This is a genomic window from Mycobacterium novum (genome assembly GCF_010726505.1).
Classification (GTDB): domain Bacteria; phylum Actinomycetota; class Actinomycetes; order Mycobacteriales; family Mycobacteriaceae; genus Mycobacterium; species Mycobacterium algericum.
The window spans coordinates 2477868-2535538 of record NZ_AP022562.1; the positions used below are offsets into that span (position 1 = coordinate 2477868).

Genomic DNA, 57671 nt, shown 5'->3' on the forward strand with positions numbered 1-57671 from the left:
TGATCGCGGCCATGCTCGAGACCGTCGCGGCCGGCATCGCCGCCGGGGACATACCGCCCACGAGGCAACTTGCGACGCAGCCGTTGTCGGCCGACTCCGACCGGATCCGCGCGGAATTCGGCTTCATCGGCGACGACGGCGTCATCGCGAAATGCCTCCTGCTGTGGGCCGCCTTGGTCGGCGCGATCAGCCTGGACGTGTTCGGCGGCTACGGCGCCGACACCCTGACCCGACCGCGGGCGGTGTTCGACGCCCAGCTCAGCCTGCTGCTGGGGATGCTGACCCAGCCGCCGGATTAACGCGGCGGTCCCAGCTTCGGCTCTCCTTCGTCGAGCCTCGCTAAACCGCGGGGCTTGATTCGGCGGTCCAGCTTCGGCTCTCCTTCGTCGAGCCTCGCTAACCGCCGGGCTTGATTCGGCGGTCCAGCTTCGGCTCTCCTTCGTCGAGCCTCGCTAACCGCCGGATCAGTGACCGGAGGTCTTGAACCGCTCGATCGACCGGGTGATCTCGGCCTCGGCCTCAGCGCGGCCCACCCAGTCGGCGGCCTTGACGAACTTGCCCGGCTCCAGGTCCTTGTAGTGCACGAAGAAGTGCTTGATCGCGTCCAGCTCGTACTCCGGCACATCGCCGATGTCGGCGATGTGGTCCCAGCGGTGGTCGCCGGCCGGCACGCACAGCACCTTGTCGTCGCCGCCGGCCTCGTCGGTCATCCGGAACATCCCCACCGGACGAGCCTCGACGATCACGCCGGGGAACACCGACTGCGGCAGCAGCACCATCGCGTCCAGCGGGTCGCCGTCCTCGCCGAGGGTGTCCTCGATGAAGCCGTAGTCGGCGGGGTAGCCCATCGGCGTGTAGAGGTAGCGGTCGAGCTTGACCCGCCCGGTGGCGTGGTCGATCTCGTACTTGTTGCGCTGGCCCTTGGGGATTTCGATGGTCACGTCGAATTGCACGCCGCACAGTCTAAGGCGGCCGGAGTCATGCCCCCACCCCGCCCTTCCGGCACAATTGGCCCCGACAGGCAGGGAGGGACATGGACTCCACTCGGTGGCGGCACAGCAGCACCCATCTGGGCATTGCGGGCGCGGTCCTGGCATTGGCCGCCGCCGTGGTGGTGGTGGCAGCGGTTGTGCTCCCGGACGAGTCCGGCGCAGGCGCCCACGTCGTCGCGCCGGCGCCGACGGCGACCGCCGAACCCGGGGTCGTCCCGGTCGTCGACGACGCCCCGGTGCCGACCGGCAGCGCCCTGACAGCAGCCATGTCGGCCGCGCTGGCCGACCCCAACCTGGGCCGCCTCACCGGCCGGATCACCGACGCGCTGACCGGCAAGGCGCTGTGGACACAGCAGGAAGACCTGCCGATGCAGCCGGCGTCCACCAACAAGGTGCTCACCGCGGCGGCGGCGCTGCTGGCGCTGGATCTGAGCGCCCGCGTCACCACCCGGGTGACCGCGGGCGACCAGCCCGGCGTGGTGGTGCTGGTCGGCGCCGGCGACCCGACGCTGTCGACGGCCGAGGTCGGCCAGGACACCTGGTACCGCGACGCCGCCCGGATCAGCGACCTGGCCGATCAGGTCCGCCGCAGCGGCGTGACGCCCACCGAGGTCCGGGTCGACGTGTCGGCTTTCAGCGGCCCGAGCATGGCGCCGGGCTGGGACCCGGACGACATCGAAGGCGGCGACATCGCCCCGATCGAGGCGGTGATGGTCGACGGCGGCCGGATCCAGCCGACCACGGTCGAATCCCGGCGGTCGCGGACCCCCGCGCTGGACGCCGGCGAGGCGCTGGCCGCCGAACTCGGACTCGACGCCGACAAGGTCAGCATCGCGACCGCGTCGGTGACCGGGCGTGAACTGGGCGCGGTGTCCTCGGCGCCACTGGTGGTGCGACTGGGCGAGATGATGAACGCCTCGGACAACGTGATGGCCGAATGCATCGGCCGGGAGGTGGCCGCGGCGATGGGCCGGCCGCGATCCTTCGCCGGCGCGGTCGACGCGGTGACCAACCGGCTGGCCACCGCCCATATCGCGGTCAGCGGCGCCAGTCTTTATGACTCCAGCGGGCTGTCGGTCGACAACCGGTTGTCCGCCCGCAACCTCGACGCGGTGGTGCAGGCGGCGGCCGGCCCCGACCAGCCGGAGTTGCGGCCGCTGCTGGACATGCTGCCGGTTGCCGGTGGCAGCGGCACGCTGTCCGATCGTTTCCTCGACCCCAGGACCGGCCGCGGTGCGGCCGGCTGGCTGCGTGCCAAGACGGGCTCGTTGACCCGGACCAACGCGCTGGCCGGCATCGTCACCGACCGCGACCGCCGGGTGCTGACGTTCGCGTTCATCTCCAACGACGCCGGGCCGACCGGTCGGACCTCGATCGATGCCTTGGCCGCGGTGTTGCGGACGTGCGGATGCGGATGACCGAGCCCGATATCGGCCGCGCGGTGGACTGGGGGTTCGCCGCCACGGTGGGCCGCTGGCTGGTGCGTCCGGCGCCGCCGATGACCGACTACACCCGACGCCAGGTGATCGACGACCTGCACCGCAGCGCCCGGGCCGCCGAACCGCTGGTGCGGGAGGTCACCGGGCTGGGCGCCGACGGCCCGGTGCCCGAAGCGCGCGTCATCGACCGGCCGCAGTGGATCGCCGCCGCCGCCGACTCGATGCGGGTGATGACGGGCGGCACCGAGACGTCGGTCGGGTTCTTCAGCGGCCGGCTGGCCGGCGCGCAGACCGGCGCGCTGCTGGCCTTCGTGTCCTCGGGCATCCTGGGCCAGTACGACCCGTTCTGCGCCGAAGACGGGCACGGGACGGGACTGCTGCTGCTGGTCTATCCCAACGTGGTCGCCGTCGAGCGGCAACTGCGGGTCTCACCGGCCGACTTCCGGCTGTGGGTGTGCCTGCACGAGGTGACTCACCGGGTGCAGTTTTCCGTGAACCCGTGGCTGGCCGACTACATGTCGACCGCGCTGGGGGTGCTCACCGGCGACGGCAGCCCGGATCTGACCCAGGTGGTGAGCAGGTTGGCCGACTATGTGCGGGGCCGCCGCGATGAGGCCGGACCGTCGGGAATCCTGGGTCTGGTGCGGGCGGTGCAGTCTGAGGACCAGCGCACCGCGCTGGACCAGCTGCTGACGCTGGGGACGCTGCTCGAGGGACATGCCGACCACGTGATGGACGCGGTCGGTCCGGCGGCGGTGCCCTCGGTGGCGACGATCCGGAACCGCTTCGAGGAACGTCGTCAGCGCAGCCAGCCGCCGCTGCAACGGTTGTTGCGCGCGCTGCTGGGTCTCGACGCCAAGCTCAGCCAGTACACCCGCGGCAAGGCCTTCGTCGACGCCGTGGTCGGCCGGGTCGGCATGGACCGGTTCAACGCGGTGTGGTCGAGCCCGCAGCATCTGCCGTTGCCCGCCGAGATCGAAGAGCCGCAGCGGTGGATCGATCGGGTGCTGTAGCCGGGCTGCGCGCCGCGCTGCTGGCGTTCGCCGAACGCCACCTGCCTGAGGTGGCGCCCTGGTGCGTGGCGCTGTCGGGCGGTCCGGACTCGCTGGCCCTGACCGCCGTCGCGGCGCAGCTGCGGCCCACCACGGCGCTGATCGTCGATCACGGCCTGCAAGCCGGCTCCGCGCAGGTGGCCGGTCGTGCGCGCAGCCAGGCTATCGAGCTGGGGTGCGTTGACGCGCAGGTCATCCCGGTGACTGTCGGCGGCAAAGGTTTTCGAGGCGGGCCGGAAGCCGCGGCACGCACCGCTCGTTACGGCGCGTTGGAGCGCGCCCGTGACCGGCGCCCGGTGTTGCTGGGTCATACCCTTGACGACCAGGCGGAGACGGTGCTGCTCGGGCTGGGGCGCGGGTCGGGGCCCCGGTCGCTGGCCGGGATGCGGCCCCATGACCCGCCGTGGTGCCGGCCGCTGCTGGGTGTGCGGCGTGCGGCGACCCGGGAGGCCTGCACCGAGCTGGCATTGACGCCGTGGCTCGATCCGCACAACAGTGATAAGCGCTTCACCCGGGTGCGACTGCGCTTGCAGGTGCTGCCACTGCTGGAGGATGTGCTGGGCGGCGGGGTGGCCGAGGCGCTGGCCCGCAGCGCGACCGCGTTGCGGGAGAACACCGAGCTGATCGACGCCCTGGCCGAGCAGGCCGCGCCGGAGGTCACGGCCGGCGCCGGGCTGGACACCGCTGGTCTTGCCGGGCTGGCCGGTCCGGTGCGCCGGGCGGTGATCCGTCGCTGGTTGCTGGCCGGTGGCGGCCGCGGGCTGACCGACCTGCAGATCCGCGCGGTGGATCGGCTGGTCACGCAGTGGCGCGGCCAGGGTGGGGTGGCGGTCGGATCGGACCTGCGCGGCGAGCGGCTCTTCGCCGTCCGCGACAACGGCGTGCTGCGGCTGCGCCGGGAACCGATCTGAGTTGGTCGTCGCACGCCGGGCATGGCACGCTGTGCTGGTGGCTGCGTTCTCGCCGGGGGAGACACCCGAGTCGTACGCGGGCGACATCAAATCGGTGCTGCTGACCGAGCAGCAGATTCGTGCCCGCACCGCCGAACTGGGCGCGCAGATCGCCGCCGACTACGCCGACGGCTCGAGGCCGGCCACCCAGGGTGAAAGCGGAGATCTACTGCTGATCACCGTGCTCAAGGGCGCCGTGCTGTTCGTCACCGACCTGGCTCGCGCCATCCCGTTGCCCACCCAGTTCGAGTTCATGGCGGTCAGCTCCTACGGTTCCTCCACGTCCTCGTCGGGGGTGGTGCGCATCCTCAAGGACCTGGACCGCGACATCAGCGACCGCGACGTGCTGATCGTCGAGGACGTCGTCGACTCCGGCCTGACCCTGTCGTGGCTGCTGCGCAACCTGGCCGCCCGCCGGCCCCGGTCGCTGCGGGTCTGCACGCTGTTGCGCAAACCCGAGGCGGTGCGCGCCGGAGTCGACATCGCCTATGTGGGTTTCGACATCCCGAATGACTTCGTGGTCGGCTACGGGCTGGACTACATCGAGCGCTACCGCGACCTGCCCTACATCGGCACCCTGGATCCGCGGATCTATCAGAGCTGATCGCACGCTACAAGGTGCGGCGGCCCGCTCACGCCCGCACGGCGCGAGGCAGCGGCGTCAGGACAGTTCCCACACCGCGGTCACCGAGAAGCCCACCGTCTGCTGGCCGGGCTCCACCGGGGGCGGTGCGGCCATCGCGCGCGGCATCGGCGCCTCGACCGATGTCGGCGACGGCGTGCCGCCGGCCACCTCGGAGATTGAGAGCACCCGGCCCAGCTGCAGGCCCGACAGCTGGGCGTACTGCTCGGCGCGGTCCCTGGCGTCGTTGAAGGCGCGCTCGCGGGCGTCGCGCACCAGCTGCGAATCATCCTCGATGGAGTAGCTGATCCCGTGGATCCGGGTGGCGTCCCCGCCGGCGCGCACGATCACGGCCAGCACCTGGGAGGCGGATTCGCGCTCGACCTTGACCCGGATGGTGTTGCCGGCCCGGTACCCGGTGATGTTCGCCGACCCGCCGGGCTCGGCGTTGCCGTACTGCGGCTGCAGGCTGACCTGGGTGGTGCTGATGTCCTTGCGGTCCACCCCGGCGTCGATCAACGCGTCGATCACCGCCTGCTGGCGCTCACTGGTCTGATTCATCGCGGTGGTGACATCGGCGGCGACGAACTCGATGCCTGCCTCGGTGGTCAAGGTATCCGGGATGCCTTGCACCTCACCGGATCCGACGACAGTCACCTGCCGGGACGGTTCCGGGCCGTCGGCGCCGGGCACGGCGTCGCAGCCGGCCAACGCGGCGGTGGTCAGGCCCGCCAGGGCCAGCGTCGTCGACCAGCGGAGGCTCATCCGGGCGCGGCGTGTCGGCATGACTGGCACCTTATCGGAGTCGGGGACCGGGTCTTGCCAAAAGCCCGATGCGGCACACTGGGACGATGACCGTTGCCCCCTCGAGAGCGCTGTCCAACGCCATCGAAGCCTTCGCCGGGCAGGTGTATTTCGCGCCGGAGTGTCACCGCGGCTACGCGGAGCTCGGTTTCGGGTCCAGTCCGGGGACGTCCGGTGGCGTCGAACTGCCCGACGGTCCGGCCTACTTCTGCAGTCGTGGCTCGGCGCTCGGACAGGCCTCCGGGCAGGTGATCGCCGCGACCTTCGGGGTGTTCAACCCGGCGGTGGTGGTTCCGGCGGTCGACTACGGCTGGACGCTCACCGACGCGCCGGCCATCCGCGCGGCCCGCACCGACGGCTCGGCGGCCCAGCTGCGCCGCGTCCTCGGCGATGCGCCCGAGGGTCTCGATCGGGCGACGGCGCTGCTGGGCCGAGCCGCTGACGGGCTGCCGTTGGCGGGCAAGCCGCTGTTCGCCGGGCTGGTCGCCGCCGGACTGGTGGGCGACCCGCTCACCGACGCCTGGCTGTTGGCCGACCAGTTGCGGGAGTTCCGTGGCGACGCGCACGTGAACGCCTGGGTCGCAGCGGGTTTCGATGCCGTCGAGATCGGTCTGATCACCGAGCTGTACCGCGGGTTGCCGCCGCGCAGCTATGTGCGCAGCAGGGCCTTCAGCGAGGATGAGCTGAGTGCCGGCGAGGCGCGGCTCGCCGAGCGGGGCTTGGCCCGCGACGGCGTGCTCAGCGACGCGGGGCGCGCGGCCCGCGAGTCGGTGGAGACGGCGACCGATGCGGCGTGCGAACCGATCGTGGCCCGGCTCGGCGACGAGCTGCCCGAGTTGGTCGAGCTGGTGGGCGGCTGGTCGAAGCGGCTGCGTGAGGCCGGCGCCTTCCCCGCCTGAGCCTGCTTCAGGGTGTGACCAGGATCTTGCAGTGCCGGTCCGGGTCGGCCAGATCGTCGAATGCCGTCCCCACGGCGTCGAGTCCGACCTCGCCGGTGATCAGCGGTGCGACGTCGATCCGGCCCTCGGCGATCGCCTGTAGCGACGCGGCGAACTCCGCGGGCTCGTAGGCCAACACGAACTGCACGTTGATCTCCTTGGCGACACCGAAGAACGGGTGCACGGTGTCGGGCTGCATGCACACTCCCGCGACCACCAGCCGGGCCCCGACCGGTGCGCGCCGCAGCACGTCGTCGATGATGCCGGGCACGCCGATCGCTTCGAAGACCACCTTCGGCGTGACCGTGTCGAACGGAGAACCATCGGCCGGGTCGAGTGACTGATGCGCGCCCATCGCCGTCGCGAGGTCGCGCCGGGCGTGTGAATAGTCCGCTGCCACAATGTGTTCCACGCCGTAGGTTCGCAGTGCGGCGACGATCGCGATCCCGATCGGGCCGCAGCCCAGCACCAGCGCCGTATCGCCGGGCGTGATGCCGGACTTGTTGACCGCATGCAGTCCCACCGCCATCGGCTCGGTCAGCGCGGCGTGCCGGGGGTCCAGCCCGTTCGGGATGGGCACCAGCAGCGGGGTCGACAACAACATCTTCTCGGCATAGCCGCCCACCGTGGTGTTGGAGTAGACGATCGGTTCAATGCCTTTGGCGGCCAGCAGAACCGGAATCGACGTGACGGGCGTGCCGGCGGGAAAGGTGTCGGTGTCGGGACCGGCCGCCAGGACCCGAGCACTGAATTCGTGGCCCATGAAGATATCGGCGTCCAGGTCGACGGCGGTCTCGGCTGCCGGGGTACCGGCCATGGCCTGAGTCGCGGCCAGGACCTGCTCGCCGTGCGCGGCGAAGTGCAGGTCGGATCCGCAGATGCCGCAGGCCAACACCTCGACCAGCACCTGACCCTGGCCCGGCGTCGGCTCCGGCACGTCGTCGCGGTAGACCATCCGCCCGTCGCGCAGCACCGCGGCGCGCATCACCGCGGTCCCGACTCGGCGGCGTGCTCGACGACTGCGTTCTTGATCGCTTCGCCGGCCCGGCCGAACAACGTGTCACGCATGCCCTTGGCCCACTCGTGTGACGCCCGAGGCGCGGCGAGTTGGCCCTTGAAGTGGGGAATCACCTTGCGGGCCAACAGCTCATAGCTGTGGTAGGTCGCCTCCGGCGAGGCCCAGTCGTGCCCCAGGAACAGCAGGGTGCCGAAGCCGCCGGAGCGCTCCAGCAGGTCGGTGATGTGCTCGATGGCATCGTCGGGGGTGCCGATGCAGCAGCTGCCCGCCGCCGCATAGGCCTCGACGAACTCGGTCGGGGTCTGCGGTGAGCCCTCGACCTCGCTGGCCAGCGGGACGAACCCGGCCGCGCCGAAATAGTTCGCGAAATCTTGCAGGCCGTAAGTGCAGTCGGCCACTGCCTGTTCGCGGGTGTCGGCGATATGCATGATGCTCAACACCCGCCAGCCGGTACGGTCCGGCTCGTCGCGGCCGGCCTTGGCGGCCTGGTCGCAAACCACCTGCCAGGCGCTCTCCAGCGCGGCGAAGCCGCCCGGCACCGACATCGACAGCGACAGCAGTGAGGTGCCCAGTGTGCCGGCCAGTCGCGGTCCGGACGGCGAGATCATCGCCGCGGTCGAGATCTCCGGATACGGCCAGGTGTAGGGCCGGATGTGCAACGCGGCGTCACGCAGCGTGAACCAGTCCGAATGGCGGGTGACCAATTCGCCGGGCTCGGCGCGGAACAGCGCAAGGATCGCCTCCAGTGACTCCTGCATCATCCGGCGCTGCTCGACGGGATCGATGCCCATCATGTGTGCGTCGGTGGGCAGCGCGCCCGGTCCGGTGCCGAACATCACCCGGCCCCGGGTCAGGTGGTCCAGCAGCACCCAGCGGTCGGCGACCATCAACGGGTGGTGATAGGGCAGCGAGACCACGCCGGTGCCCAGCCGGATGTGCTTGGTGCGTTCGGCGGCCGCGGCGATGAACACCTCCGGGCAGGCGATCAGCTCGTAGCCACCCGAGTGGTGCTCGCCGAACCAGGCCTCGTCGAACCCCAGCCGGTCCAGCGCGACCACCCGTTCAAGGTCGTATTCCAGTGCGACCGTCGGCGACTGGCCCAGCGCGTGAAACGGGGTGATGAAAACCCCGAAGCGCAGCGGCGCGGCCATCACGACACGGCTCCGGCCGGCAGGCCCGCCAGAAACTCGAGCAGCGCGGCGTTGACCTCGTCGGGCCGCTCCTGCTGCAGCCAGTGACCGGCGCCGTCGATCATCACCTCGCGGTAGGGCCCGGTGACCAGTTCACTGGCCCGATCCCGGCGGGTGAAGCTCAGCACCGGATCAGCGGACCCGGCGATGAACAGTGCTGGAACGTCGATGGTGGCAGCAGGTGGATTGGCCATGATCTCCCAGTTGCGGTCGAGATTGCGATACCAGTTCAGCCCGCCGGTGAAACCGGTACGGGTGAACTCGGCGATGTAGTGGTCCAGTTCGTCGGCGCTGATCCAGTCCGGCCGTGCGGCCGGTTCGGCCAGCCGTTCGATGAAACCCGCCGGGCCGGGAGCGGTCATCCGGATCGCCGAGTCATGATCGCCCGGGCTCAGGCTGCCCATCATCCGGCGCATGGTGCGAGCCGGGTCGGAGCCCAGTTCGGCGTCGGCGACACCGGGCTGCTGGAAATAGAGCATGTAGAAGAAGTTCTCGCCGAAGATCTTGCGGAACGCCTCGGTGGGCGGGGCCTGCGGGCGGGGTACCGGCGGCACGCTGAGCCCCGCCACAGCGACCACCCGCTCGGGGTGCAGTTGCGCGGCACTCCAGACCACCGGCGCACCCCAGTCGTGGCCGATCCAGACCGCACGGGTGGCCCCGACGTCGTCGAGCAGACCGACCAGGTCGCCGGTGAGCGCCGCGATGTCGTAGGCCGCGATCTCCTCCGGCCGCGACGAACCGCCGTAGCCGCGCTGATCGGGGGCCAGCACATGAAAGCCCGCGTCGGCCAGCGCGGGAATCTGATGTCGCCACGAGTAGGCCAGTTCCGGGAAGCCGTGTGCCAGCAACACCACCGGGGCGCCGGATTCGCCCGCTTCGGTGACCCGCAGGGTCACGCCGTTGGTGTCGACGAGACGTTCGGTTTGGTTGGCCACCGTCCCACCAAAGCACAACCGGTCCCGGGCGGAGAAGGGATTGCCGGGTCCGGCCAGCTCCAACCCATGCCGGACGACCGGGGCGGTAGCCTGAACATGCCCAGCTGCATGTACTGGAAGGATTTGGGCCGAGTTCGGCCGATGTCTGATGAATCGCAAAAACGTGATCCGCACCGTCACCGCGATCGCCGTGGTGCTGTTGCTCGGTTGGTCGTTCTTCTATTTCAGTGACGACACCCGCGGATACAAACCGGTCGACACCTCGGTCGCGGTGGCCCAGATCCACAGCGGAAACGTCAAGAGCGCCCAGCTCGACGACCGCGAGCAACAGTTGCGGCTGGTGCTGAAGAACCCGCTCACCAGCGTCGAGCTCTCCGACAAGGACGACAAGGCCGCCAGATCGGGCAAGTCCGAGCAGGTCGACAAGCTGATAGCGAAGTACCCGACCGGGTACGCGGTTCCGCTCTACACCGCGCTGACCAAGCAGAAGGCGGAGATCAACACCGTCGTCAACCAGGGCAGCATGCTGGGCACGCTGCTGATCTACATGCTGCCGATGTTGTTGCTGATCGGCCTGTTCGTGATGTTCTCCCGCATGCAGGGCGGTGCCCGGATGGGCTTCGGCTTCGGCAAGTCGCGGGCCAAACAGCTGGGTAAGGACATGCCCAAGACCACCTTCGCCGACGTCGCCGGCGTCGACGAGGCGGTCGAGGAGCTCTACGAGATCAAGGACTTCCTGCAGAACCCGGGCCGGTATCAGGCGCTGGGCGCCAAGATCCCCAAGGGTGTGCTGCTCTACGGCCCGCCCGGCACCGGCAAGACGCTGCTGGCCCGGGCGGTGGCCGGCGAGGCCGGTGTGCCCTTCTTCACCATCTCCGGCTCGGATTTCGTGGAGATGTTCGTCGGTGTGGGTGCCTCCCGGGTGCGCGACCTGTTCGAGCAGGCCAAACAGAACAGCCCCTGCATCGTGTTCGTCGACGAGATCGACGCGGTCGGGCGGCAGCGGGGCGCCGGCATGGGCGGCGGGCACGACGAGCGCGAACAGACCCTGAACCAGTTGCTGGTGGAGATGGACGGGTTCGGTGAGCGGGCCGGCGTCATCTTGATCGCCGCGACCAACCGGCCCGACATCCTCGACCCTGCGTTGCTGCGGCCCGGCCGGTTCGACCGCCAGATCCCGGTGACCAACCCCGACATCGCCGGCCGGCGCGCGGTGCTGCGGGTGCATTCGGCGGGCAAGCCGATCGGGCCGGACGCCGATCTGGACGGGCTGGCCAAGCGCACCGTCGGCATGTCCGGCGCCGATCTGGCCAACGTGATCAACGAGGCGGCGTTGCTGACCGCACGGGAGAACGGCACCGTCATCACCGGCGCGGCGCTGGAGGAGGCCGTCGACCGGGTGATCGGCGGCCCGCGGCGCAAGAGCCGGATCATCAGCGAACACGAGAAGAAGATCACCGCCTACCACGAGGGCGGACACACCTTGGCGGCGTGGGCGATGCCGGACATCGACCCCGTCTACAAGGTCACCATCCTGGCCCGCGGCCGCACCGGCGGGCATGCGGTGGCGGTGCCCGAGGAGGACAAGGGACTGCGCACCCGCTCGGAGATGATCGCCCAGTTGGTGTTCGCGATGGGTGGGCGTGCCGCCGAGGAACTGGTGTTCCGCGAGCCGACCACCGGCGCGGTCTCCGACATCGAAAAGGCCACCCAGGTCGCCCGGGCGATGGTCACCGAGTACGGCATGAGCGCCAAGCTCGGCGCGGTGCGCTACGGCAGCGAACACGGTGACCCGTTCGTGGGGCGCACCATGGGGACTCAACCGGACTATTCCCACGAGGTGGCCCGCGACATCGACGACGAAGTGCGCAAGCTCATCGAGGCGGCCCACACCGAGGCCTGGGAGATCCTCACCGAATACCGCGACGTGCTCGACACGCTGGCAGGCGAACTGCTGGAGAAGGAGACGCTGCACCGCGCCGATCTGGAGAAGATCTTCGGTGACGTGGCCAAGCGACCACGGCTGACCATGTTCGACGACTTCGGCGGCCGGGTCCCGTCCGATAAGCCGCCGATCAAGACTCCCGGTGAGCTGGCCATCGAGCGTGGTGAACCGTGGCCGCAGCCCCGGCCCGAGCCGGCGTTCAAGGCCGCCATCGCCCAGGCGACGCGCGAGGCGGCGGCCCGGGCGGGCGAATCCGGTACCAACGGCAGCAACGGCGTGCCCGCCGGTGACGCCGGAGCGGGAACCCAGCCGGACTACGGCGCCCCCGCGGGCTGGCATGCGCCGGGCTGGCCGCCGCCTCCCCAGCAGCAGCAGCCGCAGCCGCAGCCGCACTCCGGCTACTGGTACCCGCCGCAGCAGTGGCCGCAGCAGGGTTACCCGCCGGCGCAGCCCTACCCGCCGTATCAGCCCTACCCCGCACCCCCGCCGGCGCCGGCGGCGCCGCCCGGCGAGGGCGACGGCCACCAGCGCGGCACTGAGAAGAACAGGTCCGAACCGCCGTCCGGCGACTGAGAGAGTGGGATCGGCGATGACCTCAACAGGTTTCGATCAAGCGCGCGCCGAAGCCGCGGTGCGCGAACTGCTGTACGCGGTCGGCGAAGATCCGGACCGGGCGGGTCTGGTCGACACCCCGGCGCGGGTGGCCAGGGCGTACCAGGAGATGTTCGCCGGGCTCTACACCGACCCGGACACGGTGCTGGAGACCACCTTCGACGAACAGCACGATGAAATGGTGCTGGTCAAGGAGATCCCGCTGTACTCGACCTGCGAGCACCACCTGGTCTCCTTTCACGGCGTCGCTCATGTCGGCTACATCCCCGGCGACGACGGCCGGATCACCGGTTTGTCCAAGCTGGCGCGGGTGGTGGACCTCTACGCCAAGCGGCCGCAGGTGCAGGAGCGGTTGACCGGGCAGGTCGCCGACGCCCTGATGCGCAAACTGAACCCGCGCGGGGTCATCGTGGTGGTCGAGGCCGAGCACTTGTGCATGGCGATGCGGGGGGTGCGCAAGCCCGGTGCGATCACCACGACGTCGGCGGTGCGCGGCCAGTTCAAGTCCGACAGCGCGTCGCGCGCCGAAGCCCTGGAACTCATCCGGCGCAAGTGAACCCGACATGCGCCCAGGTCGTCGGGGTGGTCAACGTCACCGCCGACTCGTTCTCCGATGGCGGGCGCTACCTGAACGCCGACCGTGCCGTGGCGCACGGTCTGGAACTGGTGGCTGAGGGGGCTGCGATCATCGACGTCGGGGGTGAATCGACCCGGCCCGGCGCGGTGCGTGCCGATCCGCGGGCAGAAGCGCAACGGGTCGTTCCCGTTGTGAGAGAACTTGCAGCCCAGGGTATTACCGTCAGTATCGACACGATTAACGCAGCCGTCGCCCGGGCCGCGCTGGACTGCGGAGCCGAGATCGTCAACGACGTCTCCGGAGGGCGGGCCGATCCGGCGATGGCGCCGCTGCTGGCCGCCTCGGGTGCCGGCTGGGTGCTGATGCACTGGCGCCCGGTCGATCCCGGGTATCCGCATCGCGTTCCGGGCTACCGTGACGTCGTCGCCGAGGTGCGTGCCGACCTGCTCGCCTCGGTCGACGCCGCGGTCGCCGGCGGTGTGGACCCGGCGAAGTTGATCATCGACCCCGGGCTGGGATTCGCCAAAACGGCGCAACACAATTGGACCCTGTTGAAGGCGCTGCCAGAGCTGGTCGGCATCGGCATACCGGTGCTCGTCGGAGCGTCGCGCAAACGGTTTCTCGGTACGCTGCTGGCTGGAGCCGACGGTGCGCCGCGGCCGCCCGACGAGCGGGAGACCGCCACCGCGGTCATCTCCGCGCTCGCCGGCCTGCACGGCGCCTGGGGCGTGCGGGTGCACGACGTGCGGGCCTCGGTCGACGCGCTCAGGGTCGTCGACGCCTGGACCGCAGCCGGGTCGCAAGGAGGCACGAGCGATGACTGACCGGATCGAATTGCGCGGGCTGAAGGTTCGCGGCAACCACGGCGTATTCGCCCACGAGCGGGCCGACGGCCAGGACTTCATCGTTGACATCACGGTGTGGATGGACCTGTCGGTCGCGGCCGCCAGCGACGCGCTGGCCGACACCTACGACTACGGGGTACTGGCGCAGCGCGCCGCCGAGATCATCGCCGGGCCGGCCCACGACCTCATCGAGACCGTGGCCGCCGAGATAGCCGACGAGGTCATGGCCGATGCGCGGGTGCAGGCGGTGGAGGTAACGCTGCACAAGCCGCACGCCCCGATCCCGCTGACCTTTGCCGACGTCGCGGTGGTGGCGCGGCGATCACGACGCGACCGGCGCGGGACGGTGGTCCCGGCATGAGTGTGAGGAGGAGCGGCGCCGATGACTGAAGCGGTGCTTTCCATCGGATCCAACCTGGGTGATCGGTTGGCCAGGTTGCAGTCGGCCGTCGACGGCTTCGGCACGGCGGTCCGCGAGGTGTCCGGGGTCTACGAGAGCGAAGCGTGGGGCGGGGTCGATCAGGGTCGCTTCCTCAACGCGGTGCTGATCGTGGAGGATCCGGCCGTCGACAAACACGGTTGGCTGCACCGCGCACAGGACCTGGAGCAGGCGGCGGACCGGGTCCGTGGCGAACGCTGGGGCCCGCGAACCCTCGACGTCGACGTGATCAGCTGCCGCGAACAACCCGGGGGCGCGGAGCTGTTCTCCCGCGACGACGGGCTGACACTGCCGCACCCGCTGGCGCATCTGCGCGCGTTCGTCATGGTTCCGTGGCTGGCGGTCGAGCCGGAGGCGCAGCTGACGGTGGCCGGCCGGCAGTGCGCGGTGGCGGGCCTGCTGGACGAACTGGAACCCGCCGACCGCACCTCGCTGCGGCTGACCGACCTGGTGCTGCAGCGCTGATGGGCCCGACCCGTAAACGAGACGTCACCGCAGGGGTGGTCGCCGCTGCGGTGCTCAGCTACCTGGCGGTTCCGCTGTTGTACCGATGGTTCCCGCCGATCACCACCTGGACCGGGGTATCGCTGCTGGTGGCCGCGATCGCCGAGGCGGCCTGGGGCCGGTATGTCCGGGAGAAGATCGATGACGGCCAGATCGGCGTGGGGCCCGGGTGGCTGCACCCGCTGGCGGTGGCGCGCACCGTGGTGGTCGCCAAGGCCTCGGCCTGGATGGGTGCGCTGGTGCTCGGCTTCTGGCTCGGTGTGCTGGGCTACCTGTTGCCGCGCCGCGCCGCGCTGCACGTCGCCGCCGAGGACACCGGAGGCGCGGTGGTCGCCGCGGTCAGTGCACTGGCACTGCTCATCGCTGCGCTGTGGTTGCAGAACTGCTGCAAGTCGCCGCAGGACCCCGGACAGTCCGGGCAGCTGACCGGAAATCAGCCGGGGTGAGAATCGCCGGAGCAGGGCGACACGCGGAGTGACCTCGTACAGGTACAGTCGGGCAATGCGTGTCGGCAACGATGCGGACGCGCTGGGGCGCCCCCGTCCGCGCAGCGGCGAGGGGGACGAGGCGACGAGGTGGAGCGGCGCAGATGAATTCGGTCCTGTCCCGCGCCCCGGGTCGGCGTGGCGGTCGCAGGCCGGGCTGGACGCTGATGACGGCCTTGCTGATCCTCGCTATCGCGTCGAGTTCGGCATTGGTGTTCACCAGTCGGGTGGAACTGCTGAAGCTCGCGGTCATCGTGGCGCTGTGGGCGGCGGTCGCGGCGGCGTTCGTGTCGGTGATCTACCGGCGGCAAAGCGACGTCGACCAGGCCCGGGCCCGGGACCTGAAGCTGGTCTACGACCTGCAGCTGGATCGCGAGATCTCGGCGCGGCGTGAATACGAGCTGACGGTGGAGTCGCAGCTGCGCCGTGAGCTGGCCTCGGAGCTGCGGGCGCAGGCCGCCGACGAGGTCGCCGCGCTGCGAGCCGAGTTGGCCGCGCTGCGGACCAACCTGGAGATCCTCTTCGACTCCGACCTGAGTCACCGGCCGGCGCTGGAGACTGATTCCTCTGCGCGCACGACTATTCGTGCCTACAGCGACTGGGCCCGCTCGGGTGGGGAGTCCGACGGCGCGCGCGCCACTCCGGCCGCTGCGGCCTACTACCCCGAGGATCCGGTCACCCAAACCACCGAGAGCCCGATCATCGACGTTCCGGAGGTGGGGATCCCGACCGGTGGAATCCCCACGCCGGCGGCGCATCAGACATATCAGCCGTCGCAGACCTCGCAGCCGCCGCCTGCCGAGCCGACCTACCGCGGTTCGCATCGCCGGGCCGCCGACGAGACGCCGCGCCGAGCCGCGGAGGATGGCGGCGCCCGTCGAGCCGCGGAGGAGGCGGTCCCGCGTCACCCCGCGGAGGAGGTCCAGCAGCCCGCTGGCCGTTGGGCGCAGCCCCCGCAGCCGTTCGTCCCGCCCGAGCCCCGCAGGGAAGCCGAGTCCCGTCGCGAGCCCGCCCCGCCGCCGACGCCACCTCCGGCCGCGCCACCGCCGCCGCCCTGGGTGGCGGGACCGCCGGCTTCGCCACCGGCTTCAGAACCGGCGTGGAAACCGGTTGGCGCCGAGGGCGAGTGGCTGCCCCCGGGCTCGCCGGGCAGCAACTGGTCCGCCGAGACTCCTCCCACTGCCGCGGACTCCGGCCGGCACGGCGCCGCCGACCCCCGGCATGCCGGCGAAGACGCGGTGGCGGCCGCACCCGAACGCAGCGCCGAAGCGCCGTCGCGGCACGGCCGTCACGCGGGGCCGGGCACACTGGCAGACGGCCCGGTCAACGGCGCCGAGCGGGCCCGCCACGACGGGGAGGGGCGTCGGCGGGCGCGCTCCCGGCACTCGGCGGAGCCGGTCGGCAGCCATGCCCAGCCGGAGTCGGCGCCCGGGAGCGCCCCGGGTCGCTCGGCACGGCATTCCACCGGCGCTGAGCCGGGAACCGAGGCCGCCCCGAACACCGGCGGGCAGTCGGTCGCCGAGCTGCTGGCCCGGCTGCAGGCAACGCCGACCGAGGGGCGCCGGCGTCGCCGCCGCGAGGAATAGCGGCCGCGGCTGCGACCAACGTCACTCTCCGGGCCAGGGCCGATCGGGATAGACTCTGCCCGACCGTCCGGTACCCGCAACGCGGGACTGGAACGAACCAAGAGAACCTGTGAGGTCGTCTGCATGGTGCAGTTCGACGGACTGCGGCCCGCCCGACTCAAGGTGGGAGTCATCTCGGCAGGCCGGGTCGGCACCGCGTTGGGTATCGCGTTGGAGCGCGCCGACCACGTCGTGGTGGCGTGCAGCGCCATCTCCGAGGCGTCGCGGCAGCGCGCTGCCCGGCGGCTGCCCGACACCTTGGTGCGTCCGGCCCACGATGTCGCCGGTGATGCCGAATTGCTGCTGCTGGCGGTGCCCGACACCGAACTGGCCGGCATCGTGTCCGGCCTCGCCGCCACCGGTGCGGTACGCGCCGGCACGATCGTCGTGCACACCTCCGGTGCCACCGGGATCGGCGTGCTGGCGCCGCTGACCGAGCAGGGCTGTTTGCCGTTGGCGATCCACCCCGCGATGACGTTCACCGGCGCCGACGAGGACATCGACCGGCTGACCGACAGCTGTTTCGGCATCACCGCCGCCGACGAGATCGGCTATGCCATCGGCGAGTCGCTGACGCTGGAGATCGGCGCCGAGCCGTTCCGGGTCGACGAAACCGTCCGCACGCTCTATCACGCCGCGCTCTGTCACGGCGGCAACCACGTCGTCACCGTGATCGACGACGCGCTGGCGGCGCTGCGGGCGGCGCTGCCCGGCCGGTTGGGCGCCACCGAGGTACCCGACCCCGACGGCGTTGCCGAACGGGTGCTGGGGCCGTTGGTGCGGGCTGCGCTGGCCAACACCCTGCGAGACGGCCGGGCCGCGCTGACCGGGCCGGTGGCCCGTGGCGACGCGGCCACCTTGGCCCGCCACCTCGAGGCGCTGACCGGCGTGGACCCGGAGCTGGCCGAGGCCTACCGCAGCAACGCGCTGCGCACCGCGCGCCGCGCCGGCGCCGCCGAGGACGTGCTGGCGGTGCTGGCCCGGTGATCCCCAACGCTGCCCGGGGCGCGCAGCCCACCTTCGCCGCCGGTGAGCTCAACGTCTACGCCCGGCCGGACGAGATCGCCCGCGTCACCCGGGCGCTGCGCTCGACCGGCCGTCGGGTGATGCTGGTGCCGACCATGGGCGCGCTGCACGACGGCCACCTGGCGTTGGTGCGTGCCGCCCGCAAGGTGCCGGGCGCCGTTGTGGTGGTGTCGATCTTCGTCAACCCACTGCAGTTCGGCGCCGGCGAGGATCTCGAGGCCTATCCGCGGACCCTGGACGACGACCTGGCCCTGTTGCGCGCTGCGGGTGTCGAGCTGGTCTTCGCCCCGACCGCCGCCGCGATGTATCCCGACGGGCCGCGCACCGCCGTGCACCCGGGCCCGCTGGGATCCGAGCTCGAGGGCGCCGCGCGCCCGACGCATTTCGCCGGAATGCTCACCGTGGTCGCCAAATTACTGTCGATCGTGCGGCCCGACCGGGCGTTCTTCGGCGAAAAGGATTATCAGCAGCTGGTGCTGGTGCGCCAGATGGTCGCGGACCTCGATCTCGACGTGACCGTGGTGGGGGTGCCGACGGTGCGTGAGCCAGACGGCCTGGCGCTGTCGTCGCGCAACCGCTACCTCGACCCGGCGCAGCGCGAGGCCGCGGCGGCGTTGTCGGCGGCGCTGGCCGCCGGTGAGCGCGCCGCATCGGCCGGGGCGACCGCGGCTCTCGACGCCGCCGGCGCGGTGCTCTCCGCGGTTCCGGCGGTCGATGTCGACTACCTGCAGGTGCGCGGCGTCGACCTCGGGCCCGCGCCGGCCGAAGGGCAGGCACGGCTGCTGATCGCCGCCCGGCTCGGAGCGACCCGATTGATCGACAACGCCGCCATAACACTCGGATTTCCCGCCGACGACACGTCGGTCGGTTCGGATGGATATCCCGCCGCACAAAACCGGAGGAATTGATGTTTCGGACGATGCTCAAGTCGAAGATTCACCGCGCCACGGTGACCCACGCCGACCTGCACTACGTCGGATCGGTGACCATCGATGCCGACCTGATGGACGCCGCCGACCTGCTCGAGGGCGAGCAGGTGACGATCGTCGACATCGACAACGGCGCTCGACTGGTCACCTACGCCATCACCGGCGAGCGGGGGACAGGCGTCATCGGAATCAATGGTGCCGCAGCGCATCTGGTGCATCCGGGTGATCTGGTGATCCTGATCGCCTACGGCACCATGGAGGACGCCGAGGCCCGCCGGTATCGGCCGCGGATCGTGTTCGTCGACTCCGACAACAAGCAGGTGGATCTGGGTGACGACCCCGCCTTCGTGCCCGACGACGTGGCCGACCTGCTCTCACCGAGAAGCGTGGGGTAGCTGTGCTGCTGGCGATCGACGTCCGAAACACCCACACCGTGATCGGCCTGCTGGCCGGTTCGGGTGAGCATGCAAACGTCGTGCAGCAGTGGCGAATCCGCACCGAGGCGGAGATCACCGCCGACGAGCTGGCGCTGACCCTGGACGGACTGATCGGTGACGACGGCGAACAGCTCACCGGGGCTGCGGCGCTGTCCACCGTGCCGTCGGTGCTGCACGAAGTGCGAGTGATGCTCGATCAATACTGGCCCTCGGTGCCGTCGGTGCTGATCGAACCGGGAGTGCGTACCGGGATCCCGCTGCTGGTCGACAATCCCAAGGAAGTCGGCGCCGACCGAATCGTCAACTGCCTCGCTGCTTTTCACAAGTTCAACAAGGCGGCGATCGTCGTCGACTTCGGTTCGTCGATCTGCGTCGACGTGGTGTCGGCCAAGGGCGAATTCCTGGGCGGCGCGATAGCCCCTGGTGTTCAGATCTCCTCGGATGCCGCTGCGGCCCGCTCTGCGGGGTTGCGTCGGGTCGAGCTCACCCGGCCGCGCTCGGTGATCGGCAAGAACACCGTCGAATGCATGCAGGCCGGCGCCGTGTTCGGCTTCGCCGGACTGGTCGACGGGCTGGTTCGCCGGGTCCGCGACGATACGCCGGGCTTGGCCGACGCCACCGTGGTGGCCACCGGGCACACCGCGCGTGAGTTGCTCGCCGATCTGGAGACGGTCGACCACTACGACGCCAATCTCACCCTGGACGGTTTGCGCTTGGTGTTCGAGCGCAACCGGGACAGTCAGCGGGGCAGGCTGCGGCCGGCGCGCTGAGCGCCCGCCGGTTGATTAAGCTGGCACGTCGTGAGCTCCGCCGATACCCCCGACACCCCAGAGCTGTCGCACCCCGAGGACCCTGACCTTCCCGAGCAGTTCCGCATTCGCCGCGACAAGCGGGCGCGGTTGCTGGCCCAGGGCCGCGATCCCTATCCGGTGGCGGTGGACCGCACCCACACGCTCGCCCAGATCCGGGCCGCCTACCCCGACCTCGCCGCCGACACCGAAACCGGCGACGTTGTCGGCGTGGCCGGTCGGGTGGTGTTCGCCCGCAACTCCGGAAAGCTGTGTTTCGCAACCCTGCAGGAGGGCGACGGTACCCAGTTGCAGGTGATGATCAGCCTGGCCAGCGTCGGCGAACAGCCGTTGGAGTCGTGGAAGGCCGATGTCGACCTGGGCGACATCGTCCACGTGCACGGCGAGGTGATCAGCTCCCGCCGCGGCGAGCTGTCGGTGTTGGCCGACTCGTGGCAGATGGCGTCGAAATCGCTGCGGCCGTTGCCGGTCGCGCACAAGGAGATGAGCGAGGAGTCGCGGGTCCGGCAGCGCTACGTCGACCTGATCGTCCGGCCGGAGGCGCGGATCGTGGCTCGCCAGCGGATCCTGGTGATTCGAGCCATTCGCTCCGCCTTGGAACGTCGCGGATTCCTCGAAGTCGAAACGCCGATGTTGCAGACATTGGCCGGTGGGGCGGCGGCCCGACCGTTCGTCACACATTCGAACGCACTCGATGTCGACCTCTACCTGCGAATCGCTCCTGAGCTTTTCCTGAAACGCTGTGTTGTCGGTGGCTTCGAGCGGGTCTTCGAACTCAATCGGGTGTTCCGAAACGAAGGCGCCGATTCTACGCATTCGCCCGAATTCTCGATGCTGGAGACCTACCAGGCCTATGGCACCTACGATGACTCGGCCGTGGCCACGCGGGAGATTATTCAAGAGGTCGCCGACGAGGTGATCGGGACCCGCCGACTACCACTGCCCGACGGCAGCACCTACGACATTGACGGCGAATGGGCGACGGTGGAGATGTACCCGTCACTGTCGCACGCGATCGGCGAGGAAATCACCCCGGCGACCTCTGCGGATCGGCTGTGGGCGGTGGCCGACCGGCTCGGTGTGGAGATTCCCACCGACCGCGGCTACGGACACGGCAAGCTGGTCGAGGAACTGTGGGAACATGCTGTGGGTAATGCCCTGAGTGCGCCCACGTTCGTGCGGGACTTCCCGGTTGAGACGACTCCGCTGACGCGGCAACACCGCAGTATCGACGGGGTCACCGAGAAGTGGGATCTCTACATGCGCGGGGTCGAACTGGCCACCGGCTACTCCGAACTCATCGACCCGGTGGTGCAGCGCGCGCGTTTTGAGGATCAGGCGCGCGCCGCGGCGGCCGGCGACGACGAGGCGATGGCACTGGACGAAGACTTCCTGGTAGCGATGGAACACGCGATGCCACCCTGCACCGGCACCGGAATGGGCATCGATCGCCTGCTGATGGTCTTGACGGGCCTGTCAATTAGGGACACCGTTTTGTTCCCGATTGTTCGGCGCCACGGCAACTGAACTCCTGACGACGGCTGTTGTGTTGAAGCAGGCGTATTTTTATGGCACATTGGTCCGCGAGGTCGAATACGGCTTTGCGCACAGTTTGCGCGCAGGAAAGCTAACTTAGGGGTACCGATGGCGAAAAAAGTGACCGTCACCTTGATCGATGATTTCGATGGTGAGGGTGCCGCCGACGAAACAGTCGAATTCGGGCTGGACGGGGTGACCTATGAGATCGATCTTTCAACCAAGAATGCCACGAAACTGCGCTCCGACTTGAAGAAGTGGGCGGACGCGGGCCGTCGGGTCGGCGGCCGGCGGCGGGGACGGGCCGGTGGCGCCCGCCGCGGGGCGATCGACCGGGAACAAAGCGCCGCGATCCGCGAATGGGCTCGCCGCAACGGCCACAACGTGTCGACCCGCGGCCGTATCCCGGCCGACATCATCGACGCATTTCACGCCGCCACTTAGAGTTGCCACCGGCCCCGGCGGTTTAGCGAAGCTGGAACCGCCGCATAGTTTCGGTTTTCGCTGCTGGCGAACCCGGTGACCCGGCGGAACGCATTCGGGGGTCGCGCCGTTGCTCCCTTGCATCAGGTGCCAGGCCTTTCGGGGTCTGCCACCCGCAGGTAGTCGATATCGGTACGCATTGCACGGTAGGTCCCAGCGCGCTCGGCCGCCCACTACAGTGGACGACAGGTGCGCGCGGCCGAGCCGAGGCCGACCAAGTACCGATGGTGAGGGAGAGCAGGTAAACACCGATGTTCGAAAGATTTACCGACCGGGCCCGCAGGGTTGTCGTCCTCGCGCAGGAAGAGGCGCGGATGCTCAACCACAACTACATCGGGACCGAGCACATCCTGCTCGGGTTGATCCACGAGGGCGAGGGCGTGGCCGCCAAGTCGCTGGAGTCGCTGGGCATCTCCCTGGAGGGGGTGCGCAGCCAGGTCGAGGAGATCATCGGCCAGGGCCAGCAGGCGCCGTCCGGGCACATCCCGTTCACCCCGCGTGCCAAGAAGGTGCTCGAGCTGAGTCTGCGTGAGGCGTTGCAGCTCGGCCACAACTACATCGGCACCGAGCACATCCTGCTCGGCCTGATCCGTGAGGGCGAGGGCGTCGCGGCACAGGTGCTGGTCAAGTTGGGCGCCGACCTGACCCGGGTGCGCCAGCAGGTCATCCAGCTGCTGAGCGGCTACCAGGGCAAGGAGACCGCCGAGGCCGGCACCGGCGGCCGGGGCGGAGAGTCCGGCTCGCCGTCCACCTCGCTGGTGCTCGACCAGTTCGGCCGCAACCTGACCGCCGCGGCCATGGAGGGCAAGCTCGACCCGGTGATCGGCCGGGAGAAGGAAATCGAGCGGGTCATGCAGGTGCTTTCCCGGCGCACCAAAAACAACCCGGTGCTGATCGGTGAGCCCGGCGTCGGCAAGACGGCCGTGGTGGAGGGGCTGGCGCAGGCGATCGTGGCCGGCGAGGTCCCCGAGACGCTGAAGGACAAGCAGCTCTACACCCTGGACCTGGGTTCGCTGGTCGCCGGCAGCCGCTACCGCGGTGACTTCGAGGAGCGGCTGAAGAAGGTCCTCAAGGAGATCAACACCCGCGGCGACATCATCTTGTTCATCGACGAGCTGCACACCCTGGTGGGCGCCGGCGCGGCCGAGGGCGCGATCGACGCGGCCTCGATCCTTAAGCCCAAGCTGGCGCGCGGCGAGCTGCAGACGATCGGCGCCACCACCCTCGACGAATACCGCAAGTACATCGAGAAGGACGCCGCGCTGGAGCGCCGGTTCCAGCCGGTGCAGGTCGGTGAGCCCACCGTGGAGCACACCATCGAGATCCTCAAGGGCCTGCGGGACCGCTACGAGGCCCACCACCGGGTCTCGATCAGCGACTCGGCGATCGTGGCCGCGGCCACCCTGGCCGACCGCTACATCAACGACCGGTTCCTGCCGGACAAGGCGATCGACCTGATCGACGAGGCCGGTGCACGGATGCGGATCCGCCGGATGACCGCGCCGCCGGACCTGCGCGAGTTCGACGAGAAGATCGCCGACGCGCGCCGCGAGAAGGAGTCCGCGATCGACGCGCAGGACTTCGAGAAGGCCGCCAGCCTCCGCGACCGCGAGAAGCAACTGGTCGCCCAGCGTGCAGAGCGTGAGAAGCAGTGGCGCGCCGGGGATCTCGACGTCGTGGCCGAAGTCGATGACGAGCAGATCGCCGAGGTGCTGGGCAACTGGACCGGCATCCCGGTGTTCAAGCTGACCGAGGCCGAGACCACCCGCCTGCTGCGGATGGAAGACGAGCTGCACAAGCGGATCATCGGGCAGAAGGATGCCGTCAACGCCGTCTCGAAGGCGATCCGCCGTACCCGTGCCGGGTTGAAAGACCCCAAGCGGCCGTCCGGCTCGTTCATCTTCGCCGGTCCCTCCGGTGTCGGTAAGACCGAGCTGTCCAAGGCGCTGGCGGAGTTCCTGTTCGGCGACGACGATGCGCTCATCCAGATCGACATGGGCGAGTTCCACGACCGCTTCACCGCCTCTAGGCTGTTCGGGGCCCCTCCGGGCTACGTCGGCTACGAGGAGGGCGGCCAGCTGACCGAGAAGGTGCGGCGCAAGCCGTTCTCGGTGGTGCTGTTCGACGAGATCGAGAAGGCGCACCAGGAGATCTACAACTCGCTGTTGCAGGTCCTCGAGGACGGTCGGCTCACCGACGGTCAGGGTCGCACGGTGGACTTCAAGAACTGCGTGCTGATCTTCACCTCCAACCTGGGCACTTCCGACATCTCCAAGGCGGTCGGACTGGGCTTCACCCAGGGCGGCGGGGAGAACAACTACGAGCGGATGAAGCTCAAGGTCAACGACGAGCTCAAGAAGCACTTCCGCCCGGAGTTCCTCAACCGCATCGACGACATCATCGTCTTCCACCAGCTGTCCAAGGAAGAGATCATCCAGATGGTGGATCTGATGATCGGCCGGGTGGCCAAGCAGCTCAAGGCCAAGGACATGGACATCGCGCTGTCCGACAAGGCCAAGTCGCTGCTGGCCAAGCGCGGCTTCGACCCGGTGTTGGGGGCGCGTCCGCTGCGGCGCACCATCCAGCGCGAGATCGAGGACCAGCTCTCCGAGAAGATCCTGTTCGAGGAGCTCGGCCCCGGCCAGCTGGTGACCGTCGACGTCGACAATTGGGACGGCGAGGGCCCGCAGGAGGACGCGGTGTTCACCTTCGTCGGCAGCCAGAAGCCGGCGGCGGAGGAGTCCGATCTGGCCAAGGCCGGCGCGCCCACCGCGGACTAGTTCATAGCGCGAGTGGGAATCTGGCGACGCTGACCCGGCGGGTTGCGTCGCCGGATTCCCTTTCGCGGTCTAGCGCGCTACCGGCAGCAGTCCGAACGCCTGCTTGGCGACCTGCAGCATCCAGCTGCCGACGCTCTTGCCGTGATCACGCGGCCAGTTGAGCTGGAAGCTGACGACCCACGGTTGGCCGCCGCGGTCGACGGCGTACCAGCTGAAGGTCAGGTCGCCGGGCAGGCCGCCGGCTTTGGCGCCGATGTAGGGCCAGTCGGCGCGGGGCAGGTCGATGCCGCGGACCGCGGACAGGATCTCGTGGACCGGAGCGGCCTTGCCCACCGCACCGGCCTGCAGCGCCACGTGCACTCGGCAGATGTCCTCTGCGCTGCCGTACCACTCCGCGCCGTAGGCCGACGCCGGAACGTGTGCGCGGACCGGATCCGGCTCGTACGGGCGGGAGTTGGCCTGCTGCAGTAGCTTTGCCCGCTCTTGCGGGGAGCCGTGCTGCCACTGCTCGCGCAGGTCGGGCTTTCCCCAGCCCACCGAGAACAACTCGTACATGGTGGGAAACGGCGTCATGCTGGCCGGGTCGTGGTGGCCGGCCGTGACCAGTGCCCGCTCGACGGCATGGGTTCCCACATGGTCGATCAGCAGGTCGGTCGCCATGTTGTCGCTGGTGGCGATCATCTTCTCGGCGGCCTTGCGCACCGACACGTGGGCGCCCTCGGGTAGTTCCTCCAGTCCCGACGAGCCGACCACCTTGGCCCGACCGGTGATGGTCAGCGGATCGTCCCAGGACACCCGGCCGGCCTTTACCTCGTTGGCCACCGCCAACAGCACATACAGCTTGAAGATCGACGCCAGCGGCAGCGACTGTCGGGCATTGGTGCCGGCCACCGGCTTGCACGTGCCGTCCTCGATGCGCGACGCCTGATAGGAGTAGCGCGCGCCGGTCCGGCTCAACACCGCGTCGAGGTCACGCCAGGAGCGGATCGTCGGTGCCTCGGTAGTCGGTTTGAACAGGTCCACCATCCCGTTGTCGTCGGTGCGGATCCTGATGTCCTGGTGGGCACCGTAGGAGGTGGTCAGGTGCAGGGTGGCCGCGCCGGCGCTGATGTCGACGCTGTCCAGCTGAAACGGCCGGTCCCACCACAACGACTCCATGGTGGTGACCACCTGATCGACCTTGTCCGGTGCGGCCAGGGTGGCCACCCCGACCGGGCCGATCGGCCAGTCGGAGTTGAGCATGTCCATGGTCTGCTTGGCGCGCAGACCCGGCGGGGTCTTGGTGGAGATCGCCGCCTCGCCGGTGTCGGCCGGCGATGCAGGCGAGGGGGCACAGCCGGCGGCCGACGCGGCGGCCAGGCCCGCCAAGGCCACGGCGGTCGTGCATGCCGCCAGTCGGCGCCGCACCGAGCTAGGCCTGGGGGGCGGTTCCGGCCACGTCCAGCACGACCTCGAACTCCAGCAACGACGCACCGGTCGCCACCGGCTTGGCCCGCTGTCCGGCGTGTGCTTCGACGGCGGGGCCCTGAGCCCACGCCTGGAAGGCTTCGTCGGACTCCCAGTGCGTCACCACGAAGTAGCGGTCCTCCCCTTTGACCGGCCGCAGCAGTTGGAAGCCGAGAAAACCGGGCTGGTTCTCCACCGCGTGCGCACGGTGGGCGAACCGGTTCTCCAGCTCGGGGCCGGCGTCGGCGGGCACCTCGATTGCATTGATTTTGACCACGGACATGTGGCCTAGGCTACCGTGCCCCGGGTGGACACCGCCTGGAGCGAGCTGCTGACCTATCGCGGCGGACACGGCGCACCGCTGGTCCTGGTGCACGGCCTGATGGGCCGCGGCAGCACCTGGCCGCGGCAACTGCCCTGGCTCAGCCGGCTGGGGGCGGTCTACACCTACGACGCGCCGTGGCATCGCGGCCGCGACGTCGCCGACCCGCACCCGATCGCCACCGAACGGTTCGTTGCCGACCTCGCCGCCGCGGTCGAGCAGCTGCCTCGCCCGGTCCGCCTGGTCGGCCACTCGATGGGGGCGTTGCACGCCTGGTGCCTGGCGGCCAGTCGGCCCGAGCTGATCTCCGCACTGGTGGTGGAGGACATGGCGCCGGACTTCCGGGGCCGCACCACCGGCCCGTGGGAGCCCTGGGTTCATGCCCTGCCGGTCGAATACACCCGTGCCGAGCAGGTGATCGAGGAGTTCGGTGACATCGCCGGGCGGTATTTCCTGGAGGCGTTCGACCGCACCGAGACCGGCTGGCGGCTGCACGGCCGTCCCGAGCGGTGGGTGCAGATCGCCGCCGAGTGGGGCACCCGCGACTACTGGGAGCAGTGGCGGCAGGTGCGCTGCGCGACGTTGTTGATCGAAGCAGGCAACTCGGTGACACCCGCCGGCCAGATGCGCGAAATGCACCGAATCGCGTCCCAGAGCAGCTATCTGCACGTCCCGGACGCCGGCCACCTGGTGCATGACGAGGCGCCGCAGACCTACCGCGAGGCCGTCGAGTCGTTTCTGTCCTGACCGGGCAGCGCGAAGCGGCCGTCGGCGAGCTGTTCCACCAGGCCGTCGTCCAGCAGTGAGGCCAGTGCGCGTTCGCGCTGCACCTCATCCACCGGCCACGCCACGTCGAGGTCGGCCCGTGTGACCGAGAATTCGTTGTCCCGCAACACATCCAGTAGGCGCCCACGCACCTGCCGATCAGTGCCGGCATAACGTTGGGCGGGCCGCCTGGGGCCGTCGGCTGACGGTGAGCCGGCCAGCCGCCAGCGGCAGTGCTCGCGCAGCGGACAGCTGTCGCAGCGCGGGGTGCGGGCCGTGCACACCAGCGCCCCGAGTTCCATCAGGGCCGCCGAGAACCGGGCTGCCCGAGCGGCATCGGGCAGCAATGCGGCGACGTCGGCGTGGTCGCGCTTCGCCGACGGGCCCGCCGCATCGGCACGTCCGTGCACGGCCCGGGCCACCACCCGGCGCACGTTGGTGTCCACCACCGGGACCGGTTTGCGATAGGCGAAGCAGGCCACCGCTCGCGCGGTGTAGCTGCCGATCCCGGGCAGTTGCTCCAGGGTCTCGACGTCGTCGGGGACCACGTCGGCGAAGTCCCGGGCGATCGTGACCGCGCATTCGTGAAGTCGCTTGGCCCGGCGCGGATAGCCCAGCTTTCCCCAGGCCCGCAACACGTCCGCGGGGGTGGCGGCGGCTGTCGCCGACGGTGTGGGCCAACGCGCCACCCAGTCCGTCCAGATCGGCAGCACCCGCGCGACCGGGGTCTGCTGCAGCATGAACTCGCTGACCAGGATCTGCCACGGTGACACACCGACCGCCCGCCACGGCAGATCCCGTTCGGCGGAATCGAACCAGCCGAGTAGGTCACCGGCGTCGACGGTCATCGGTCCGCCGTGCACAATGTCGGATATGCCCAACACCAACCCGATATCCGCATGGAAGGCACTCAAGGAGGGTAACGAGCGCTTCGTCGCCGGCGAACCCCTCCATCCCAGCCAGGACGTCGCGCGGCGCGCGGCGCTGGCGGGCGGCCAGAAGCCGACCGCGGTGGTGTTCGGCTGCGGTGACAGCCGGGTGGCCGCCGAAATCATCTTCGATCAGGGCCTGGGCGACATGTTCGTGGTCCGCACCGCCGGCCATGTCATCGATGCAGCGGTGCTGGGTTCGATCGAGTTCGGGGTGGCGGTGCTCGACGTGCCGCTGATTGTGGTGCTCGGTCACGACAGCTGCGGGGCGGTCAAGGCCGCGCTGGCCGCTCTCGACGACGGTGCCGTACCAGGCGGCTACCTGCGTGATATCGCCGAACGGGTGGCCTCGTCGATCCTGGTCGGCCGGCGCGAAGGCCTGCGCAGCATCGATGAGTTTGAGACCTTCCACGTCAACGAGACCGTGCGGCAACTAGCGACCCGGTCGACCGTCATCGCCGAGCAGGTCGAGGCCGGGACGCTGGCGATCGTGGGCGCCACCTACCACCTGGCCGACGGGCGGGTGCAGGCGCGCGACCACCTCGGCGACATCGGCGAAGAGTCGTAGCTGTCCCCGGGGTATCTTGGTCGGCCGGGCAACCGGCGGGCCCGAATACTCGGGCGAGGTCACAATGCGGCAACGACACGCCGAGAAGGGTCGGACAACTCTGCCTGAGCACGTCCTACCGTGAGAACGTGCTCGATTTGGAACCGCAGGGCCCGCTGCCTTCGCAGATCTACTGGCGACGCCGGGGACTGGCGCTGGGCATCGCGGTCGCGGTGATCGCGGTGGTGGCGGCCATCATCTTCGCTGTCGTGAACAGCAGTGCGGGCGCCGAGAACGCCGACGGGAAGAAGACGACTGCCACGCAGCAAGCCAAGCCGCCGGGCGCGCCGGCCGAAGAGGCCAAGACGCCCGTCGTGCCGCCCGCCGAGGAGGCTCCCCCGCCGGCCCCGACCCCGACCGCGGCGGTGATCCCGCCGCCGGTGCTCAAGGAGGGCGACGACTGCCCCGACTCGACGCTGGCGGTCAAGGGCATCACCGGACCGCAGTACACGGTGGGTGAGCAGCCGCAGTTCACCATGGTGGTCACCAACATCGGCCTGGTCGCCTGCAAGCGGGACGTGGGGGCAGCGGTGTTGGCCGCCTACGTCTACTCGCTGGACAACCAGCGGCTGTGGTCGAACCTGGACTGCGCGCCGTCGAACGAGACCCTGGTGAAGACCTTCGATCCCGGCGAGCAGGTGACGACCACGGTGACCTGGACCGGAATGGGTTCAGCGCCGCAATGTCCACTGCCGCGACAGCCGATCGGCCCGGGCACCTACAACCTGGTGGTTCAACTGGGCAATCTGCGGTCCGCGACGGTGCCGTTCATGCTGACTGAGCCCGCGCCGGATGCCCCGCCGCCGCCGATCGACCACCTTCCGATGCCGGAAGCGCCGCCGGGCAACTAAGGCGCCGCCGGGGCGTCAGGATCGATCCAGCAACCGAGGCGGCGGGCGCAGACCCGCGCCATGGTCGGCGATGTCGACCAGGTGGTGAAGCGCCGCAACGATATTGGCGGCCGAAACCGTGTGCAGCCCGCCCACGGTGGCCGGGGCGCCGGGAGGTGTCAGCGCGGTGGTGAACCCCAGCCGGGCCGCCTCGGCCAGCCGGCGGTCCATCCCGCTGATCGGGCGCAGGTCGCCGGCCAATCCCACCTCACCGACCACCACCGTGGTCGCCGGCAGCGGCAGGTCCGCGTAGGCCGATGCCAGCGCGATGGCGACGGCCAGATCCGTGGACGGGTCGGTCAATCGCATACCGCCCACCGTGGACAGGTAGATGTCGGCGGCCCCGACCGGCAGCTTGGCGTGCTTGTCGAGCACCGCGGTGATCATGGCGGCGCGCGCGTGGTCGATGCCGCTGACCGCCCGGCGCGGCGATCCGCCGGCCGGGTTCGCCAGCAGCGCCTGCACCTCGCCGATCAACGGTCGCTTGCCGTCCAGCGCGACGGTGATCGCGGTGCCGGGCACCGGTTCGCTGCGCTGTTCCAGGAACAGCCCGGACGGGTCGGCGACCCCTTCGATGCCGCTGTCGCGCAGCAGAAAACAGCCCACCTCGTCGGTGGCCCCGAAGCGGTTCTTCACGGCCCGCACCATCCGCAGCACCGAGTTTCGGTCGCCGTCGAAATGCAGCACCACGTCGACGAGGTGTTCCAGCGAACGCGGGCCGGCGATCGCACCGTCCTTGGTGACATGACCGACCAGGATCAGCGCCACGTCGCCGGCCTTGGCGGCCGCGGTCAGCGCGGCCGTGACAGCACGCACCTGGGTGACCCCGCCGGCCACCCCGTCGGTGTCGGCGGCGGCGATGGTCTGCACCGAATCGACCACCACCAGCGTCGGCCGCACGGCCTCGATGTGGCCCAACACAGTCTGCAGGTCCGACTCGGCGGCCAGGTAGATCTCGTCGTGGCTGCAGCCGGTGCGCTCGGCACGCAACCGGATCTGCCCGCCGGACTCTTCTCCGGAGACGTACAGTGCCCGCCGCCCCGCGAGCGCCCAACGGTGGACGACCTCGAGCAGCAGCGTGGACTTGCCCACGCCGGGGTCGCCGGCGAGCAACGAGACCGAGCCGGAGACCACCCCGCCGCCGAGCACCCGGTCGAGTTCGGCCACACCGGTCTGCTGGTGACGCGCGCTACCGGGCGCGATGGAGCTGATCGGGACCGCGGGCCGGGCCGGTGCGGCCGGCCGCAGGCCGTTCGGCGGCGCCGTCGACTCCGCCACCGGGTCGATGCCGCCCCAACTACCGCACTCGGGGCAACGCCCCAGCCATTTCGCGCAGGTGTTCCCGCACTCTGAACAGCGATACAGCGAACGCGCCTTGGAGGTTCTGGCCACCCGCTGACGGTATCCGCTGGGTCCGACAGCGAGCGCCGGCGACGCGGTCGGTCAGTGGTGCGAAAGTACGCCGGCCGAGATCGGCACGGCGATGCGGACGGGGCCCGCGTTTTTGAAGTCGAACGTGAAGTCGTAGGTCAGCCCGTTGGAGATCGCCTTGTCCAGCGTCACCGTGGCCGCTGCGGTGCTGGCGTTGCTGACCTCGGACAGCGCCTTGGAGGCGGGCGCCGTGGGCAGGTCCGGGCCGGCCGGGGCGCTGACCACCAGGACGCCGCCGGCGGGCACCGACCTGCCGCCGACCACCGACACCTTGCCGATCGAGCTGCTGATCCCGGTGAGCTCCTCGCCGGTGTCCGTCGACTGGTTGGTGGCGACGAACAGCAAATCGACCGTCTGGCCGGCCTCGAGCGCGTCACCGTCCTGCACCGCCTGGATGCGCACGTCACGCAGTGCCAGATCCCCGACGGTCGCCGAGGTGCCGTTGACCGCGGGCGCCTGGTCGGCGGACTGGGAGATCTGGCCGGTACCGCAACCGGCGAGTGCCGCGGCGACGGCCAACGCGGTGACGACCCTGTTGAACCGGTTCACTTGAGGCCTCCTGCTCGGCGCGGCGGTTTGTGACTATGCACTGTAGTAGCACGCTTACAGCGGCGGTAGTTCAGGGTTGGGGCTCGCTTGAGCGGGTGCCCCGGGGCGTGATCGAGCGCCCCGAACCGGCCCATCGTGGCCCACGTCATGCATGGTTTGACCTTGCTGTCAAGCCCCCGCCCGGGGCTGCGATGCCCCTGACCTGCACCGTTGTTCGTCCGGTGGCTGAGCGACGTGTTAGCATGGGGTAGCGAAAGGGGCTCAAATCAGATGATCTTTAAGGTCGGAGACACCGTCGTATATCCACACCACGGTGCAGCGTTAATCGAGGCGATTGAAACCCGGACCATCAAAGGCGAGCAGAAGGACTATCTGGTCCTGAAGGTGGCGCAGGGCGACCTCACCGTTCGAGTTCCCGCTGAAAATGCAGAATATGTCGGCGTGCGCGACGTGGTCGGGCAGGAGGGCCTCGACAAGGTCTTCCAGGTACTGCGCGCCCCGCACACCGAGGAGCCGACCAACTGGTCGCGTCGTTACAAGGCCAACCTGGAAAAACTCGCCTCCGGCGACGTGCACAAGGTAGCCGAAGTGGTCCGCGACCTGTGGCGTCGCGACCAGGAGCGCGGTCTGTCCGCCGGGGAGAAGCGGATGCTGGCCAAGGCGCGCCAGATCCTGGTCGGTGAACTGGCCCTGGCCGAGAACACCGACGACGCCAAGGCGGAGACCATCCTCGACGAGGTGCTGGCCGCGGCCTCCTGACCACCGGAGTATCGGTGGCAAGCACAGTTGCCGTGGTTCCGGCCGCGGGTTCGGGTGTTCGGCTCGGCGCCGGGATTCCCAAGGCGTTCTTTCTGCTCGGCGGGCAGACCCTGGTCGAGCGCACCGTGGCGGTCTTGCGGGAATCCGGCGTCGTCGATCAAGTGGTGGTCGCGGTACCGCCGGACCGCACCGACGAGGCCAAACTGATCCTGGGCAGTAAAGCCATGGTTGTCGCCGGCGGTGAGAACCGCGTCGATTCGGTTCGCCTGGCGCTGGCGAGCGCCGGCGATCCCGACTTCGTATTGGTCCACGATGCCGCACGACCGTTGACCCCGGTGGACCTGGTGGTCCGGGTGGTCGAGGCGCTGCACGCCGGGCAACGGGCGGTGGTTCCCGCGTTGCCGGTGCCCGACACCATCAAGGCGGTCGACGCCAACGGGGTGGTGCTGGGGACCCCGGAGCGGGCCGGCCTGCGGGCGGTGCAGACACCGCAGGGGTTCGCCGCGGACCTGCTGTTGCGCGCCTATCAGCAGGCCGGCGCGGGCACCCAGTTCACCGACGACGCCTCGATGGTCGAGCACATCGGCGGCCAGGTCCAGATCGTCGACGGCGACCCGCTGGCCTTCAAGATCACCACCGCGTTGGACGCGGTGCTCGCCGAGGCGGTGCTGAACCGGTGAGCGCGCTGCCGCGCGTCGGGGTGGCCACCGATGTGCATCCCGTCGAGCCAGGGCGGCCCTGCTGGCTGCTGGGGTTGCTCTTTCCCGGCGCCGACGGCTGCGCCGGCCACTCCGACGGCGATGTGGCCGTACACGCGCTGTGTGACGCGCTGCTGTCGGCGGCAGGGTTGGGGGACCTGGGCACGGTGTTCGGCGTCGACGAGCCACGCTGGGCGGGGGTAACGGGGGCCGTGATGCTCGGCCATGTGCGCGGGTTGCTCGGCGAGAGCGGATTCACGGTCGGCAATGCCGCGGTGCAGGTCATCGGGAACCGGCCGAAGGTGGGGCCGCGCCGCGCCGAGGCGCAACAACTGCTGTCCGAACTGCTGGGGGCGCCGGTATCGGTGTCGGCGACCACCACCGACGGGCTCGGGCTGACCGGCCGCGGTGAGGGGCTGGCGGCGGTCGCCACCGCGCTGGTGGTGCCGGGCTAGTTCGCGCGGGCGGGTCTCAGCAGACGCCGAAGATGCCGCCGATGATGCCGCAGGCGATCTCGCCACCGACGTTCACGCCGGTTTCGGCAGCGATTCCCGGCAGCTCGCCGCCCAGGCTGGCGGCAAGGTCGCCCGCGGTGTCGGCCGCGGTCTGGCCGGCCAGATCCGCGGCCGCCTGGCCGGCGGCATCGGCCGTAGCGTCGGCAACGTCGGCGCCCAGCATGGCACCGGTGTCGGTGAGCGCACCCGTCAACACGTCAGGGTCGAGGGTCAGATCGAGATTGGCCAGGTCACTGGCGATCGGAGCCGCCAGGCCCCAGGCGTCGGTGGCCGCCGCCGAACCGGCGAAATCCGTAGCCGCGGCCGAAGCGGCCTCCGCGCCGGTGGCCGGGGCTCCCCCGACAAGACTGGTCACACCCGACATCAGCATCGGTGCGAGCATCATGGGCGCGTACATCGCCATCATCGGGCCCATCATCGCCATCGAGCTGCCGATGGAGGCGCCCATGCCGCCGGCGCCGGCGGTCGTGGCACCCGCCGTGGTGGCCTGCTCGGCGTGCTGCTCGGCTACCTGCTGCTCGGCTGCTGCCTGCTGCTCAGCCGCCTGCTGCTCAGCGGCCAGCGTCGGCTCATCGGCGTACGCCAACCCTGTACCCGCGATTGTGGCCGCAGCCAGGAGCGCACCGGAGACTGCCACCAGACGTTTACTCACTGCCGCAATATATGCCACCCGTACCCACCTGTCCACCGATGCGGTCGTGAGTATCGATTCCTGGGAAATACCTGGTAGAGACGGTCGCGCCGGTCGCCCATCACCGGCCCGGTAAGCTGGCCCGTCGTGACCGATGGCCCCAGCCTGCGACTGCACGACACGGCAACCGGCGCCGTGCGTGACTTTGTCCCGCTGCGGCCCGGTCAGGTGTCGATCTACCTGTGCGGCGCGACCGTTCAGGCGCCGCCGCACATCGGCCACGTCCGCAGCGGGGTGGCGTTCGATGTGCTGCGCCGATGGCTGACCGCCCGGGGCTACGACGTCGCCTTCGTTCGCAACGTGACCGACATCGATGACAAGATCCTCACCAAGGCCGCCGCGGCCGGCCGGCCCTGGTGGGAGTGGGCCGCCACCTACGAGCGGGAGTTCACCGCCGCCTACGACGCGCTGGGCGTGCTGCCGCCGTCGGTCGAACCGCGTGCCACCGGCCACATCACCCAGATGATCGAGCTGATCGAGCGGCTGATCGACTCGGGCCACGCCTATCCCGGCGGCGGCGACGTGTATTTCGACGTGCTCAGCTATCCCGAATACGGTCAGCTGTCCGGTCACAAGATCGACGACGTGCACCAGGGCGAGGGTGCGGCCACCGGTAAACGCGATCCGCGTGACTTCACGCTGTGGAAGGGCGCCAAGCCCGGCGAGCCCAGCTGGCCGACGCCGTGGGGCCGGGGCCGCCCCGGCTGGCACCTGGAGTGCTCGGCGATGGCTCGGACCTACCTCGGCCCCGAATTCGATATCCATTGCGGTGGAATGGATCTCGTTTTCCCGCACCACGAGAACGAGATCGCTCAGAGTCGTGCCGCCGGTGACGGATTCGCCAACTACTGGCTGCACAACGGCTGGGTCACCCTCGGTGGCGAGAAGATGAGCAAGTCGCTGGGCAACGTGTTGTCGATGTCGGCGGTGCTGCAACGGGTTCGGCCCGCCGAACTGCGCTACTACCTGGGCAGTGCGCACTACCGCTCGATGCTGGAGTTCTCCGAGACCGCCCTGCACGACGCCGTCAACGCCTACGTCGGCATCGAGGACTTCCTGCACCGGGTGCGCAGTCGGGCCGGTGCGGTGGCCGTCGGCACCTGGACGCCCCGGTTCGCCGCCGCGCTCGACGACGACCTCTCGGTGCCGATCGCGCTGGCCGAGGTACACCGGGCCCGCGCGGAGGGCAACCGGGCCCTCGACGCCGGCGATCACGACGGCGCGCTGGCATCCGCCGGCGCCATCCGCGCCATGATGAACGTGCTGGGCTGCGACCCGCTCGACGAACGGTGGGAATCGCGCGACGAGACCTCGGCGGCACTGGCGGCGGTCGACGTGCTGGTGCGTGCCGAACTGCAACGCCGGGAAACCGCTCGCACGGAACGGGATTGGCAGCTGGCCGACGAGATCCGCGGCAGGCTCAAAGACGCCGGCATCGACGTCACCGACACCGGGGACGGCCCGCAGTGGTCGCTGCTGCTCGACGGGGCGGGCTAGATGGCCGGCAACTCCAAACGCAAGGGTGCGGTGCGCAAGCCCGGTACCAAGAAGGGCCCGACCGTCGGTTCCGGCGGGCAGCGGCGTCGCGGGCTCGAGGGTCGCGGCGCCACGCCGCCGGCGCACCTGCGCGAGTATCACCCGGCCGCCAAAGCCGCCAAGCGCGCCGCCAAGCAGCGGGCCTATCGGACCGCCAAGCGCACCGACGAGAACGAAACCGTGCTGGGCCGCAACCCGGTGCTGGAGTGTCTGCGGGCCGGGATCCCGGCCACCGCACTGTATGTCGCACTCGGCGCCGAGGCGGATGAGCGCTTGACCGAATCGGTAACGAGGGCAGCCGATTCCGGGCTGCCGATCCTGGAGGTCCCCCGGTCGGACCTGGACAAGATGACCACCAACGGCCTGCACCAGGGCATCGCGCTGCAGGTGCCGCCGTACAACTACGCGCACCCCGACGACCTGCTGGCCGCGGCGCGGAAGGATGTCGCGCCCGCGCTGCTGGTTGCGTTGGACAACATCTCCGACCCGCGCAACCTCGGCGCCATCGTGCGGTCGGTGGCGGCATTCGGCGGTCACGGCGTGCTCATCCCGCAGCGCCGGTCCGCGTCAGTCACGGCGGTCGCCTGGCGCACCAGTGCCGGTGCGGCGGCCCGTATCCCGGTCGGGCGCGCACCCAACTTGACGCAAACTCTCAAAGGGTGGGCGGACCGCGGCCTGCAGGTGGTCGGGTTGGACGCCGGCGGTGACACCGTGGTCGACGAGTTGGACGGGACCGGACCGATGGTGCTGGTCGTCGGCTCCGAGGGTAAAGGCTTGTCCCGGCTGGTCCGACAGAACTGCGATGCGATCGTGTCGATTCCGATGGCCGGGCCCACCGAGTCGCTCAACGCGTCGGTGGCCGCCGGGGTGGTGCTGGCCGAGATCGCCCGCCAGCGACGGTGATCCGTCGCGCTGCCGTCGCGACAGTGGCGGTGGCTGCGGTGCTCGCCGGCTCCCCGGTTGCGGCGCAGCCGGCGAGTTTCGATCTGCAGGCGCATCGCGGCGGGCGCGGCGAGACCACCGAGGAGTCGCTGCGCGCGTTCGCCAAGGCGATCGAATCTGGGGTCACCACTTTAGAACTGGATATCGTGCTGACCCGAGATGCCCAGCCGCTGGTCTGGCACGATCTGGTGATCGAGCCCGCCAAGTGCGCCGATACCGGGCCGGTCGTCGCCGCAGACCCCGACTACCCGTACCTGGGCAAGCGGGTGGCCGACCTCACCCTGGCCCAGCTGCGCACCCTGGACTGCGGTCAACCGCTGCCGGAGTTCCCCGATGCGGAAGTGGTGCGCGGCAACGTGATCGGGACGCTGCCCGAGGTCTTCGCCCTGGCCGACTCCCACCGCTCCGGCGTGCGCTACAACATCGAGACCAAGGTCGACGGCGGCAACCAACGGCAGATCGTCGAGGTGATCCTGGCGGCGGTGCGGGCCGGCGGCAAGCTCGACGCCGTCGAGATCCAGAGCTTCGACTGGCGCACCCTGTCGCTGGTGCGCGCCGCCGAGCCGGCCATTCCGCTTGTCGCGCTGTGGGAACGGGGCCCGGACCCGATCACCGGCGCCGCGGCCGTCGGTGCCGACGGGGTGTCCCCGGATCACCGGATCGTCGACCGGGCCTTCGTCGAGCGCGCCCACGCCGCCGGGCTCAGGGTGGTTCCGTGGACCGTCAACGATGCCGACGCGATGCGCCGGCAGATCGCCGCCGGGGTCGACGGGTTCATCACCGACTACCCGAGTCGGGCACGCGCGGTGCTGGCCGAGTCCGGTATGCCGCTGCCGCCTGCGACCGGTTAGGCGCCCAACAGCCGCGCGCCGGCCCACAGCGCCAGCACCGCGGCCAGCAGGGTCGGCGGAACCGTGCACAGCCCCAGTCGGGTGTACTCGCCGACACCGGCCGGGACGCCATACCGGCGCAGCACCCGGCGCCACAACAAGTTCGACAATGAGCCGGCATAGGTCAGGTTGGGGCCGATGTTGACCCCGATCAGCACCGCCAGCACCGCCACCGGGCCGGCGGGTGCCACCAGCGGCGCCAGCACCAGCGTGGCGGGCAGGTTGTTGACCAGGTTGGCCAGCACCGCGGCCACCGCCGCCACGCCGAGCAGCGCCGCGAGCCCGGAGCCCGCCGGCAGCAGCGCACTCATCCGGTCGCCCAGACCGTTGTCGACGACCGCGCGCACCACCACACCGAGGGCCAGGACGAACACCAGAAGGCCCGCGTTGGCGGCCCGCAGTATGCCGACCGGGGTGCTGCGCCGCAGCACCAGGCCGCGTCCGGCCAGCACGGTGGCGCCGGCCACCGCCGCCCACGCGGGCGCCACGCCGAACGTCTCGGCGACCACGAAACCGGCCAGCGTCAGACCCAGCACCACCAATGCGAAGACCGGGACCGGGGGAGGCGGGCCGGCCCGCAGGTGCTCCGGCGTCGCGCGCAGATCGGCGCGGAAGAACCACCTGAAGATCAGGTAGACCACCGCCGTCGCAACGAGCCACGGCGCCGCCATCAGCGCGGTGAACCGCACGAACGACAGGCCGGTCGCCTGGAAGGCCAGCAGGTTGGTCAGGTTGGACACCGGGAGCAGCAGTGATGCCGTGTTGGCCAGGTGCGCGGTCGCATAGGCGTGCGGGCGTATCGGCGCGCGGCGGCGCCGGACCATCATCAACACCACCGGGGTCAGCAGCACCACCGTCGCGTCCAGGCTCAATACCGCGGTCAGGCAGGCCGCGATGACGAAGACCCGGCGCAGCAGGTGCTGTGGCGGCCCGACATCGGCGCGGGCCATCGCCGCCCCGGCCGCCTCGAACAACCCCTCGTCGTCGCAGAGTTGTGCCAGCACTAGCACCGCACCCAGGAACGCGACGACGTGCAGCAGCGTGGCGACTTCGGCTGCCGCGTCGTGCACCGAGATCGCCCCGGTCGCGATCAGGATGGCCGCGGCCGGCACCGCCGCGAACAGTTCCGGCCAGCCTCGCGGTCTGGCCACCGCGAAGCCCAGCACCACGACGAGCAGCAGCAGTGCGAGTATCGGATTCAGCGCCACGGGTCTTCGCGCCGCCACACCGTGGGAAGGTGCAGCGCGACGCCGTCGGCCTCGGCCAGCTCGCAGAGGATCCGCATCGAGAAATCCAGATCATCACCGGCGTAGGGCAAGGCAAGCAACGGCTTTGACAGTGGCCGGAAGAAATCGTCCCAGTGGGTCAACACGACCGTCTTCGCGCCGACGGTGCGCACCGTCTCCGACCAGTAGTCGACGAGGTATTGACGGGGTTGCAGGCCGAGTTGGCCCACACCCAGGTACACCACCTCGGCGCGGTGACCGGCCAGCGCGCCGGGAACGAACCCGGCGCTGCCGACGATCAGCAGGCCGTGCCCCGAGGGCCGGTGGGTCACCAGCGCCGACCATGCCTCACCGCACTTGTAGGCCGACGCCTTGACCGGCGGAACCACCGCGGTGGTGATGACACCGGGGAAGCGGTCCGGCGGGCAGTGCCGCGACTCGACCAGGGTGACGTCGTAGGCGCCCAGCGTGATGGGTGTCCCCGGAACGGCAACGATCAAGCGATCGTCTGAGAGCCCTTGGCCGCGGCCGATATTGGCGGCAGACTGACCACCAACCAGTGCTGCACCGGTGCGTTCGGCCACCACCGCGGAGTCCAGCGCGTGATCGATGTGGGTGTGCAGGGGGATCAGTGCGGCCAGCTCACGCGCCCCGGCCCGGGCCAGGCAGCCGTCGATGCGAGCAGCCGACGGCGACACCTTGCGCAACGCCACCCGGATCAGACCCGGACGCGAGAAGTAGCCGTCGGTCATCAGCGCCGACGATCCGTCGTCGATCAGCATGCTGGTCACGCCGAGCCACGTCACCCACAGCGGTGCGTCCGGCGCCGCGGCCGGGACGGTGAACCGGTGCGCGTACCTGCCGATGTCGGGGCGGCCGGGCTTGAGACGCATCGGCGGGCGGGGTCAGACCTTGGGGCTGTCGTCGTCGCCGATCAGCAGCCGCACCGCCAGGTCCAGTCGCGTGGTGAAGTCGGTCGCCGACGCCCGCCGGGTCAGCCAGGCGAGCAGGTTGGACAACCACACATCGGAGATGACCCGCGAGATGTGGTACTGCTCCTCGGTCGGCTCGCCGTCGCTCATCGCCCCGGCGAACATCGAGTCGATCAGCTTCTGGACGTGGTCGACCTCACCGGCGGCCGACGCGTCGGCGAAAACGTAGGCCCGGGTCATGGCTTCGGTGAGCAGTGGGTTGCGCTGCATGGCGCGGTTGAGTTTGTTGACCACGAGGTTGAGCCGCTGATGCCGGGTGGTTTCGGCGTAGGTGGCCGGGTCGGGCTTGGTCTCGACGCGCGCGATCTCGCGGCCCATCGCCGAGACCAGCAGGTGGACCTTCGACGGGAAGTACCGGTAGAGGGTGCCCACGGCGACGTCGGCGCGGTCGGCGACCGCACGCATCTGCACCGCGTCGTAGCCGCCCTTGGAGGCGATGGCCAACGTGGCGTCCAGGATGCGCTTGCGCCGTTCCCGCTGCGCCTCGGAACCGAGGTCGGACTCGGTCAGCACGGCCACGCTGGTGACCTCGCGGGGCTGGATGCCGGCTCCGCGGCCTGGGTTGCTGTCGGCTGGTGACGACATGAGAGGGGCAGCTCCTTCAGTTGGCCTACTCGCCAGTAACGATACGCATCGCGTAGCTGAATCTCTCACTCCCAACACCGGCGGGACGTGATGTGTCCTGCCACAATGGTTCGACTTGACGTTTGGACGCTGGCACTATTAGAACACGTTCTAGTGAGCGTGGTGGGTCTTCTCACCACCGAAATTCCATACCGCCATGAGCCCGAGGAGTCCAGCGTGTCAGCGAATACCACGGAGACCAGTGCCGCCGACCAGTTCGCCGCCCGCGAGCTGGTCCGTGACTGGGCCGCCGCAGCCGGCACCGCGGAGGCGATTCGCGCCGTGGAACTCGGCGAAACCGACGCCTGGAAACCGGTTTTCGCCCGGCTGGCCGAGTTGGGTCTATTCGGGGTGGCCGTCCCCGAGGAGTGCGGGGGCGCCGGCGGCCGGCTTGAAGACCTGTGCGCGATGGTCGACGAGGCCGCCAAGGCGCTGGTGCCGGGTCCGGTGGCGACCACCGCGCTGGCCACCCTGGTGGTCGCCGATCCCCAGCTGACCGAAGCCCTGGCAGTCGGTGAGCGGATCGCCGGGGTTGCGATCGACGCCAGCCTGCACTTCGACGCCGCGGCCGGGAAGGTCTCCGGCACCGCCGAGTGGGTGCTGGGAGCGACCGCTGACGCGCTGCTGGTGCTGCCGGCCGGGCAGGACTGGGTGCTGGTGGATTCCCGGGCCGACGGGGTCGATGTCGAGCCGCTGATCGCGACCGACTTCTCCCGACCGCTGGCGAAGGTGACGTTGTCGGACGCGCCGGCCGTAATTCTGGAGTCGGGCGGCCGCGTGGAGAACCTGGCGGTCACGGTGCTGTCCGCCGAGGCGGCCGGTGTTGCTCGCTGGGCACTGGACACCGCCGTCGCCTATGCGAAGGTCCGTGAGCAGTTCGGCAAGCCGATCGGCAGCTTCCAGGCCGTCAAACACCTGTGCGCCGAGATGCTGTGCCGTGCCGAACAGGCGGCGGTGGCGGCGGCCGACGCGGCTCGCGCCGCCTCGGACTCCGATCAGCAGCAGTTCGCAATCGCCGCCGCGGTGGCCGCCGCGATCTGCATCGATGCCGCCAAGGCCAACGCCAAGGACTGCATCCAGGTGCTCGGCGGCATCGGCATCACCTGGGAACACGACGCCCACTTGTACCTGCGTCGGGCCTACGGCATCGGCCAGGCGCTGGGCGGACAGGAGCGCTGGCTGCGCCGTACCACCGCGCTGACCCGGGCCGGGGTGCGGCGCCGGCTGGAGCTCGACCTCGACGACGCGGCGAGCGACATCCGGCCCGAGATCGCCGAGGCGGCGGCCCGGATCGCCGCGCTACCCGAGGAGCAGCGCCAGGTGGCGCTCGCCGAATCGGGCCTGTTGGCGCCGCACTGGCCGGCCCCCTACGGCCGCGCCGCCGGGCCCGCCGAGCAGCTGGTGATCGACCAGGAGCTCGCCGCCGCCGGTGTCGCGCGCCCCGATCTGGTGATCGGATGGTGGGCGGCACCGACGATCCTCGAGCACGGCACGCCCGAACAGATCGAGCGCTTCATCCCGGCCACCCTGACCGGCGAGGTGTTCTGGTGCCAGCTGTTCTCCGAGCCGGGCGCCGGCTCGGATCTGGCGGCGCTGCGAACCAAGGCGGTCAAGGTCGACGGCGGCTGGCGACTGACCGGGCAGAAGGTGTGGACCTCGCGGGCGGACGACTCGCAGTGGGGCATCTGCCTGGCCCGCACCGACGCCGACGCGCCGAAACATAAAGGCATCACCTATTTCCTGCTCGACATGTCCGCCGAGGGCATCGACATCCGGCCGCTGCGCGAGATCACCGGTGATGCGCTGTTCAATGAGGTCTTCCTCGACGACGTGTTCGTGCCCGACGAGATGGTGGTGGGCGGCGTCAACGACGGCTGGCGGCTGGCCCGCACCACGTTGGCCAACGAGCGGGTCGCGATCGCCGGCGGCACCGCGCTGGGCAACCCGATGGAGGAACTGCTGAAAGCCCTGTTCGGCGGGCAGCACGATCGGGAACCGGACACCGCCACCGCCGACCGGCTGGCTCGGCTGATCATCGCCGCCCAGGCGGGTTCGTTGCTGGATCAGCGCATTGCGCAGCTCGCCGTCGGCGGCCAGGATCCCGGCTCGGAGTCCTCGGTCCGCAAGCTGATCGGGGTGCGCTACCGCCAGGACCTGGCCGAGTATCGGATGGAGGTGGCCGACGGGGCCGGCGCCGTGGCCGGGCGCCCGGTGCACGACTTCCTCAATACCCGCTGCCTCTCGATCGCCGGCGGCACCGAACAGATCCTGCTGACGCTGGCCGCTGAACGGCTGCTGGGGCTGCCGCGCGGGTAGCTTCCCGGCACTGCGGGTACCCCCCTGTCGGAAACGCAGCCGACGAACGGAGTGGTGGTGCCGGGCCGAATCGAGGTCGATGGCGTTACGCCGGTTGTGTCCTGCGGCAGGTATCCCGCCAAAGCCGTGGTGGGCGAGGTGGTACCGGTCGAGGCCGCCGTCTGGCGCGACGGACACGATGCTGTCGCGGCCACCTTGGTGGTGAGCTACCTCGGCCGCGACTACCCGGCACCCCCGGGTCCGCACGGGCTGGACCAGGACGCCCCGGAGGGCCGTGCCGCATGCCCGCGAACCGAGCCACTGCTGGTAGCGATGACGGCCGGTGCGCAACCCTACGTTTTTCACGGTCAGTTCGTTCCCGACCAGATCGGGTTGTGGTCGTTTCGGGTCGACGGCTGGACCGATTCGATCCGCAGCTGGCGCGACGCGGTGCTGGCGAAGCTCGACGCCGGCCAGGGCGAAGCCGAGCTGTCCAACGATCTGTTGATCGGCGCCGAGTTGTTCGACCGTGCCGCCGCGGCGGCACCGGTCGGCAGCCGCCGGCCGCTGTCGGTCGCCGCCGCCGCGTTACGCGACCCCGGCGATCCGCTGACCCGGTCGGCGCCGGCGTTGTCGGACGACGTCGCCGAGCTGCTCGGCCGCTATCCGCTGCGTGACCTGCTCACCCGGGGACGACAGCAGCTGGTCTGGGTGGATCGGCCGCTGGCCCGCTTCAGCGCCTGGTATGAGATCTTCCCGCGCTCCACCGGCGGCTGGGACTCGGCAGGAAACCCGGTGCACGGCACGCTGGCCACCGCGGCAGCAGCGCTGCCGCGCATCGCCGGGATGGGGTTCGACGTGGTGTACCTGCCGCCGATCCACCCGATCGGAAAGATTCACCGGAAGGGCCGTGACAACAGCGCTGTCGCCGAGTCGGGTGACGTCGGTTCACCGTGGGCGATCGGCAGTGACGAGGGCGGTCACGACGCGGTTCACCCCGCCCTGGGGTCGCTCGAGGATTTCGACCGCTTCGTCGCCCGGGCACGCGAGCTCGGTTTGGAGGTGGCCCTTGACCTGGCGTTGCAGTGCGCGCCCGATCACCCGTGGGTTCGCCGTCATCGCCAGTGGTTCACCGAGTTGCCGGACGGGACGATCGCCTACGCCGAGAACCCCCCGAAGAAATACCAGGACATCTACCCATTGAACTTCGACAACGATCCGGCCGGCTTGTACGCCGAGGTGCTTCGGGTGGTGCAGCACTGGATCAAGCACGGAGTCAAGGTGTTTCGGGTCGACAATCCGCACACCAAGCCGCCCGACTTCTGGGCGTGGCTGATCGCGAAGGTGAAGGCCGCCGATCCGGACGTGTTGTTCTTGTCCGAGGCGTTCACCCCGCCGGCACGCCAGTACGGCCTGGCCAAACTCGGTTTCACGCAGTCCTACACCTACTTCACCTGGCGCACGTCCAAGGCCGAGCTCGTCGAATTCGGCGACGAGATCGCCGAACTCGCGGATTTCCGCCGTCCGAACCTATTCGTCAACACACCGGACATCCTGCACGCCAGCCTGCAACACCACGGTCCCGGCATGTTCGCGATCCGGGCGGTGCTGGCGGCGACGATGGGCCCGTCGTGGGGGGTGTACTCCGGTTATGAGTTGTTCGAACACCGAGCCCTGCGTGAAGGAAGCGAAGAATACCTTCACTCGGAGAAATACGAGGTGCGGCCACGCGATTTCGTCACCGCCTTGCAACAGGGCCGATCGCTAGAACCGTTCATCGCGCGACTCAACGCCATTCGCCGCAGTCATCCCGCGCTGCAGCAACTACGAACCCTGCACTTCCACCATGTCGACAACGATGCGCTGTTGGCATACAGCAAGTTCGATCCGGTGAGCGGCGACACGGTGCTGGTCGTGGTGACGCTGAACGCGTTCGCCGCCGAGGAGGCGACGCTGTCGCTGGACATGGCGGCGTTGGGAATGCAGTCCTACCAGCGTTTCTGGGTGCGTGACGAGATCAGCGGGGAGGAATACCAATGGGGACAGCAGAATTACGTACGACTCGACCCGGGCCGCGCGGTCGCCCATATCGTCAACATGCCGGTGATGGGCGCCGGCGTGCGAGCCGGCCTTGAGTGAGGGGAAGGCCCGATGACCCGAAGCAAACACACGTCCGCCGGCCGACTGGCGGTGAATACCGACGACATCAACCGGTTGCTGTCCGGTGTGTACCACGATCCGCACGCCATCCTCGGCGCCCACGACGACGGTGAACGCACGGTGATCCGAGCGCTGCGGCCGGGCGCTGCCGCGGTGACCGTCCTGGTGGGCGGTGACCGGTTGCCGATGAAGCAGGTGGCCGAAGGGCTGTTCGCCGCGACGTTGCCGTTCGCCGACTTGATCGACTACCGGTTGCTGATCGACTATCCCGGCGTCGCGGAACCGCAGACCGTGGCCGACGGATATCGTTTCCTGCCGACGCTGGGCGAGGTTGACCTGCACCTGTTCGCCGAGGGAAGACACGAACGGCTGTGGGACGTGCTCGGCGCTCATCCCCGCGCGTTCACCACCGCAGACGGGACCGTGACCGGGGTGTCGTTCGCGGTGTGGGCGCCCAACGCCAGGGGGGTGGGCCTGATCAGTGACGTCACCGGTTGGGAGGGCATCGGCGCACCGATGCGGGCCCTCGGCTCTTCGGGCGTGTGGGAGCTGTTCTGGCCGGGCTTTCCGATCGGCGGCCTGTACAAGTTCCGGATTCACGGCGCCGACGACGTCGTCACCGAACGCGCCGACCCGATGGCGTTCTCCGCCGAAGTCCCGCCGCAGACCGCCTCCCGGGTGACCACCAGCGGTCATACCTGGCACGACGACGACTGGATGAGCCGGCGCCCCGCGGGGAATCCGGCACTGGAAGCGATGAGCATCTACGAGGTGCACCTCGGGTCGTGGCGTCCCGGTCTGAGTTATCGCCAGCTCGCGGTGGAGCTGACCGAATACGTGGTGCAGCACGGTTTCACCCATGTCGAGTTGCTGCCGGTCGCCGAGCATCCGTTCGGCGGGTCCTGGGGGTATCAGGTCACGTCGTACTACGCGCCGACGGCGCGCTTCGGCACACCCGATGATTTCCGGGCGTTGGTCGACGCGCTGCACCGCGCCGGCATCGGCGTCATCGTGGACTGGGTGCCGGCGCACTTCCCCAAAGACGCGTGGGCGCTGGGCCGTTTCGACGGCACCCCGCTCTACGAGCACGCCGACCCGCGCCGCGGTGAACAGCTCGACTGGGGCACCTACGTGTTCGACTTCGGTCGTCCGGAGGTGCGCAACTTCCTGGTGGCCAATGCGCTGTACTGGCTGACCGAGTTCCACGTCGACGGGCTGCGCGTCGATGCCGTGGCGTCGATGCTGTATCTGGATTACTCCCGTCCTGAGGGCGGCTGGACCCCCAACATCCACGGCGGCCGGGAGAACCTGGAGGCGGTGCAGTTCCTGCAGGAGCTCAACGCGACCGCGCACCGGGTGGCGCCCGGAATCGTGACCATCGCCGAGGAATCGACCTCCTGGCCCGGTGTCACCCGCGATACCAGCCTTGGCGGCCTGGGCTTTTCGATGAAGTGGAACATGGGCTGGATGCACGACACGCTGTCCTATCTCGGTCACGACCCGGTGCACCGCTCCTATCACCACCATGAGATGACGTTCTCGATGCTGTATGCCTACAGCGAGAACTTCGTGCTGCCGATCAGCCACGATGAAGTGGTGCACGGCAAGGGCACGCTGTGGACCCGGATGCCCGGTGACGACCACGCCAAGGCCGCCGGGGTGCGCACGCTGCTGGCCTACCAGTGGGCGCATCCGGGCAAGCAGTTGCTGTTCATGGGCCAGGAATTCGGCCAGCACGCCGAATGGTCCGAGGAACGGGGGCTGGACTGGTTTCAGCTCGATCCGAAGCGGCAGGATGGCGGCTTCGCCGCCGGAATCCTCCGCCTGACAAAAGATCTCAATGCCGTCTACCGAAGCCATCCCGCGTTGTGGAGCGAAGACATCAACCCGGCCGGCTACTCCTGGATCGACGCGAACGACTCCGCCAACAACGTGCTGAGCTTCTTGCGCTACGCAACGGACGGATCGGTGCTGGCCGCCGTGTTCAACTTCTCCGGTGTCGAACACACCGACTACCATCTCGGGCTACCGAGCGCCGGCCGGTGGCGAGAGGTGCTCAACACCGATGCCGTCGATTACCACGGCGGCGGCGCCGGCAACCTCGGTGGTGTGGACGCTGTTGACGAGCCCCGCCACGGCCGTCCGGCGTCGGCCGTGCTGGTGCTGCCGCCGCTGTCGGCGCTGTGGCTGGAGCCCTGCGAGTGATGCGGGGCTGATGATCACTGCTGGGTCAGCCGGGCCAGCGCCCGCAGCGGAATCGGCAGCCAGCCGGGCCGGTGCCGGGCCTCGTAGCCGGCCTCATAGACCGCCTTGTCGACCTCATAGGCGGCGAGCAGCGCCGCTGAATCCCGTGGATCGGCACCCGATTCCGCTCCGTACCCTTCGCAGAAGGCGGTGCGGCAGCGATCCAGCCATTCGCGGGCGCGGGTGGCCAATTGCCGGTCCTGCCCGTCGCGCGACAGGTCGGCCAATTTCCCGTAGGCGGCGTAGTCGTAGGACCGCAGCACACCGGCGACATCCCGCAGCGGCGAGTCCGGCCGCCGCCGTTCGGACAGCGGGGCGCCGGGTTCGCCCTCGAAATCGATGAGCAGCCAACCATTGGGGGTGCGCAGCACCTGGCCCAGATGCAGGTCACCGTGGACCCGCTGCACCGTGATCGGCTGTCCGGCCAGGGCCTGGAAGCGCTGTTCGATGGCTGCGACGTGCGGGCGCACTTCGGGCACCAACCCCGCCGTCTCCGACAATCGCGACAGCAAGGCCGCCGCCGGAAACTCCGCTTGCGATGTGCCCAAGCTGTCGGCCAGCGTTCGGTGCACCGAGGCGACGGCCTCACCGAGCCGGTACGATTCGCCGGCGAAGTCGCCGCCCACTTCGTGGGCGTACAGATCCGCTTCGGCGAAGAGGTCGCGCACACTGGCGGTGGCCATCGCCCAGCCCTCGGCCGAGTTCATCGCGTACTCGCTGATCATGCCCAATGCGTAGGGCACCGCACCGGACTCGCCGGGCAACTCGATCTGATAGCAGCCCAATAATCGCGGCACGTGCGGATTGGCTGCCCGGCCCAGCGCCGCGTTCAACTCGATGTCGGGATTGATGCCGTCCTTCAACCGCCGGAACACCTTGAGGACCACTTCTTCCTCGATGATCACGCTGGTGTTGCTCTGCTCGGCCTCCGATACGCGAGAGTCCGCCCGGACGGGCAGCGACACCCCCTCCTGGGGGGTGAACGTGACCTCGCCACGGGTGGCCGACGAGGCGATCAGCGACAACAGCACCCTGACTGCTGCGGCGTCGTACAACGCGTCGTAGGCGGTGTGTCCCCGATAGGTTCCGATCATCGCGATCTGGGCGTACTCCGGTGCCAGCTCCACGTCCCAGCTGATCATCACCTGGTAGCGCTCGCCGGCACCGTCGGTGTAGGCGACGTCGAGCAATACCAGATCCAGTCCGTCGCCCATCGCCACCACCAGGGCGGGCTCGGCTACGGCCAGCTCCCGATTACGTCCCGCGTACCAGCGTCGGGTCGGCAGCCATTCCGCCCACGGCAGTCCCGCCGGCTCGCCGGTGCCACCGGTCATGACATGTCCTCCTTCGGCTCGCACAGTTGAAACCAGTAGAAGCCGTGCCCGGGCAGCGTGAGCAGATACGGGAGTTTTCCGATCGCCGGGAACTCCACGGACCCGGTCAGCTCCACCGGCGTATGGCCATCCCAGTGCTGCAGATTCAGTTCGATCGGCTGGGGAAACCGCGACAGGTTGTTGACGCACAGCACCGTGTGGCCCTCGTCGCCGGACAGCTCGCGCACATAGGCCAGCACCGACGGATTGGAGCCGCCCAGTTCCCGGAACCCGCCGAGGGCGAATGCGTCGTACCGGCGTCGGATGGCGAGCATGGTGCGAGTCCAGTTCAGCAATGATGTGGAGGTGTCGCGTTGCGCTTCGACGTTGACCGACTGATGGCCGTAGACCGCGTCTTGAATGGGCGGCAGGTAGAGCCGGCCGGGATTGGCGGTGGAGAAACCGGCATTGCGGTCGGGGGTCCACTGCATCGGGGTGCGCACCGCGTCGCGGTCACCCAGCCAGATGATGTCGCCCATTCCGATCTCGTCGCCGTAGTAGAGGATGGGTGAGCCGGGCAGCGACAGCAACAAGGCGGTGAACAGCTCGATCTGGTTGCGGTCCTTGTCCAGCAGTGGTGCCAGCCGCCGCCGGATCCCCACATTCGCCTTCATCCTTGGGTCTTTCGCGTATTCGGCGTACATGTAATCGCGCTCGTCGTCGGTGACCATCTCCAAGGTCAGCTCATCGTGGTTGCGCAGGAAGATCCCCCACTGCGCCAGCTGCGGGATCTGTGGTGTCTGGGCCAGGATCTCCGAGATCGGAAAGCGCGATTCACGGCGCACCGCCATGAAAATGCGTGGCATCAATGGGAAATGGAAGGCCATGTGGCACTCGTCGCCGCCGGTCTCGGGATCACCGAAATATTCGACGACGTCACTGGGCCATTGATTCGCCTCGGCCAGCAGCACCCGGCCGGGGAACTCCTCGTCGACCACCTTGCGGCAGCGCTTCAGGAAAGCGTGTGTCTCGGGGAGGTTTTCGCAGTTGGTGCCCTCCCGTTCGAACAGGTAGGGCACCGCGTCCAGCCGGAAGCCGTCGATGCCGAGGTTCAGCCAGAACCGCAGCACGTCGATCATCGCTTCCTGTACCGCCGGGTTCTCATAGTTCAGGTCGGGCTGGTGGGAGAAGAACCGGTGCCAGTAGAACTGCTTGCGCACCGCGTCGAATGTCCAGTTGGACTCCTCGGTGTCGACGAAGATGATCCGGGCGTCCGCGTACCGTTCGCTGGTGTCACTCCACACGTAGAAGTCGCCGTGGGGGCCGTCCGGGTCATGCCGCGACTGCTGAAACCAGGGGTGGCTGTCGGAGGTGTGGTTCATCACCAGGTCGGTGATGACCCGGATGCCGCGCCGGTGTGCCGCGTCGAGCAGTTCGACGAAGTCATCGACGGTGCCGAACTCCGGCAACACCTTGTAGAAGTCGCGGATGTCATAACCACCGTCGCGCAACGGTGAATCGTAGAACGGTGGCAGCCACAGGCAGTCGACGCCGAGCCACTGCAGGTAGTCCAATCGCTCGGTCAGGCCGCGCAGGTCACCGATGCCATCGCCGTTGGAGTCGTAGAACGCCCGAACCAGCACCTCGTAGAACACCGCACGCTTGAACCAGACGGGGTCGGCAGGCAGCGCCGTGGCATCACCGAAATCATCGGCGGTCGGATGCTCCACCAGGCCGTGTTCGACATGGCTGCCCGCTGCCGGGTCTGGGAGGTCCTGACCGAACTCGTCGTCAACGTCGGTGGCCATATTTCGACATGTACCCGATTCGCGCCGCGATTACCTGCCATCGGGGGGATCGTGAACGTCGCCGGGCTTCGACGCGCCACCCGGTGAGAACAATGCCGTGGCCCGGGCGACTCTCGGATCGGTGCGCAGCTGTTCGAAAGACTCGCGCAGCGGCAGCCGCCAGTTCGGATATTCATCGACGGTGCCGGGCAGGTTGGGCTGGCGGGGTTCGGCCAATACGTCATATGGGGAGATGAGTTTCAGCCGGCTCGGGGTGGCGGCCAGCAAGCGGTGCATGGCGTCGATGATCTCGGCTTCGTCCGCGTCGCCGCCGGGCTCGAGCAGCTCTTCGGAGCGCAGCAGCGCCAGCCACTCGGCTCGTTCGCGCTCGGCTGCGGCTTGGGCGGCCGCCGCGTCGTCGAGCAGGCCCCGCTCGGCGCGGGCCCGGACGTGCTCGGCACGCAGGAATCCGGCCGCGGTGGGCAGGTCGTGGGTGGAGATACTGGCGGCCACCTGCGCCGGCCACTTCGCCGGTGGCAGCAGCGGCTGGCCGGGTGCCGATTCGTCGCGGGTGAACCAAGAGACCGCGCAGCCCAGCATGTCGTTGCCGGCCAGCGTCCGGGTGACCTCCGGTTCGACGGTGCCCAGATCCTCGCCGATGACGACAGCATCGGCGCGATGGGCTTCCAGCGCCAGCACCGCCAGCATGACGTCGGCGTCGTAGTGGACGTAGGTGCCGCGATCCGGGCTTTCTCCGGGCAGGATCCACCACAGCCGCCACAGGCCGGCGACGTGATCGATGCGCACCCCGTCGGCATGGGCGAGCACGGCACGCAGCATGTCGCGCATCGCGGTGTAGCCGGTGGCGGCCAACCGGTCCGGTCGCCACGGCGGTAGCCGCCAGTCCTGACCGTGCGGGCTGAACGTGTCCGGGGGTGCCCCGACGCTGGCCGCACCGGCCAGCACGTCGGCCAGTGCCCAGGCATCGGCGCCGTCGGCGTCGACGCCGACGGCCAAGTCGTGCAGTACCCCCAGCGTCATGCCCGAGTCCGTTGCGGCGCGCTGCACCGCCCCCAGTTGTTCCTCGCAGCGCTGCTGCACCCAGGCGTGAAACGCGATCCTCGGTGCGAGCTCCCGACGTGCGGCCGCCACGGCGGGGCCGGCCGCATCGTGCAGCGACGCCGGCCACTTCGGCCACCGGCCGCCGTGACGCTCGGCCAGCGCACAGTAGGTCGCCCAGTCGCGCAACGCGGTGTTCCCGGGTGATTCGTCCAGCGGGGACGGGCGACCGTCAGCGCGCCAGAGCGACTCCAGGGCGGCCCGTTTGGCCGCCCAGACCAGGTCGTAGTCGATCCGCGCTGTGTCGGCAGCAACCCGCAGCGCATCGACCTCCGCCCGGGTGTCCGGGTCGGTGCGGTGATAGACCGCGAGGTCGGGGATGCACAATGCCAGCGGATTGGCGAACCGCCGGCTCGACGGCGTGTACGGCGACGGCTGCACCGGATGCGTCGGGCCCGGGGCGTGCAGCGGGTTGAGCAACACCGCCCCGGCCCCGTGCTCGCCGGCCGTCCAGCGCACCCAGTCCCGCAGGTCCGACAGGTCGCCGACACCCCACGAACGGGCGGATCGCACCGCGTAGAGCTGCAGCATCCATCCCCAGGTCGCCGGTGCCGCCGGCGCCCGAGGGGGAGCCGCGACCAGCGTGACCTGCCGGCCATCGCGCAGCGCAAGCTCATACCAGCCCGGCGCCAGATCGGCGGGCAGTTCGTCGCGCACCGTCCGGCGTTCGCCGTCCTCGCTCACCAGCTGGGCGGCCCCGGGCATCGGCTGCGCACATCCGGCCACCCGCACCGCCACCGCGGGCGGTGCGGCGCCGGCGCGATCGCGCTCGTCCAGCCGGGCCAACTCGCGACGCCGGTCGGTATCGGTGCCCGCTTCGACTTCGAGCAGCCGAAGTATCCGGATCACCACGTCGGTGTCGACCTGCACCAGCTCGCGCCGTTCATTGCGATAGCAGGTCGCCACGCCGTGTGCGGCCGCCAGCCGGCGCAGGTCATCAGGCACCACGACAACGGCTATACCCGCCCCGGGAACCTTTCAACAAGATCAACGACGACCGCGCGGTGGCCGTAGTGTCGTAGCCGACGAGAGTTTGACCATCCGGCAGGCGGGTAGCCACGACCGAGTGTCGCGGAATCGAACGGCTTGACCAGATTGAGTGAATATGGGCATTACCCGAAATCCGGAGAGGAAGGTCACCGCAGTCACGGATTCAGCCGAGAAACCGTCGGTGTCACCGACCGTCTGGCCCGGCAGCAGCGCCCCGCTCGGAGCCGGCTACGACGGCGGTGGAACCAACTTCGCGCTGTTCTCCGAAATCGCCGAGCAGGTGGAGCTCTGCCTGATCGACGAGGACGGCGAGCAGGCCTGCATCCCGCTCGAGGAGGTCGACGGCTACGTCTGGCACGCCTACCTGCCGACGGTCTCGCCCGGGCAGCATTACGGCTTTCGGGTGCACGGGCCGTTCGAACCGGCCGACGGGCACCGCTGTGATTCCAGCAAGCTGTTACTGGACCCGTACGGCCGGGCGTTCGCCGGGGACTTCGACTTCGGCCAGGCGCTGTTCTCCTATGACATGACGGCCGGCGGCGAAGCGGTGAGCGACGAAACCCTGCCGAGGGTCGATTCGCTGGGCCACACCATGACCAGCGTGGTGATCAACCCGTACTTCGACTGGGCATCCGATCGGCCACCGAAGACGCCGTATCACGAAACGATCATCTACGAGACCCATGTGAAGGGCATGACACAGACCCACCCGGACATCCCGGAGGAACTGCGCGGCACCTACGCCGGCCTGGCCCACCCGGTCGTGCTCGACCACCTCAAGTCCCTCAACGTCACGGCCGTCGAGCTGATGCCGGTACACCAGTTCATGCACGATGACCGGCTGCTGCAGCTGGGCCTGCGGAACTACTGGGGCTACAACACTTTCGGGTTCTTCGCGCCGCACAGCCGGTATGCGGCGAACCGGACGCCGGGCGCAGCCGTGGCGGAGTTCAAGACCATGGTGCGCACTTTCCACGAAGCCGGTATCGAGGTGATCCTCGACGTGGTCTACAACCACACGGCCGAGGGCAACCATCTCGGCCCGACCATCAATTTCCGGGGAATCGACAACGCCGCCTACTACCGGCTCGTCGACGAGGACCGCAGTCTCTACATGGATTACACCGGTACGGGCAACAGCCTCAATGCGCGCAATCCGCATGCGCTGCAGCTCATCATGGATTCACTGCGCTACTGGGTGACCGAGATGCACGTCGACGGCTTCCGATTCGACCTGGCATCTACGCTGGCCCGCGAATTCTATGACGTCGACCGTCTTTCGGCGTTCTTCGACCTGATCCAGCAGGACCCGGTGGTCAGCCAGGTCAAGCTGATCGCCGAACCCTGGGATGTCGGCGAAGGCGGCTACCAGGTCGGCAACTTTCCCGGGCTGTGGACCGAATGGAACGGGAAGTACCGAGACACCGTGCGTGACTTCTGGCGTGGTGAGCCGGAGACGCTGGGCGAGTTCGCCTCCCGGCTCACCGGGTCATCGGATCTCTACGAGGCCACCGGACGCCGGCCCGGGGCCAGTATCAACTTCGTCGTCGCCCACGACGGCTTTACCCTGCACGACCTGGTCTCCTACAACGAGAAACACAACGAGGCCAACGGCGACGACAACACCGACGGTGAGAGTCACAACCGGTCGTGGAACTGCGGCGTCGAAGGCCCCACCGACGACCCGGACATCGCCGCACTGCGGGCCCGCCAGATGCGCAACATCATGGCCACCCTGATGCTGTCGCAAGGCACGCCGATGATCGCGCACGGTGACGAAATCGGCCGCACGCAGCACGGCAACAACAACGCCTACTGTCAGGACTCCGAACTGGCTTGGATGGATTGGTCACTGGTCCAGACCAATGCCGATCTGTTGGACTTCACCCGCCGGGTAACGCAGCTTCGCAAGGACCATCCGGTGTTTCGCCGGCGCCGCTTCTTCGAGGGCCTTCCGGCGCGGCACGGCGACGAGGTCGGTGACATCGCGTGGTTCACCCCCGCTGGGCAGGAGATGAACCAAGACGACTGGGACAGCGGATTCGACAAGTGCATCATGGTATTTCTCAACGGTGAGGCGATCCGCGAGCCCGACGTACGCGGCCAGCGCATCGTGGATGACTCCTTCCTGCTGTGCTTCAATGCGCACCAGGATGAGGTCGAGTTCGCTGTTCCCGGAGGCGATTACGCACAGGAGTGGAGCGTCGAATTGGACACCGCCGAGCCGGCGGCAACGGATGAACGGGTGGTGCCGGCAACAGCCGCGCTGCCCGTTGCGGGGCGTTCGCTGCTCGTCTTGCGGAAAGTGCGCTGAGGCGATGACGCCACGGCCGGTGCTGTCCACCTATCGGTTGCAGCTGCGCGGCCCGGACAGCGGATTCGCGTTCACCTTCGCCGACGCCGAACGGCTACTGGACTACTTCTACGATCTGGGCGTCTCGCACCTTTACCTGTCACCGGTCATGACCGCGGTAAGCGGCTCGGCGCACGGCTACGACGTGGTCGATCCGACCACGGTGTCTGCCGAACTGGGCGGTGCGCAGGGGTTGGCGCGGCTGTCGGCGGCCGCGCATGCCCGCGGAATCGGTCTGGTCGTCGACATCGTGCCCAATCACGTCGGGGTGGCAAGACCGGAGCAGAACCGGTGGTGGTGGGACGTGCTCAAGCACGGGCGGTCCTCGCCGTACTCGGTGTTCTTCGACATCGATTGGGAGCTGGGTGACGGCCGGATCGTCCTGCCGGTGCTGGGATCTGACGGCGACGTCGCCGATCTGGCGGTTGACGGTGAGCGGCTGCGGCTGGGTGATCTGGTGTTTCCGATCGCGCCGGGCACCGGCACCGGCACCGGCGCGCAGGTTCACGACCGCCAGCACTACCGGCTGGTCGGGTGGCGTAACGGCAGCTGCGGATACCGTCGCTTCTTCTCGATCACCTCGCTGGCGGGCCTGCGGCAAGAGGATCGGACGGTGTTCGATGCCTGGCACGCCGAGCTGTCCCGCTGGTTTCACGCCGGTCTCGTCGACGGCGTGCGGGTCGATCACCCGGACGGGCTGTCGGATCCGTGCGGATATCTGGAATGGCTGCGTGCCCTGGTGGGAGCCGATGCCTGGATCGTCGTCGAGAAGATTCTGGCCGTCGACGAATCGCTCGAGCCGACCCTGCCGGTGGCCGGCTCCACCGGCTACGACGTGCTGCGGGAGATCGGCGGGTTGTTCATCGACCCGGATGGCGAGCCGGCGCTGACCGAGCTGGTCGAGACCGCCGGCGTCGACTATCGCGCGATGCCGACGTTGTTGGCCGAACAGAAGGAGATCACGGCCGCCGAGACGCTGGGCAGCGAACTGGCGCGGCTGCGCCGTTGCGTGGTGAGCGCCACCGGCGTGGACCATCCGCTGCTGTCCGAGGCCATCGTGGCCCTGCTCGGCCGGCTGGGCGTCTACCGCAGCGACTATCCCGGCCTGGTGTCGACGCTGTCGGTGACGTTGGCTGAAACACAGTCTGCGAAGCCGCAACTCGGCGAACCGCTGGCGTTGCTGGCGGCCGCGATCGCCGATGACGGGCAGTGCTCGACCCGGTTGCAGCAGCTGTGCGGGGCGGTGACCGCCAAGGCGGCCGAGGACTGCCTGTTCTACCGCGATGCGCGGCTGGTTTCGCTCAACGAGGTCGGCGGAGACCCGCAACGTTTCGGGGTGGGTGCGGCGGAGTTTCATCATCGGGCCGCGACCAGGGCGCGATGCTGGCCGCACACCATGACCACACTGTCCACCCACGACACCAAACGCGGCGAGGACGTCCGGGCCCGCATCGGCGTGCTGTCACAGGTGCCGTCGTTGTGGGCCGAGTTCGTCGCCCGGTGGGAGGCCGTTGTCCCGTCGCCGGATCTGGCTACCGGACTTTTCTTGTGGCAGAACATCTTCGGCGTCTGGCCGGTCGATGGCCGGGTGAACACCGCACTGCGCGAGCGACTGCACGCCTACGCCGAGAAGGCCGTTCGCGAGGCGGGCCGGCTCACCTCCTGGCACGACCCGGACAGCGAATTCGAGAACGCGGTGCACCGCTGGCTCGATGACGTACTGGACGGACCGATCGCCAAACAACTGACCGAGTTCGTCTCCGAACTCGCTCCGCACGTCGAAAGCGACATGCTGGGTCAGAAACTCCTGGCGCTGACCGTTCCCGGCATCCCCGACGTGTATCAGGGCACCGAACTGCCGGAGGACAGTCTGGTCGACCCGGACAACCGGCGAGCGGTCGACTACACCGCGCGCCGTGAGGCGCTCACGTCGTTACGGCACCCGAAGATGCGGGTCGTCGCCGCGGCACTGCGGATGCGGCGAGCCCGTCCCAACACCTTCCGGCACGGCCGTTACCAGCCGGTCCCGGCGTCGGGCTCGGCCGCCGAGCACGTCGTCGCCTTCGCCAGGGGGCACGACGTGGTGGTAGCGGTCAGCCGCTGGACGGTGCGGCTGCGCGACAGCGGATGGCGCGATACCGTCGTCGCGATCCCGCCGGGCAGCTGGGCCGACGCACTGTCCGGCGCCGTGCACAGCGGACCGACGCCGGCCGCGGAGTTGTTCGCCACGCTGCCGGTGGCCCTGCTGGAGCGCGTCGATGACTGACTTCGCCGTCTGGGCGCCGGCCCCGGCGACCGTCGCCCTCGATGTCGACGGGGTGTCCTACCCGATGACCCGTGCCGACGGCGGCTGGTGGCGGACGACGGTCGAGGCGGCCGGCGACGCCCGCTACGGCTATCTGCTCGATGACGACCCCGCGGTGCTGCCGGATCCGCGGTCGGCCCGTCAGCCCGACGGCGTGCACGCGCGCTCGGCGTTGTGGGACGAGACCGGCCCGGCTTGGACCGACGACGATTGGGCCGGGAAACCGGTCGAAGGCGCGGTGATCTACGAACTGCACATCGGCACCTTCACCCCGGCCGGCACCTTCGATTCGGCCATCGCGAAGCTGGATCACCTGGTCGA

The 57671-nt window shown here is 69.3% G+C and carries 52 protein-coding genes (2 of these 52 cut by a window edge); 35 read left to right on the forward strand and 17 right to left on the reverse strand.

Annotation, left to right across the window (positions count from 1 at the left end; all coding sequences use genetic code 11):
- A protein-coding gene (locus tag G6N19_RS11370; protein WP_193464956.1) for a TetR/AcrR family transcriptional regulator crosses the window boundary here: on the forward strand, positions 1-299 show its final stretch. The gene continues 388 nt to the left of window position 1, outside the view; 299 of the gene's 687 nt are visible here — the last part of the coding sequence; the start codon falls outside the window, past its left edge; the stop codon is at positions 297-299.
- Positions 300-464: 165 nt separating this feature from the next.
- On the opposite strand, the gene G6N19_RS11375 is transcribed toward G6N19_RS11370, so the two are convergent.
- Positions 465-953, reverse strand: a complete 489-nt coding sequence (locus G6N19_RS11375) for an inorganic diphosphatase (protein WP_013830833.1) — start codon at positions 951-953, stop codon at positions 465-467.
- A gap of 80 nt (positions 954-1033) precedes the next feature.
- Between G6N19_RS11375 and dacB the strand changes: the two genes are divergently transcribed.
- From dacB to hpt, 4 genes are read left to right on the forward strand one after another with little or no spacing between them, the layout of a single operon-like run.
- Positions 1034-2410, forward strand: coding sequence for a D-alanyl-D-alanine carboxypeptidase/D-alanyl-D-alanine endopeptidase (gene dacB / locus G6N19_RS11380; protein WP_193464957.1), 1377 nt, complete (start codon positions 1034-1036; stop codon positions 2408-2410).
- Complete coding sequence (locus G6N19_RS11385; RefSeq protein ID WP_408632433.1) at positions 2401-3444, forward strand: zinc-dependent metalloprotease; 1044 nt, start codon at positions 2401-2403, stop codon at positions 3442-3444. The genes dacB and G6N19_RS11385 overlap by 10 nt, the downstream gene beginning before the upstream one ends.
- Positions 3423-4394, forward strand: a complete 972-nt coding sequence (gene tilS / locus G6N19_RS11390; protein WP_193464959.1) for a tRNA lysidine(34) synthetase TilS — start codon at positions 3423-3425, stop codon at positions 4392-4394. Before G6N19_RS11385 ends, tilS begins: the two co-directional genes overlap by 22 nt.
- A gap of 1 nt (position 4395) precedes the next feature.
- The gene (gene hpt / locus G6N19_RS11395; RefSeq protein ID WP_193464960.1) at positions 4396-5037 is read left to right on the forward strand and encodes a hypoxanthine phosphoribosyltransferase; all 642 of its coding nucleotides are present in this window, start codon (positions 4396-4398) and stop codon (positions 5035-5037) included.
- A 57-nt stretch (positions 5038-5094) separates the two neighbouring features.
- Here the strand turns inward: hpt and G6N19_RS11400 are convergent, their stop codons facing one another.
- Positions 5095-5841 carry an SIMPL domain-containing protein gene (locus G6N19_RS11400; protein WP_013830827.1) on the reverse strand — a complete coding sequence of 249 codons (747 nt, stop codon included), beginning with the start codon at positions 5839-5841 and terminating at the stop codon, positions 5095-5097.
- 65 nt (positions 5842-5906) lie between these two features.
- On the opposite strand from G6N19_RS11400, the gene G6N19_RS11405 reads away from it, so the two are divergent.
- A complete protein-coding gene (locus tag G6N19_RS11405) occupies positions 5907-6758 on the forward strand; it encodes an SCO6745 family protein (RefSeq protein ID WP_013830826.1) in 852 nt (283 codons plus the stop codon).
- 7 nt (positions 6759-6765) lie between these two features.
- On the opposite strand, the gene G6N19_RS11410 is transcribed toward G6N19_RS11405, so the two are convergent.
- From G6N19_RS11410 to G6N19_RS11420, 3 genes are read right to left on the reverse strand one after another with little or no spacing between them, the layout of a single operon-like run.
- Positions 6766-7782 carry a zinc-binding dehydrogenase gene (locus G6N19_RS11410; RefSeq protein ID WP_041318990.1) on the reverse strand — a complete coding sequence of 339 codons (1017 nt, stop codon included), beginning with the start codon at positions 7780-7782 and terminating at the stop codon, positions 6766-6768.
- A complete protein-coding gene (locus tag G6N19_RS11415) occupies positions 7782-8966 on the reverse strand; it encodes an LLM class flavin-dependent oxidoreductase (RefSeq protein WP_193464961.1) in 1185 nt (394 codons plus the stop codon). Before G6N19_RS11415 ends, G6N19_RS11410 begins: the two co-directional genes overlap by 1 nt.
- Positions 8966-9940 carry an alpha/beta fold hydrolase gene (locus G6N19_RS11420; RefSeq protein ID WP_013830823.1) on the reverse strand — a complete coding sequence of 325 codons (975 nt, stop codon included), beginning with the start codon at positions 9938-9940 and terminating at the stop codon, positions 8966-8968. Before G6N19_RS11420 ends, G6N19_RS11415 begins: the two co-directional genes overlap by 1 nt.
- A 148-nt stretch (positions 9941-10088) precedes the next feature.
- Here G6N19_RS11420 and ftsH point away from each other — a divergent pair, with 148 nt between their 5' ends.
- The 14 genes from ftsH to clpC1 all read left to right on the forward strand — a co-directional run bounded on the left by ftsH (position 10089) and on the right by clpC1 (position 24972).
- A complete protein-coding gene (gene ftsH, locus G6N19_RS11425) occupies positions 10089-12458 on the forward strand; it encodes an ATP-dependent zinc metalloprotease FtsH (RefSeq protein WP_083038990.1) in 2370 nt (789 codons plus the stop codon).
- A gap of 16 nt (positions 12459-12474) precedes the next feature.
- The gene (gene folE / locus G6N19_RS11430; protein ID WP_041318987.1) at positions 12475-13053 is read left to right on the forward strand and encodes a GTP cyclohydrolase I FolE; all 579 of its coding nucleotides are present in this window, start codon (positions 12475-12477) and stop codon (positions 13051-13053) included.
- On the forward strand, positions 13050-13898 hold the full coding sequence (gene folP / locus G6N19_RS11435) for a dihydropteroate synthase (RefSeq protein ID WP_193464962.1): 849 nt from the start codon (positions 13050-13052) through the stop codon (positions 13896-13898). The genes folE and folP overlap by 4 nt, the downstream gene beginning before the upstream one ends.
- A complete protein-coding gene (folB, locus tag G6N19_RS11440) occupies positions 13891-14280 on the forward strand; it encodes a dihydroneopterin aldolase (protein ID WP_193464963.1) in 390 nt (129 codons plus the stop codon). Before folP ends, folB begins: the two co-directional genes overlap by 8 nt.
- Before the next feature lie 21 nt (positions 14281-14301).
- Positions 14302-14823: a 2-amino-4-hydroxy-6-hydroxymethyldihydropteridine diphosphokinase gene (folK, locus tag G6N19_RS11445; RefSeq protein WP_013830818.1), complete on the forward strand. Its 522-nt coding sequence runs from the start codon at positions 14302-14304 to the stop codon at positions 14821-14823.
- Entirely contained in the window at positions 14823-15308 is a 486-nt protein-coding gene (locus G6N19_RS11450) for a DUF3180 domain-containing protein (protein ID WP_193464964.1), read from the forward strand. Before folK ends, G6N19_RS11450 begins: the two co-directional genes overlap by 1 nt.
- A gap of 143 nt (positions 15309-15451) precedes the next feature.
- Positions 15452-16933: a DUF6779 domain-containing protein gene (locus tag G6N19_RS11455; protein ID WP_193464965.1), complete on the forward strand. Its 1482-nt coding sequence runs from the start codon at positions 15452-15454 to the stop codon at positions 16931-16933.
- Positions 16934-17056: 123 nt separating this feature from the next.
- Complete coding sequence (locus G6N19_RS11460; RefSeq protein ID WP_013830815.1) at positions 17057-17959, forward strand: Rossmann-like and DUF2520 domain-containing protein; 903 nt, start codon at positions 17057-17059, stop codon at positions 17957-17959.
- Positions 17956-18906 carry a pantoate--beta-alanine ligase gene (panC, locus tag G6N19_RS11465; protein ID WP_193464966.1) on the forward strand — a complete coding sequence of 317 codons (951 nt, stop codon included), beginning with the start codon at positions 17956-17958 and terminating at the stop codon, positions 18904-18906. The genes G6N19_RS11460 and panC overlap by 4 nt, the downstream gene beginning before the upstream one ends.
- Positions 18906-19322 (forward strand): aspartate 1-decarboxylase, encoded by a 417-nt coding sequence (gene panD / locus G6N19_RS11470; RefSeq protein WP_013830813.1) that lies wholly within the window; start codon positions 18906-18908, stop codon positions 19320-19322. Before panC ends, panD begins: the two co-directional genes overlap by 1 nt.
- Before the next feature lie 2 nt (positions 19323-19324).
- Positions 19325-20134, forward strand: a complete 810-nt coding sequence (locus tag G6N19_RS11475) for a type III pantothenate kinase (protein ID WP_013830812.1) — start codon at positions 19325-19327, stop codon at positions 20132-20134.
- Between the two features lie 30 nt (positions 20135-20164).
- Positions 20165-21700, forward strand: a complete 1536-nt coding sequence (lysS, locus tag G6N19_RS11480; protein ID WP_205277433.1) for a lysine--tRNA ligase — start codon at positions 20165-20167, stop codon at positions 21698-21700.
- 117 nt (positions 21701-21817) lie between these two features.
- Positions 21818-22153 carry a histone-like nucleoid-structuring protein Lsr2 gene (gene lsr2, locus G6N19_RS11485; RefSeq protein ID WP_041318978.1) on the forward strand — a complete coding sequence of 112 codons (336 nt, stop codon included), beginning with the start codon at positions 21818-21820 and terminating at the stop codon, positions 22151-22153.
- Between the two features lie 290 nt (positions 22154-22443).
- Positions 22444-24972 carry an ATP-dependent protease ATP-binding subunit ClpC gene (gene clpC1 / locus G6N19_RS11490; RefSeq protein ID WP_041318975.1) on the forward strand — a complete coding sequence of 843 codons (2529 nt, stop codon included), beginning with the start codon at positions 22444-22446 and terminating at the stop codon, positions 24970-24972.
- Between the two features lie 69 nt (positions 24973-25041).
- Here clpC1 and G6N19_RS11495 read toward each other — a convergent pair whose 3' ends face one another.
- Together G6N19_RS11495 and mhuD are read right to left on the reverse strand one after the other, a co-directional pair.
- Positions 25042-26379, reverse strand: coding sequence for a serine hydrolase (locus G6N19_RS11495; RefSeq protein ID WP_158019513.1), 1338 nt, complete (start codon positions 26377-26379; stop codon positions 25042-25044).
- Between the two features lie 4 nt (positions 26380-26383).
- The gene (mhuD, locus tag G6N19_RS11500; protein WP_013830806.1) at positions 26384-26701 is read right to left on the reverse strand and encodes a mycobilin-forming heme oxygenase MhuD; all 318 of its coding nucleotides are present in this window, start codon (positions 26699-26701) and stop codon (positions 26384-26386) included.
- 99 nt (positions 26702-26800) lie between these two features.
- Between mhuD and G6N19_RS11505 the strand changes: the two genes are divergently transcribed.
- On the forward strand, positions 26801-27487 hold the full coding sequence (locus G6N19_RS11505; protein WP_408632499.1) for an alpha/beta fold hydrolase: 687 nt from the start codon (positions 26801-26803) through the stop codon (positions 27485-27487).
- Here G6N19_RS11505 and G6N19_RS11510 read toward each other — a convergent pair.
- Positions 27454-28353, reverse strand: coding sequence for an HhH-GPD family protein (locus G6N19_RS11510; RefSeq protein ID WP_013830804.1), 900 nt, complete (start codon positions 28351-28353; stop codon positions 27454-27456). The genes G6N19_RS11505 and G6N19_RS11510 overlap by 34 nt on opposite strands.
- A gap of 25 nt (positions 28354-28378) precedes the next feature.
- Between G6N19_RS11510 and G6N19_RS11515 the strand changes: the two genes are divergently transcribed.
- Both G6N19_RS11515 and G6N19_RS11520 read left to right on the forward strand, forming a co-directional pair.
- Positions 28379-29002, forward strand: coding sequence for a carbonic anhydrase (locus G6N19_RS11515; RefSeq protein WP_013830803.1), 624 nt, complete (start codon positions 28379-28381; stop codon positions 29000-29002).
- A gap of 128 nt (positions 29003-29130) precedes the next feature.
- Positions 29131-29892, forward strand: a complete 762-nt coding sequence (locus G6N19_RS11520; protein ID WP_013830802.1) for a hypothetical protein — start codon at positions 29131-29133, stop codon at positions 29890-29892.
- 15 nt (positions 29893-29907) lie between these two features.
- Here G6N19_RS11520 and radA read toward each other — a convergent pair whose 3' ends face one another.
- On the reverse strand, positions 29908-31323 hold the full coding sequence (radA, locus tag G6N19_RS11525; RefSeq protein ID WP_193464968.1) for a DNA repair protein RadA: 1416 nt from the start codon (positions 31321-31323) through the stop codon (positions 29908-29910).
- A 51-nt stretch (positions 31324-31374) separates the two neighbouring features.
- Positions 31375-31911, reverse strand: a complete 537-nt coding sequence (locus G6N19_RS11530) for a hypothetical protein (RefSeq protein WP_013830799.1) — start codon at positions 31909-31911, stop codon at positions 31375-31377.
- A gap of 270 nt (positions 31912-32181) precedes the next feature.
- Between G6N19_RS11530 and carD the strand changes: the two genes are divergently transcribed.
- The 3 genes from carD to ispF are packed head-to-tail and all read left to right on the forward strand — an operon-like array spanning position 32182 to position 33823.
- Positions 32182-32670 carry an RNA polymerase-binding transcription factor CarD gene (gene carD / locus G6N19_RS11535; protein ID WP_013830798.1) on the forward strand — a complete coding sequence of 163 codons (489 nt, stop codon included), beginning with the start codon at positions 32182-32184 and terminating at the stop codon, positions 32668-32670.
- A gap of 14 nt (positions 32671-32684) precedes the next feature.
- The gene (ispD, locus tag G6N19_RS11540; RefSeq protein ID WP_041318966.1) at positions 32685-33350 is read left to right on the forward strand and encodes a 2-C-methyl-D-erythritol 4-phosphate cytidylyltransferase; all 666 of its coding nucleotides are present in this window, start codon (positions 32685-32687) and stop codon (positions 33348-33350) included.
- On the forward strand, positions 33347-33823 hold the full coding sequence (gene ispF, locus G6N19_RS11545; RefSeq protein WP_013830796.1) for a 2-C-methyl-D-erythritol 2,4-cyclodiphosphate synthase: 477 nt from the start codon (positions 33347-33349) through the stop codon (positions 33821-33823). Before ispD ends, ispF begins: the two co-directional genes overlap by 4 nt.
- A 16-nt stretch (positions 33824-33839) precedes the next feature.
- On the opposite strand, the gene G6N19_RS11550 is transcribed toward ispF, so the two are convergent.
- Positions 33840-34535: a hypothetical protein gene (locus tag G6N19_RS11550; RefSeq protein ID WP_041318963.1), complete on the reverse strand. Its 696-nt coding sequence runs from the start codon at positions 34533-34535 to the stop codon at positions 33840-33842.
- 126 nt (positions 34536-34661) lie between these two features.
- Here G6N19_RS11550 and cysS point away from each other — a divergent pair, with 126 nt between their 5' ends.
- Genes cysS through G6N19_RS11565 form a run of 3 tightly spaced genes read left to right on the forward strand, consistent with a single transcriptional unit; the run spans position 34662 to position 37903 of the window.
- Positions 34662-36071, forward strand: coding sequence for a cysteine--tRNA ligase (gene cysS / locus G6N19_RS11555; RefSeq protein WP_013830794.1), 1410 nt, complete (start codon positions 34662-34664; stop codon positions 36069-36071).
- Positions 36072-37013, forward strand: a complete 942-nt coding sequence (rlmB, locus tag G6N19_RS11560) for a 23S rRNA (guanosine(2251)-2'-O)-methyltransferase RlmB (protein WP_013830793.1) — start codon at positions 36072-36074, stop codon at positions 37011-37013.
- 29 nt (positions 37014-37042) lie between these two features.
- Complete coding sequence (locus tag G6N19_RS11565) at positions 37043-37903, forward strand: glycerophosphodiester phosphodiesterase family protein (protein ID WP_408632500.1); 861 nt, start codon at positions 37043-37045, stop codon at positions 37901-37903.
- Here G6N19_RS11565 and G6N19_RS11570 read toward each other — a convergent pair.
- Genes G6N19_RS11570 through kstR form a run of 3 tightly spaced genes read right to left on the reverse strand, consistent with a single transcriptional unit; the run spans position 37900 to position 40679 of the window.
- Entirely contained in the window at positions 37900-39150 is a 1251-nt protein-coding gene (locus G6N19_RS11570; RefSeq protein ID WP_193464970.1) for an ArsB/NhaD family transporter, read from the reverse strand. The two genes, G6N19_RS11565 and G6N19_RS11570, sit on opposite strands and share 4 nt — an antisense overlap.
- Entirely contained in the window at positions 39141-40061 is a 921-nt protein-coding gene (locus G6N19_RS11575) for an MBL fold metallo-hydrolase (protein ID WP_193464971.1), read from the reverse strand. The genes G6N19_RS11570 and G6N19_RS11575 overlap by 10 nt, the downstream gene beginning before the upstream one ends.
- A gap of 12 nt (positions 40062-40073) precedes the next feature.
- Complete coding sequence (gene kstR, locus G6N19_RS11580) at positions 40074-40679, reverse strand: cholesterol catabolism transcriptional regulator KstR (RefSeq protein ID WP_013830789.1); 606 nt, start codon at positions 40677-40679, stop codon at positions 40074-40076.
- A 282-nt stretch (positions 40680-40961) separates the two neighbouring features.
- On the opposite strand from kstR, the gene G6N19_RS11585 reads away from it, so the two are divergent.
- From G6N19_RS11585 to glgB, 3 genes are read left to right on the forward strand one after another with little or no spacing between them, the layout of a single operon-like run.
- The gene (locus tag G6N19_RS11585; RefSeq protein ID WP_193464972.1) at positions 40962-43100 is read left to right on the forward strand and encodes an acyl-CoA dehydrogenase; all 2139 of its coding nucleotides are present in this window, start codon (positions 40962-40964) and stop codon (positions 43098-43100) included.
- 51 nt (positions 43101-43151) lie between these two features.
- Complete coding sequence (locus tag G6N19_RS11590) at positions 43152-45218, forward strand: alpha-1,4-glucan--maltose-1-phosphate maltosyltransferase (protein WP_193464973.1); 2067 nt, start codon at positions 43152-43154, stop codon at positions 45216-45218.
- 12 nt (positions 45219-45230) lie between these two features.
- Entirely contained in the window at positions 45231-47444 is a 2214-nt protein-coding gene (gene glgB, locus G6N19_RS11595) for a 1,4-alpha-glucan branching protein GlgB (protein ID WP_193464974.1), read from the forward strand.
- A 14-nt stretch (positions 47445-47458) separates the two neighbouring features.
- On the opposite strand, the gene G6N19_RS11600 is transcribed toward glgB, so the two are convergent.
- From G6N19_RS11600 to malQ, 3 genes are read right to left on the reverse strand one after another with little or no spacing between them, the layout of a single operon-like run.
- A complete protein-coding gene (locus G6N19_RS11600) occupies positions 47459-48817 on the reverse strand; it encodes a maltokinase N-terminal cap-like domain-containing protein (protein ID WP_193464975.1) in 1359 nt (452 codons plus the stop codon).
- Entirely contained in the window at positions 48814-50604 is a 1791-nt protein-coding gene (gene treS / locus G6N19_RS11605; RefSeq protein WP_193464976.1) for a maltose alpha-D-glucosyltransferase, read from the reverse strand. Before treS ends, G6N19_RS11600 begins: the two co-directional genes overlap by 4 nt.
- Positions 50605-50634: 30 nt before the next feature.
- Positions 50635-52650: a 4-alpha-glucanotransferase gene (gene malQ / locus G6N19_RS11610; protein ID WP_013830783.1), complete on the reverse strand. Its 2016-nt coding sequence runs from the start codon at positions 52648-52650 to the stop codon at positions 50635-50637.
- Between the two features lie 223 nt (positions 52651-52873).
- On the opposite strand from malQ, the gene glgX reads away from it, so the two are divergent.
- The 3 genes in view from glgX to treZ are tightly spaced (at most 4 nt apart) and all read left to right on the forward strand, a layout consistent with a single transcriptional unit that may run on beyond the window.
- The gene (gene glgX / locus G6N19_RS11615) at positions 52874-55006 is read left to right on the forward strand and encodes a glycogen debranching protein GlgX (RefSeq protein WP_013830782.1); all 2133 of its coding nucleotides are present in this window, start codon (positions 52874-52876) and stop codon (positions 55004-55006) included.
- Positions 55007-55010: 4 nt separating this feature from the next.
- A complete protein-coding gene (treY, locus tag G6N19_RS11620; RefSeq protein ID WP_193464977.1) occupies positions 55011-57311 on the forward strand; it encodes a malto-oligosyltrehalose synthase in 2301 nt (766 codons plus the stop codon).
- Positions 57304-57671: the start of a malto-oligosyltrehalose trehalohydrolase gene (gene treZ / locus G6N19_RS11625; protein WP_193464978.1), read on the forward strand. Its footprint extends 1351 nt past the window's final position; the window shows 368 of its 1719 coding nt (coding positions 1-368); it begins with the start codon at positions 57304-57306; its stop codon lies beyond the right edge, outside the window. Before treY ends, treZ begins: the two co-directional genes overlap by 8 nt.

What these genes read in the sequence shown, in the direction of transcription:
- dacB (WP_193464957.1), top strand. Translation starts at nt 1,034, where the DNA reads ATGGACTCCACTCGGTGGCGGCACAGCAGCACCCATCTGGGCATTGCG.
- G6N19_RS11385 (WP_408632433.1), top strand. Translation starts at nt 2,401, where the DNA reads ATGCGGATGACCGAGCCCGATATCGGCCGCGCGGTGGACTGGGGGTTC.
- G6N19_RS11400 (WP_013830827.1), bottom strand. Translation starts at nt 5,841, where the DNA reads ATGCCGACACGCCGCGCCCGGATGAGCCTCCGCTGGTCGACGACGCTG.
- G6N19_RS11405 (WP_013830826.1), top strand. Translation starts at nt 5,907, where the DNA reads ATGACCGTTGCCCCCTCGAGAGCGCTGTCCAACGCCATCGAAGCCTTC.
- G6N19_RS11410 (WP_041318990.1), bottom strand. Translation starts at nt 7,782, where the DNA reads ATGCGCGCCGCGGTGCTGCGCGACGGGCGGATGGTCTACCGCGACGAC.
- G6N19_RS11415 (WP_193464961.1), bottom strand. Translation starts at nt 8,966, where the DNA reads ATGGCCGCGCCGCTGCGCTTCGGGGTTTTCATCACCCCGTTTCACGCG.
- ftsH (WP_083038990.1), top strand. Translation starts at nt 10,089, where the DNA reads ATGAATCGCAAAAACGTGATCCGCACCGTCACCGCGATCGCCGTGGTG.
- folE (WP_041318987.1), top strand. Translation starts at nt 12,475, where the DNA reads ATGACCTCAACAGGTTTCGATCAAGCGCGCGCCGAAGCCGCGGTGCGC.
- folB (WP_193464963.1), top strand. Translation starts at nt 13,891, where the DNA reads ATGACTGACCGGATCGAATTGCGCGGGCTGAAGGTTCGCGGCAACCAC.
- folK (WP_013830818.1), top strand. Translation starts at nt 14,302, where the DNA reads ATGACTGAAGCGGTGCTTTCCATCGGATCCAACCTGGGTGATCGGTTG.
- G6N19_RS11450 (WP_193464964.1), top strand. Translation starts at nt 14,823, where the DNA reads ATGGGCCCGACCCGTAAACGAGACGTCACCGCAGGGGTGGTCGCCGCT.
- G6N19_RS11455 (WP_193464965.1), top strand. Translation starts at nt 15,452, where the DNA reads ATGAATTCGGTCCTGTCCCGCGCCCCGGGTCGGCGTGGCGGTCGCAGG.
- G6N19_RS11460 (WP_013830815.1), top strand. Translation starts at nt 17,057, where the DNA reads ATGGTGCAGTTCGACGGACTGCGGCCCGCCCGACTCAAGGTGGGAGTC.
- panD (WP_013830813.1), top strand. Translation starts at nt 18,906, where the DNA reads ATGTTTCGGACGATGCTCAAGTCGAAGATTCACCGCGCCACGGTGACC.
- lsr2 (WP_041318978.1), top strand. Translation starts at nt 21,818, where the DNA reads ATGGCGAAAAAAGTGACCGTCACCTTGATCGATGATTTCGATGGTGAG.
- clpC1 (WP_041318975.1), top strand. Translation starts at nt 22,444, where the DNA reads ATGTTCGAAAGATTTACCGACCGGGCCCGCAGGGTTGTCGTCCTCGCG.
- mhuD (WP_013830806.1), bottom strand. Translation starts at nt 26,701, where the DNA reads ATGTCCGTGGTCAAAATCAATGCAATCGAGGTGCCCGCCGACGCCGGC.
- G6N19_RS11505 (WP_408632499.1), top strand. Translation starts at nt 26,801, where the DNA reads ATGGGCCGCGGCAGCACCTGGCCGCGGCAACTGCCCTGGCTCAGCCGG.
- G6N19_RS11510 (WP_013830804.1), bottom strand. Translation starts at nt 28,353, where the DNA reads ATGACCGTCGACGCCGGTGACCTACTCGGCTGGTTCGATTCCGCCGAA.
- G6N19_RS11515 (WP_013830803.1), top strand. Translation starts at nt 28,379, where the DNA reads ATGCCCAACACCAACCCGATATCCGCATGGAAGGCACTCAAGGAGGGT.
- carD (WP_013830798.1), top strand. Translation starts at nt 32,182, where the DNA reads ATGATCTTTAAGGTCGGAGACACCGTCGTATATCCACACCACGGTGCA.
- rlmB (WP_013830793.1), top strand. Translation starts at nt 36,072, where the DNA reads ATGGCCGGCAACTCCAAACGCAAGGGTGCGGTGCGCAAGCCCGGTACC.
- G6N19_RS11575 (WP_193464971.1), bottom strand. Translation starts at nt 40,061, where the DNA reads ATGCGTCTCAAGCCCGGCCGCCCCGACATCGGCAGGTACGCGCACCGG.
- glgB (WP_193464974.1), top strand. Translation starts at nt 45,231, where the DNA reads ATGACCCGAAGCAAACACACGTCCGCCGGCCGACTGGCGGTGAATACC.
- G6N19_RS11600 (WP_193464975.1), bottom strand. Translation starts at nt 48,817, where the DNA reads ATGACCGGTGGCACCGGCGAGCCGGCGGGACTGCCGTGGGCGGAATGG.
- treS (WP_193464976.1), bottom strand. Translation starts at nt 50,604, where the DNA reads ATGGCCACCGACGTTGACGACGAGTTCGGTCAGGACCTCCCAGACCCG.
- treY (WP_193464977.1), top strand. Translation starts at nt 55,011, where the DNA reads ATGACGCCACGGCCGGTGCTGTCCACCTATCGGTTGCAGCTGCGCGGC.